Origin of the sequence: Ancylobacter mangrovi (genome assembly GCF_024752355.1) — a bacterium.
In the GTDB taxonomy this organism is placed as follows: domain Bacteria; phylum Pseudomonadota; class Alphaproteobacteria; order Rhizobiales; family Xanthobacteraceae; genus Ancylobacter; species Ancylobacter mangrovi.
In genome coordinates this window covers 1-57,342 of sequence record NZ_JANTHZ010000012.1, presented here as the reverse complement: position 1 = coordinate 57,342, position 57,342 = coordinate 1, and the positions used below count along the sequence as shown (strand labels likewise).

The window sequence follows — 57,342 nt, the reverse complement described above, 5'->3', positions numbered from 1 at the left end:
CGGCCTGCTCGGCCCGGAGCGTCTCGCCTGGTCGCTCAGCGGGCGCGACTTCGCGCGGCTGATCGCCACTGGTTCCGGCGCCAGCCGCTTCGAGGCGGCTCACGTCGCGGCGCCTGCGCATTCGCCGGGAGCGGCACGGTTCGAGACCAGCTACTGCCTCGACCTGCCGCCGGACACCGAGCTTGGCCGGTTGTGGGTGGAGGATCGCGGCATCGGCCATTTCGACGCCGAGGGCCGCCTCGTGCGGGTCGACGGCCTGCTGCGGCGGCTCTCCAGCGGACGCCCGGTGCGCGACGGTGCGGAAGGTGCGCTCGCCGTACAGCCGGACCGCCAGCGCCTCGCCACGCTGCTGGAGCAGAACCTCGTCCGCGTGCTGGGCGAAGGCGGCGAGTTCGGCTTTGCGCTGATCGGGCTCGACCATCTCGGCCAGCTCAACGATGCCTATGGCTTCCACACCGCCGACGAAGTCATCGACATCATGTTCATGCGCCTGCGCGCGCGGATCGAGCCAAGCGACGAGCTGGCGCGCTTCTCGGGCAGCAAGTTCGGGCTGATCGTCAGGGGTCGGCCGATGGACGGCTTCGTCGGCGCGCTCGAGCAGATCGTCGCCTCGGTGAACGCGACGCCGCCGCGCACCAGCGCCGGCGCGGTCGCCGCCTCTGTCACCGCGGGCGGGCTGATCGCGCCGCGCCAGGCGCGCAGCGTCGAGGAGATCTTCGCCCGCGCCCAGGATGCGCTGCACAGCGCGCGCGAGGCGGTGCGCGGCGGCGTCGAGCTCTACGCGCCGAGCTTCGACCGCGCGGCGGAGCGGCGCGCCAACCTGCATTTCGCCGACGACATCGTCTCCGCGCTGGCCGACCGGCGGGTGTCGCTGGCGTTCCAGCCGATCGCCGAGGGGAAGAGCCGGCGCATCGCCTTCCATGAATGCCTGGTGCGGATCACCGGGCGCGACGGGCAGGTGTTCGACGGCGCCGCCATCATCCCCGCCGCCGACCGGTTCGGCCTCACCCGCCTGCTCGACCGCCGCTCGCTGGAGCTGGCGCTGGCGGCGCTGACCGACGATCCCGAGCTGCGACTCTCGGTCAACGTCTCGCCGGCCACCATCCATGACGGTGTCTGGCTGGAGCTGATGGAGGAGGGCGCGCAGGCGGGGCTTGCCGAGCGCGTGATCGTCGAGCTGACCGAGAGCGCGACCATCGCCGACATCGAGGCGATGCGCCGGCGGGTGCACTGGCTGCACAGCCTCGGCGCGCAGGTGGCGATGGACGATTTCGGCGCCGGCTACACCTCGTTCCGCAACCTGCGCCGGCTCGACGTCGATTATCTGAAGATCGACGGCAGCTTCATCTGCACCATGATGCAGTCGGCGGACGACCGCCACTTCGTGCGCTCGCTGCTGGAGCTCGCCGGCAATCTCGGCATCGAGACGGTCGCCGAATGGGTGATCGACGAGGCCACAGGCCGGCAGCTCGTCGACTGGGGCTGCACCTATCTTCAGGGCGAGCTCATCGGGCTCGCCAGCGAGCGCCCGATCCCGAACCCGCCGCCCGCGAACTGAGCGGGCCGGCGCGCCGGAAGGGAAGGCGCCCGAACGCGGTCGGTCCGCCTTGCCGCGCGCCTGTCGCCATCGGCGGAACGAACCGCCGGACGCCTGCCGGCGTCCGGCCGCTTCCGCCTCTATTCCTTGGGGGTCTCGCCCAGCTTGTCGAGGCGCTTCTGCATGTCGGCGACCTGGCGCTTCAGCTCGTCGAAATCGTCCGGCTTGGCCGCCGCGGCGGCGGCCGGCGTGGCGGGCGTCGCTTCCTCGCCGCGGCCATTGGGCAGGAACATCTTGAAGGCGCGGTCGAAGATTTCCATGTTGCGCCGCACCTGATCCTCCATCACCCCGAAGCCGCCGACTCCGAAGGTCTTGGAGAATTGCTCGCGCAGGGTGGCCTGCTCCTTGGCGAAATTCTCGATCGACATGTCGAGGTACCGGGGAACCAGCATCTGCATGCTGTCACCGTAAAAACGGATGATCTGGCGCAGGAAGTTGATCGGCAGCAGATTCTGCCCCTTGCCTTCCTGCTCGAAGATGATCTGCGTCAGTACCGAATGCGTAATGTCTTCCGATGATTTGGCGTCGTAGACGACGAAGTCCTCACCGTTCTTGACCATCTGCGCCAGGTCTTCCAGCGTTACATAGGTGCTGGTGCCGGTATTGTAGAGACGGCGGTTCGCATATTTCTTGATGGTGACGGGTTCGTTGGATTTTGCCATTGTGATCCGGTCGCCTTGCTCGTTTCCCATTGAAAACTCTAGGACGTTTCAAATCCCCCGGCTACAGGATTGTGCAGGCGCTCTGACGCAGCGCACGACATCGTCGCGTCGGCCCTTCGGGCAATATTCGGCGCGGAATCTGCGGCGCCATTGACATGTGTCAGTTGCGCCAACAACGATGACGGCACATTTCAGAGGCGAACGGCGCGCCTGGCGACGATCGGCAGGCGCCGAGCCCGACCTAGCGGAGGACGTCATTCATGAAAGACGACATTGTCATCGTCGGCGCGGCGCGCACGCCGGTCGGCGCCTTCAACGGTGCGCTCTCGTCTCTGCCGGCCCACGAGCTGGGCAAGGTGGCGATCCAGGAAGCTCTGAACCGCGCCGGCGTCGCGCCCGACGAGGTGAGCGAGACGATCATGGGGCAGATCCTCACCGCGGGTGAGGGGCAGAACCCGGCGCGTCAGGCGTCGATCGCCGCCGGCATTCCGGTCGGCAGCCCGGCCTGGGGCGTGAACCAGCTCTGCGGTTCGGGCCTGCGCTCGGTCGCACTCGGCTACCAGGCGCTGATGAACGGGGATAGCGAGATCGTCGTCGCCGGCGGCCAGGAATCGATGAGCCAGGCGCCGCACTGCGCGCATCTGCGCTCCGGCACCAAGATGGGCAGCCTCGAGATGGTCGACACCATGATCAAGGACGGGCTGTGGGACGCCTTCAACGGATATCACATGGGCATGACGGCCGAGAACGTCGCGCGCCAGTGGCAGATCACCCGCGAGCAGCAGGACGAGTTCGCGGTCGGCTCGCAGAACAAGGCCGAGGCGGCGCAGAAGTCCGGGCGCTTCAAGGACGAGATCGCCCCGGTGACCATCTCCACCCGCAAGGGCGACATCGTGGTGGCCGACGACGAATATCCCCGCCACGGCGCCACGATCGACGCCATGGCCAAGCTGCGCCCGGCGTTCGCCAAGGACGGCACGGTGACCGCGGGCAACGCCTCGGGCATCAATGACGGCGCCGCCGCCATCGTGCTGATGACCGCCGCCAAGGCCGCCAGCGCCGGCAAGACGCCGCTGGCGCGCATCGTCTCCTGGGCGCAGGCGGGGGTCGATCCCTCGATCATGGGCACCGGGCCGATCCCGGCCTCGCGCCGCGCGCTGGAGAAGGCCGGCTGGAGCGCCGCCGACCTCGACCTGATCGAGGCCAACGAGGCCTTCGCCGCCCAGGCCTGCGCCGTCAACAAGGACCTCGGCTGGGACACCTCCAAGGTCAACGTCAATGGCGGGGCGATCGCGCTCGGCCATCCGATCGGCGCCTCCGGCGCGCGCGTGCTGACCACGCTGCTCTACGAGATGCAGAAGCGCGACGCCAAGAAGGCGCTCGCCACGCTGTGCATCGGCGGCGGCATGGGCATCGCCATGTGCGTAGAGCGCGACTGACGAATACCGGCCGCCCCTTATCGCCAGCGGGGCGGCCGTATCTCCCTTGGGAAAAGACGAGCGGGCTATGTACTAAACCCGTATCGTCGCTCAATAAAAACGACGTAGAAGCCGTCGTAGCTTTTGGGACGGAAACCAGAGGGGCGTGAGATGAGTCGAGTTGCGTTGGTCAGCGGCGGCACCCGTGGGATCGGGGCGGCCGTGTGCAAGGCCTTGAAGGCCGCCGGGTACAGCGTCGCCGCCAACTACGCCGGAAACGCCGAGGCGGCCGCCGCCTTCTCGGCCGAGACCGGAATCCCCACCTTCAAATGGGACGTGTCCGACTTCGAAGCCTGCAAGGCGGGCATCGCGCAGGTCACCGAACAGCTCGGCCCGGTCGAGGTGTTGGTCAACAATGCCGGCATCACCCGCGACGGCATGCTGCACAAGATGGGCCCCGAGCAGTGGCACTCGGTGATCAACACCAACCTCAATTCGGTGTTCAACATGTGCCGCAACGTGATCGAGGGCATGCGCGAGCGCGGCTTCGGCCGCATCGTGACGATCTCCTCCATCAACGGCCAGAAGGGCCAGATGGGGCAGACCAACTACTGCGCCGCCAAGGCGGGCGAGATCGGCTTCACCAAGGCGCTGGCGCAGGAGAACGCCATCAAGGGCATCACGGTGAACGCGATCTGCCCGGGCTATATCGGCACGGAGATGGTGCGCGCCATGCCGCAGGACGTGCTGGAGAAGCGGGTGCTGCCGCTGATCCCGACCGGCCGGCTCGGCGAGCCGGAAGAGGTCGCGCGCTGCGTGGTGTTCCTGGTCGCCGACGAGGCGGGCTTCATCACCGGCTCGACGCTGAGCGCCAATGGCGGCCAGTACATGAGCTGACGCCGGCGCTGACGCCGGATCGCTGAGAGGCGGCGCGCGGGCAGCGGGCCGCCGGGGAGGGCGGCGTGAGCCCGCACGCCAGCCCTTGGCGCGGGTGGGCCCCGTCTCCAGCCTGCGCGGGGCGGGGTGGACCATCTTCGCGGATGCGCGCCCCGTCGAATTGGGCTAAGCGGGGGCTCCTTTCCGCAGCCGCATCCCATGTCCCGCAACGCCGCCACCCTCACGGGCTTCACCGCCATCCTGCTCTGGTCGACGCTCGCGCTCGCCACCTCGGCGACCGGCGCCGTGCCGCCCTTCCTGCTGACCGCGCTCACCTTCGCCATCGGCGGCTCGGTCGGCCTGCTGGCGGGACTGATGCGCGGGGTCGGGCTTGGCGTGTTCCGCCAGCCCTGGCCGGTCTGGCTGCACGGGGTGGGCGGGCTGTTCGGCTACCACTTCTTCTATTTCTCGGCGCTGAAGCTCGCCCCGCCGGCCGAGGCCGGGCTGATCGCCTATCTCTGGCCGCTGCTGATCGTCCTGCTCTCGGCCTTCCTGCCGGGCGAGCGGCTGCGCGTCGCCCATGTGGCGGGCGCGCTGATGGGGCTGGCGGGCACCATCGTGCTGCTCGGCGCGCGCGCCGGCGGGCTCGGCTTCTCGCCGGACTACTTGCCCGGCTACGCGGCGGCGGGAGTGTGCGCGGTGGTGTGGTCGGTCTATTCGGTCGCCTCGCGCCGCTTCGAGAGCGTGCCGACCGAGGTCGTCGCCGGCTTCTGCCTCGCCACGGCGGTGCTCTCCGTGCCGTGCCACCTGCTGTTCGAGCCGGCGATCTGGCCGAACGGCGCGCATGAGTGGCTCGCCGTGCTGGCGCTCGGCATCGGCCCGGTCGGCATCGCCTTCTACACCTGGGACATCGGCATGAAGCGCGGCGACATCCGCCTGCTCGGCGTCGCCTCCTATGCGGCGCCGGTGCTGTCCACGCTGCTGCTGATCGCGGCCGGATTCGCCGCGGCGAGCTGGTCGCTGGCGCTCGCCTGCGCGCTCATCGTCGGCGGTGCGGCGGTGGCGACGCTGCTGGCGCGCCGCTGATCCTTAGCCCGGCGACCAGCCGGGTGCGGCGAGCTCGAAGCCGGCGAATTCGAAGCCGGGCGCGACCGTGCAGCCCACCAGCGTCCATTCGCCGAGGCTGCGCGCCGACTGCCAGGCGCCGTGCGGCACCGCGCGCTGCGGTTCCTGCCCGTTGAGGAGATCCGGCCCGAGCCGGTAGTTCACCGCCGGGTCGGCCTGGTCCTCGGCGATCAGCAGTTCCAGCGGCGCGCCGGCGTACCAGTGCCAGATCTCGACCGCGTCGACGCGGTGCCAGTGCGAGGTCTCTCCCGCCGCGAGCAGAAAATAGATCGCCGTCGACACCGCGCGCCCCTCCGCCGTCCGGTGCGCGTCGCGGAAGGTCTCGCGGAAATGCCCGCCCTCGGGGTGCGGCTGGAGGCCGAGGCGGGCCACGATCTCGCGCGCGGTGAGGCCGGACAGGTCCATCGCTCAGCCCCGGAAGCTGTTCTTCAGGTTGCGCAGCTCGGTGAAGACCGCGCCCGGGTCGGCGCCCGGCAGGCCGATGCGGGCGGCGAGCTCGGGATCGTCCGCGTTCATGAAGGGATTGGTCGCCTTCTCCGCGCCGATCGTGGTCGGCAGGGTCGGTTTGCCGGCGGCACGCAGCTCCTCCACCTCCTTCAGCCGGGCGGCGAGGGCGGCGTTGTCCGGGTCGACGCTGGCGGCGAAGCGGGCGTTGGAGAGCGTGTATTCGTGCCCGCAATAGACCTTGATGTCGTCGGGCAGGGCGCGCAGGCGCAGCAGCGATTCCCACAGCACCGGCGGATCGCACTCGAAGGGGCGCCCGCAGCCCATGACGAAGAGCGTGTCGCCCGAGAACAGCAGGCGCTCGTCCTCGAACAGGAACACGATGTGGCCCTTGGTGTGGCCCGGCGTCTCCATCGCCCGCCCGACCAGGCCGCCGACCGCCACCGGGTCGCCGTCGACCAGGGTGAAGTCGAGGCCGGGGATCGAGTCGCGCTCGGCGCCGGGGCCGATCACGGTGGCGCCAAAGCGGGCTTTGAGCGCCTCGATGCCGGCGGTGTGGTCGGTGTGGTGATGGGTGACGAGAATATGGGTGAGGTCCCAGTTCTCGCGTTCCAGCGCCGCCAGGATCGGCGCCACTTCCGGGGCGTCCACCACGGCCGTGGCTTCCGTCGCGGGGTCGCGCAGGAGCACGGCGTAGTTGTCCGCGAGGCAGGGGATCAGGCGCAGTTCGACCGGCATGTCACTCCTCGTGTCGGATGGGCGAGCAGGCCTTGGTTCTGCAGACGAGGCCACGGAAGCGCCGTGCGGCGCTCCCGTCCGTGCCCGCCATGATAATGCGAGCCGGGCCGGCCCGTCAGCGACATTCCTGCGCGGCGCGGTCGATCGCCGCGGTGACGCCGCTCAGCGAATAGCGGTCGGTGGTCACGTTGCCGCGCGACGAGGTGCTCTTGAAGGTGAGGTCGCTGCCGCGCTTCATGGCGTCCACGAGCTTGGCCTCCTCCGCGACGTTGCGCACCCAGGCGCCGGTGTCGCGGGTGTAGAGATCGAAGGAGGTGCCGCCGATGTCGATATTGGCGTCCGTGCCTTCCCTCAGCGGGAAGCCGACCACCACGCTGACCTCGTTCTTCACGTTCTCAGCGGTGCGGGTGCTGATGAAGAAGTAGGCCGGGTCGCGGTTCAGACCGGCCGGGAGCCGGGCCTTGGGCTGCGAAAGCGCATAGCAGATCTTGCCCTTGCCGCTGGTGTCCACATAGACACCCCAGTCGCCGAACTGGCCGACGAGTTTCGGCGCACCTTGAGCGCTGGCGCCGGTTGCGCCTACGAGTGCCAGAACCAAGCCGGCGAGTGCCGCGCGCACGATGCGTCGTGCCATGGTCTCTTCTCCCAAGTTGAGTTTTCGCCCCATGCGGGCGCAATCGATTCCCCAGACAAGCCGCTACAGGGATATCCGCCCGGTCGGCGGCTGTGAACCCTTCGAGCCGCAAACGAAGCGCTTTGCCGATCAAATGGCGGCGTGTTGGCGGCAAATCAACGATATGGTGAACGCCCTGTTAACGCTGGGGAATCGACGCTGAGCCCTTAGCGGGCGCGGATCCGGTCGAGCGCGGCGCGTGCCGCTTCCCGGTGGGCGGGGGTGACGTGGCCCGCCAGCATGTTCAGCGTCGCCGCGATCACGGCCGCGTCATCGGTGAATCCGAGGACGGGAAACAGGTCCGGAACGGCGTCGGTGGGCAGCAGGAAATAGGCGAGCGCGCCGAACAGAAGCACCCGCACACGGGTCGGCGTGGCGCTGTCGAGCGCGCAGTAATAGGCGGCCGTCGCCTCCTCGGCGAAGGGCAGGCGCGAGGCGCCGGAGCCGAGCTTCTTCCAGAAGCCGGCGCGTACCTTGCGCTCATTGTCCTCGGCATCGCCGGTGGCGGCGTCGAAGTCGAAGGTCTCGTCGAAAGGCGTGGCCATCATCGTCTCCTCGGGGAAGAGATGGTCACATGCGCGCGCGTGTTCAATAGCGCGTCACATCAGCGGGTAGGCGGCCTCGACCCGATAGGGGCCGCCGCCGACGGAATCGCGCGAGGAAAACAGCACGAAGCGCGAGACCGGGAAGGCGGGGCTGCGGAAATAGCCGCGCAGGGCGAGATATTCCGCCACCTGCCGGGGCGTCACGTCGCGCAGCCGCGCCAGCGTGACATGGGGGCGGAAGTTGCGCCCTTCCGGCGGCAGGCCGATGCGCTTCATCGCCCGCTCATGCTCGGCCTGCAGGTCGGTCAGCGCCTCGTTCGCCTTCACCCCGGCGAAGATGGCGCGCGGCTTGTGATTGCCAAACTGGTCGACGCCAGCCAGCGTCACCTCGAAGCTGAAATGGTCGATCTCGTCCAGCGCCGCCGCCGCGTCGCGGGCGACGGCGTGGTCGACGTCGCCGATGAAGCGCAGGGTGACGTGGTAGAATTCCGGGCTTATCCAGCGCGCGCCGGGCAGGCCGCCACGCAGCATCGACAGGCCTTCGGCGATGTCCGACGGAATTTCGAGGGCGGTGAAGAGCCGCGGCATAACCCCCTCCTTGCCATTTCCTGAGCGGAAATATGTGTGAATTGATACGGATTCGCCCGGCAAGGAAAAGGGGAAAATGCGGCGGCGCAGCAACCGGGCGCTACGCTCGCGTCTGCGCCATCCTGCGCCGCTGACGGGCGATGGCCGAATCTATATGGTGAACCCGATGAACGATTCGACCCCGGAGACCGAGAATCCCGCCCCCGCCGAGACGCCGGCGGGTCCGGTCGCGTTCGCGACCATCGCCTCGCTCTACCGCTACCCGGTGAAGGGGCTGACGCCCGAGCGGCTGGAGGTGGTGGAGCTGGAGGCGGGGCGCTACTTCCCCGGCGACCGGCTCTACGCGATCGAGAACGGGCCGTCCGGCTTCGTGCCGGAGGCGCCTGCGTTCCAGCCCAAGATCAAGTTCCTGATGCTGATGCGGAACGAGCGCCTCGCCGCGCTCGATGCGCGCTTCGAGGACGCCACGCACGAGCTCGTCATCCGCCACGAGGGCGCGGAGGTGGCGCGCGGCAAGCTCGACACCGAGGCCGGGCGCGCGGCGATCGAGGCGTTCTTCCAGCGCTATTCGCGTTACGAGCTGCGCGGCGCGCCGAAGGTGCTGCCCGCGCCCGACAATTTCCGCTTCGTCGACACGACGGAGGGCTATGTCTCGCTGATCAACCTGGCGAGCTGCCGGGCGCTGGGCGAGATCGTCGGGGCGCCGGTCGATCCGCTGCGCTTCCGCGGCAATCTCTATCTCGAGGGCCTCGAGCCGTGGGAGGAGTTCGACCTCGTCGGCCACACGATCGAGGTCGGCAACCATGTGCGGCTGAAGGTGACGCAGCGCATCTTTCGCTGCGCCGCCACCAATGTGGACCCCGCCACCGCTCGGCGCGACATGGACCTGCCGGGCACGCTGATGCGCAGCTTCGGCCACACCGATTGCGGCATCTTCGCCGAGATCGAGCAGGGCGGCCTGCTCGCCCAGGGCGACGAGGTGCGGCTGCGGCTGTAAGGCGCGGCCCGGGGAGCGGCGCGACGCTCCCGACATGAGGAAGTCCGGCCGAGCTGAACATATCTCTCCGAGAGCAAAAGAACCGGCTGGACCGGGCCTTAGCTCCCTGAAAACAGAAGGCCGGCCGAGACCGCCCAAGCCCTACTCGAATGCAAAAAGGCCCGGCTGAGCCGGGCCCATATCTCCCAAAACAAAAGGCCCGGCTGAGCCGGGCCTTTGTCGTTTCACGCGATGGAGGCGGGCAGGCGCGGGACGGCGTGCGTGCCGCGCCTGTGATCCACTCACTCGCCGGCTTCTGCCGGCTCGTTGGCGTTCGTGGCCTCGCCCGCTTCGCCATCGGCGCGGCGGTAGCGGCGGCGACGGGTGCGCGGGGCGCGGGCCGCTTCCTCGCCTTCCTCGGCCGGGGCTTCCGGCGCGGGAGCGGGAGCGGCGGCGGCCGCGGTCTTGCGGGTCCGGCGCGGCGCGGGTGCCGGGGCTGCCTCGGCGGCAGGTTCGGCGCGGGCCTCGGCCTTGGCCGGCTCGGGAGCCTCGCTGCGGGGCGCCGCCTCGGTCCGGGCGGCCGGCTGGCCGTCGTCCGACGCGTGCGGGCCGGCGCCGTTCGCGGCACCCGTGCTCTGGGTGATGAAGGCGGGAAGCCCGATCTCGGATTCGACCTCCGGGCCGAGTCGCGGCTGCGGCTGCTGGCCGGGATCGCGATAGGGCTCGCCATTGTTCTCGCGCGGCTCGCGATAGGGGCGGTTGTCGCGGTTCCAGCGGCCTCCGCGCTGCTCGCCCGCCGCGCGCTCCTCGCGGCCACCTTCGTCGCGGCCACGATCGTCACGACCGCGCTCGTCACGACCGCGATCCTCGCGCCCGTCCCGGCGGTCCTGATTGCGCTCGTGTCCGCCGCGCTCGCGATTGTCGCGCCGGTCGCGGAAGAAGTCGCGCTGGTTCTCGCGCTGATTGCCTTCGCGCTGGTGCTGCGGCTCGCGGGACTGGAAGGCGGGCTGGACGTCGCCGCCGCCGGCTTCCTCGTTCTCGTCGAACTCGTCATCCTCGTCCGAGCGCTGGAAGGACTGCGCCGTAACGCCGAACTGCGCCTGGACCGCCGCGATGATGCGATAATAGTGCTCGGCGTGCTGCAGGTAGTTCTCAGCCGCCACCGGGTCTCCGGAAGCCTGAGCGTCGCGCGCGAGCTGCTGGTACTTCTCGACGATGGTCTGGGCGGTACCGCGCACCTTCACATCGGGGCCGTTCGACTCATAGACGCGCGTAAGCGGATTCTGGCTGCGCCGGTTGTTGTTGCGGCCCCGCATACGCTTCTGCTGATTGTTATTTCGCATCGAGCTAGTCTCTGGTGCCGGTACGGCGCCTGCCGGATCATTCCGGGTCGGCGCAGGTACGGGCGTGTCAATCGCCGTAAAAGCCGTCGTCCTCGTCTCCTCCGGAAAAAGCCCGGAACGGGCTACCATCGAAGATGCCGGAACGGCGGAATCGTCGTCCATATGTCGTCGCAGACCGGGTCAGGCCGGGCCGGTGGCCGCGGCAAGTCCCGCTGGTCGCGACGACCATCGGACCTCGTGCCATGGGAACGCATCCTTGAGGATGCTCCGCCACCGCCTTGCGATGGCGTTCGATTCCGGTCGACGATCATCCGACCGAGAATTCGGCCGACGCTTCCTGCGCGCCGGGCCGACCCCATGCTTCATCGTGCAACCAAGGCCGCACCGACAAACCTGTGAAGCATTCACCCGTAAAGACACCAACCGCGCTGCCCCAGCGCTGCTGTCAGACGTGACCTGATCACTCAAGAGAGCGACCGCCGATCGAACATATCTGCCAGGTGATGTCTCGGGTCGATTCCTGTCGAGGACACTAATCGGTTCGATACGGCCTTCCAAGCCCTTTTTTGCCGCACCGCCCATAAACTCAGCGGGCCAGGGTCACGAGTGCGCGTGCGATCCCGGCGAGATCGCGCCGGGCGGGGCCGTCAGCGGGCAGACCCCGCGCAGCAAGGAGTTCGGCCACCGCCGCCTCCTGTCCAATCCCGAGTTCGAGTATCGCGCGCCCGCCGGGCACGAGCAGGCCGGGCAGGGCATCGGCGATGGCGCGGTAGGCATCTAGCCCCTCCGGTCCGCCATCGAGAGCGAGATGGGGATCGTGCGCGCGGACCGCAATATCGAGCCCGCCGATTTCCGCACCTGCGATATAGGGCGGGTTGGAGACCACGAGGTCGAACCGGGCGCCGAGCGCCCCGGCCCAGCGCCCGACCAGCACCGCCGCGCGCGGGGCGAAGCCGAGCCGGGCGAGGTTCTCCCGCGCCTGCCGCGCCGCACCCTCCGACAGGTCGACGCCGACGCCGGTCGCGTTCGGGTATTCGGCGAGCAGCGCGGCGAGAATCGCCCCCGAGCCGGTGCCGAGATCGAGCAGGCGCAGCGGCACGGCCCGGTCCGGGAAGACGTCGAGCGCGGCCTCGATGAGGGTCTCGGTCTCCGGGCGCGGCACCAGCGTTTCGGGGGAGAGGGCGAAATCGAGGCTCCAGAATTCGCGCGTGCCCGTCAGCCGCGCCAGCGGCTCGCCCGCCGCCCGGCGGTCTGTCCATGAGCGCAGCTTCTCGGCATCCGGGCCGGCGACGGGAGCGTCGGCGCGGGCGATGAGATCGAGATCGGACAGGCCGAGGGCGGCGCGCATCAGGTGGCGGGCCTCGCGCCCGGGATTTTCGATGCCCGCCGCCTCGAGACGGCGCACCGTGTCGCCGAGCAGGTCGGCGCGGGAGTTCACCGCCGCGTCCTCACCGCTCGCCCCAGCCGGCCGATTCGGCCTCCGCCAGCAGCGCGGCCTGGTATTCGGTGGTCAGCGCGTCGACCAGTTCGCCCAGCCCGTCGCCGGCGAGGATGTCCGGCAGCTTGTGCAGGGTGAGGCCGATGCGGTGATCGGTCACGCGGCCCTGCGGGAAATTGTAGGTGCGGATGCGCTCGGAGCGGTCGCCCGAGCCGACCTGCACCTTGCGCTCGCTGGCGCGGGCGCTGTCGCGCTTCTCGCGCTCGGCCTCGTAGAGCTTGGCGCGCAGCAGCGCCATGGCCCGGGCCTTGTTCTTGTGCTGGGAACGCTCGTCCTGCACCGCCACCACCACGCCGGTGGGAAGGTGGGTGATGCGCACCGCGCTCTCGGTCTTGTTCACATGCTGGCCGCCGGCGCCGGAGGCGCGGAACACGTCGATGCGCAGATCCGCCTCGTTGATGTCGACGTCGACCTCCTCCACCTCCGGCAGCACCGCCACGGTGGCAGCGGAGGTGTGGATGCGCCCGGAAGCCTCGGTCTCGGGCACGCGCTGCACGCGGTGGACGCCGGATTCGAACTTCAGCTTCGCATAGGCGCCGCGTCCATGGAGGGCGGCGACGATCTCCTTGAAGCCGCCGGCCGCGCCTTCGGTGAGCGAGAGCACCTCAACCGACCAGCCATTGAGCGCGGCGAAGCGCTCATACATGCGGAACAGGTCGCCGGCGAACAGCGCCGCCTCGTCGCCGCCGGTGCCCGCGCGCACTTCGAGGATGACGCCGCGCTCGTCCATCGCGTCCTTGGGCAGCAGGGCGAGGCGCACCTCATAGGCCAGCGCCTCGACCTTCTCATCGAGCTCGGCGGCCTCCTCCTCGGCGAGGTCGGCCATCTCGCGGTCGGTCGAGGCGTCCTCGGCGAGGGCGCGCGCGTCGCGAAGCTCGCGCTGGGCGGCGCGCAGCGCCTTCACGCTGGCGACGAGCGGGGCGAGGTCGGCGAACTCGCGCGACAGCCGCACGAAGCTGTCGGCGTCCGGCGTACCGGAGAGGGCATGCTCGATCTCGGCATGGCGCGCGAGAAGCTGGTCGAGCCGGGCGTCGGGCAGTTCAGTCACGGCAATCACCGATGGTCACAGCGGCAGGCCGTTCTTCTCGGCGAACGACTTGAGCAGGGGCCGCAGCGTGGCGGGCTCCGCCGCGCTGTCGAGCAGCGGCGCGACGAGCGCCGAGACGGCGGCCAGATCGAGCTGCAGCAGCATCGCCTTCACCGGGCCGTAGGCGGCCGGCGAGAGCGAGAGCTTGCGATAGCCGATGGCGACCAGCGCCAGCGCCTCCAGCGGGCGCGAGGCGAGCTCGCCGCACAGCGTCACCTGCTTGCCGAAGGCGTTCGCCTTGTCGGCGATCAGCTTCAGCGCGCGCATGGAGGGCGGCGCCAGCGGGTCGAAGCGGTCGGCGACGCGGGCATTGCCGCGATCGGCCGCGTAGAGGAACTGCACGAGGTCGTTGGAGCCGACCGAGGCGAAGTCCACCCGCGCGAAGAGCTGGTCGAGCTGGAACAGCAGCGCCGGCACTTCCAGCATCACGCCGATCAGCACCCGCTCGGGCAGGCCGTGGCCGTGGCGGCGCAGATGGGTGAGCTCGCGCTCGACGATGTGGCGTGCCTTGTCGAATTCCTCGACCGCCGAGACCATGGGGAAGATGAGTCGCAGCTCGCGCCCGGTGGCGGCGCGCAGCAGCGCGCGGATCTGGCTGCGCAGCAGGCCGGGCCGGTCGAGGCCGAGGCGGATGGCGCGCCAGCCGAGGGCCGGGTTCTCCTCCTCGATGGCGCGCATATAGGGCAGCACCTTGTCGCCGCCGATGTCGAGCGTGCGGAACACGACCGGCCGGTCCTCCGCCGCGTCGAGCACCGCGCGGTAGAGCTTGAGCTGCTCGTTGGTGCGCGGGAAGGCGGAGGCGATCATGAACTGGAGCTCGGTGCGGAACAGGCCGATGCCCGCCGCGCCGGTCTCCTCGATATGCGGCAGGTCGACCAGCAGGCCGGCGTTCAGGTGCAGTTCTATCGGCACGCCGTCGCGGGTGACGCAGGGCACGTCGCGCAGCGCGGCATACTGTTCCAGCCGCTTGGCGCGGAAGCGCACCTTCTCGACATAGGCTTCCTCGACGTCGGAGGGCGGGCGCACATGCGCCTCGCCGGAGACGCCGTCGACGATGATCGCGTCGCCCGCGTCGACGAGACCGACGATGTTCTCCACATGGCCGACCGCGGCGATGCCGAGCGCGCGGGCGACGATTGTGAGGTGGCTCGTCGCCGCGCCTTCCTCCAGCACCATGCCGCGGATGCGGGTGCGGTCATAGTCGAGCAGCGCCGCCGGGCTCATGTTGCGGGCGACGATAATGGCGTTCTCGGGCAGCGACATGTGCTCCGGCCCGGAACTGCGCCCGGCGAGCTGGCGCAGCAGGCGGTTCGCCAGGTCGTCGAGGTCGTGCATGCGCTCGCGCAGATACGGGTCGGTCATGCGCAGCATGCGCGCGCGGGTGTCGGACTGCACGCGCTCGACCGCGCCCTCGGCGGTGAGGCCGGTCATCACCGCCTCGCGCATGCGCGCGATCCAGCCGCGGTCATGAGCGAACATGCGGTAGGCCTCGAGGATCTCGCGATGCTCGCCCACCCGGGCGACGCCCTCGTCCTCCAGCATGTTGTCGATGGAGGAGCGCAGCGTCTCGATCGCGTCGTCGAGGCGGTTCAGTTCGCCCGGAAGGTCGTCGGCGATGACCTTGGTCACCTCGATTCGCGGCTCGTGCAGCACCACGTGGCCGAGGCCGATGCCTTCCGACAACGCGAGGCCCGACAGGTGCAGCGGGCGGCGGGCGGCCGGCTCGGCGCCCGGCGGGGCCAGCGCGGTGAGCTCGCCCGAGGCGATGATCTCGGCGAGCACCATCGCGGTGGTCTGCAGCGCCTCGATCTCCTCCTCGGTATAGGTGCGGCGGGCGCGGTTCTGCACTACCAGAACGCCGAGCGTGTTGCCCGCGCGCAGGATCGGCACGCCGAGGAAGGAGTGGTAGATCTCCTCGCCCGTTTCCGGACGGTAGGAATAGGCGGGGTGGGCCTGCGCGTTCGACAGGCTGATCGGCTCCGCCTCGCGCGCCACGGTGCCGACGAGGCCCTCGTCGATGCGCATGACGGTGAGATGGACCGCGGTGCGGTTCAGGCCTTCGGTGGCGTAGAGCTCGAGCGTGCCGTCGACGCGCAGCACGTAGACCGAGCACACCTCGGCTACCATGTTCGCCGCGATCAAAACCACGATCTTGTCGAGGCGGTCCTGCGCGCTGACCGGCTCCGCCATGACCTCGCGGAGACGCCTCAATAGCACGCGCGGGCCGCCGAGCGCGCCACGCATGGGCCGTCCTCGGTTTCCGGGAGCCGCTCCCCGGATCGGTGTCGTCAAGGCGCGGGATCGAGCAGGCTCGCTGCCGCGCCGGCTTGCCCGAGCCTCCCGCCCGGGTCTTTCGCCCGAGCCTCCTGCTCAGGCCTCGTGCCTGAAGCTCAGGCGTCGAGCCCGTATACCGAATGGAGCGTTCGAACGGCAAGCTCGGTATAGGCCGCGTCGATCAGGACCGAAATCTTGATTTCCGAGGTCGAGATGGCGCGGATGTTGATTCCGCGCTCCGACAGGGCCTTGAACGCCCGCGCCGCGACGCCCGCATGGCTGCGCATGCCGATGCCGATGATGGAGATCTTCACCACGTCGGTCGCACCCTCGACGCTGCCGTAGCCGATCTCCTCGCGCACGCCGGCCAGCGCGGCCTTGGCGCGCTCGAAATCGGTCGAGGGCACGGTGAAGGTGATGTCGGTGAAGCCCTCGGCCGAGATGTTCTGCACGATCATGTCGACGTTGATGTTGGCATCGGCGAGCGGCACGAACACGTTCGCGGCGATGCCGGGCTTGTCGGGCACGTGCCGGATGCTGACCTGTGCCTCGTCCCGCGCGAAGGCGATGCCGGTGACGACTTCACTCTCCACGATTTCCTCCTCGTCGCAGATCAGGGTGCCGGGCGGATCGCCGGCGGTCTTCAGTTCCGGCGCGTCCGGATCGGTGAAGCTGGAGCGCACGAAGGTGCGCACCTTGTGGACCATGGCCATCTCGACCGAGCGCACCTGCAGCACCTTGGCGCCGAGGGAGGCCATCTCCAGCATCTCCTCGAAGGCGATCTTGTCCAGCCGCCGGGCCTTCGGGACGATGCGCGGGTCGGTGGTGTAGACGCCGTCGACGTCGGTGTAGATGTCGCAACGGTCGGCCTTGATGCCGGCGGCGACCGCCACCGCGCTGGTGTCCGAGCCGCCGCGCCCCAGCGTGGCGATGCGCCCGGTGGCCTCGTGGATGCCCTGGAAGCCGGCGATGACGGCGACCTCGCCGCGGGCGAAGCCCTTGACGATCTCGTCGCCATTGACCGACAGGATCCGCGCCGAGCCATGGGCCTCGTCGGTGGCGATGGGAAGCTGCCAGCCCTGCCAGGAACGGGCCGGGACGCCCATCTCCTGCAGCGCGATCGCCAGCAGGCCGGACGTCACCTGCTCGCCGGAGGCGACGATGGCGTCGTATTCGCGCGAATCGTACAGGCTCGAGGTCTCGCGGCACCAGGCGACGAGCTCGTTGGTCTTGCCGGCCATGGCGGAGACGACCACCGCCACCTGGTTGCCGGCCTCGATCTCCCGTTTGACGTGCCGCGCGACGTTGCGAATGCGCTCGATGTTGGCGACCGAGGTGCCGCCGAACTTCATCACCAGACGTGCCATTGCGGGAAACCGTAACCGTATTCTATGGACGGCCGGGCAAGACAGGTGGGCTCCCGGCCAAAAAGGCGCGTATACATATCGACGTCGCGTCCGGCCCGCAACGGTGCCGCGCGCGCTTGGAACGCTTATCGAAAGAGGACCGGCGGACGGCCCGCTCGAAGGCCCGGGACCAGGAACAGGACCATGCAGAACAGCGCCGCCCACACATCGACCGTCGATCCGGCCGAGGTCGAACGCTTCGCCGCGCTGGCGGCGGAGTGGTGGAATCCGCGCGGCAAGATGCGGGTGCTGCACAAGTTCAACCCAGTGCGGCTGGCCTATCTGCGCGAGATGCTGGTGGCCCATTTCGGCCGCGACCCGAAGGCGATCCGGCCGCTGGACGGGCTGCGGCTGATCGATATCGGCTGCGGCGGCGGCCTGTTGAGCGAGCCGCTGGCCCGCATGGGGGCCGATGTGGTCGGCATCGATCCGGCCGAGCGCAACACCCGCATCGCCGCCCTGCACGCGCAGGAGAGCGGCGTGCCGGTGGACTACCGCGCCACCACCGCCGAGGAGATGGCGGAAGCGGGCGAGCGCTTCGACGTCGTGCTGTGCATGGAGGTGGTGGAGCACGTGGCCGATGTCGGCCTGTTCATCGCCAGCGCCGCCTCGATGGTGAAGCCGGGCGGGCTGATGGTGGCGGCGACGCTCAACCGGACCAAGCGCTCCTTCGCGCTGGCCATCGTCGGAGCGGAATACGTGCTCGGCTGGCTGCCGCGCGGCACGCATGACTGGAACAGGTTCGTGACCCCCGAGGAGCTCAAGGCGGCGCTGGAGGCGGGCGGGCTGAGCGTGACGGACCGCACCGGCGTCGTGTTCAACCCGCTGGCCGACACCTGGCGCCTGTCGGGCGACCTGTCGGTGAACTACATGATGGCGGGCGCGCGGGCGGCCGACTGAGGTCCCCTCCGGAGCCGGCGCGGAGGGCGGCGAAAAATCCTGCGCTTGACCTGCCTCAACGCCCCTTCCGTTGCCGATGGGCAACACTACATGAGCAGGGACGGATCGCCGCAACGGGGTCCGTTGCGGCGGCCGGGATACGGGCGCCGTCGTCCCGAATGACCGTCCGCGCCTCGCAGAGGGCGGATGTGGGGCCAGGAGGCACAGAACATGAATTTCGACACCTACACCGAGCGCTCGCGTGGATTCGTGCAGTCGGCGCAGTCGCTTGCGCTGCGTGAAGGCCACCAGCAGTTCACGCCCGAGCACCTGCTGAAGGTGCTGCTCGACGACCCGGAGGGCCTGTGCGCCGGGCTGATCAGCCGCTCGGGCGGCGATCCGCGCATGGTGCTGGCCGATACCGAGGCCGCCCTCGCCAAGCTGCCCAAGGTGGGCGGCTCGGGGGCCGGGCAGGTCTATCTCGCGCCGGCGCTGGCGCGCGTGTTCGACGCCGCCGAGCAGGCGGCCAAGAAGGCGGGCGACGGCTATGTCACCGTCGAGCGGCTGCTGCTTGCGCTGGCGCTGGAGAAGGACAGCGAGGCGGGCAAGATCCTCGCCAAGGCCGGTGCCACCCCGCAGAAGATCAACACCGCCATCGAGGCGCTGCGCAAGGGCCGCACGGCCGACAGCGCGACCGCCGAGAACGCCTATGACGCGCTGAAGAAATATGCCCGCGACCTCACCGAGGCGGCCCGCGAGGGCAAGCTCGACCCGGTGATCGGCCGCGACGAGGAGATCCGCCGCACCATCCAGGTGCTCTCGCGCCGGACCAAGAACAACCCGGTGCTGATCGGCGAGCCGGGCGTCGGCAAGACCGCGATCGTCGAGGGTCTGGCGCTGCGCATCGTCGACGGCGACGTGCCCGAGAGCCTGCGCGACAAGAGCCTGCTGGCGCTCGACATGGGCGCGCTGATCGCGGGCGCGAAGTATCGCGGCGAGTTCGAGGAGCGGCTGAAGAGCGTACTCTCCGAGGTGCAGGCGGCCGAAGGTGGCATCATCCTGTTCATCGACGAGATGCACACCCTGGTCGGCGCCGGCAAGACCGACGGCGCGATGGACGCCTCGAACCTGCTCAAGCCCGCTCTGGCGCGCGGCGAGCTGCACTGCGTCGGCGCGACCACGCTCGACGAGTACCGCAAGCATGTGGAGAAGGACGCCGCGCTGGCGCGCCGCTTCCAGCCCGTCTTCGTCAACGAGCCGTCGGTGGAGGACACCGTCTCCATCCTGCGCGGCATCAAGGAGAAGTACGAGCTGCACCACGGCGTGCGCATCACCGACTCGGCGCTGGTGGCGGCGGCGACGCTGTCCAACCGCTACATCACCGACCGCTTCCTGCCCGACAAGGCGATCGACCTCGTGGACGAGGCGGCCTCGCGCCTGCGCATGCAGGTCGATTCCAAGCCCGAGGAGCTGGATTCGATCGACCGCGAGATCGTGCGCCTGCGCATCGAGCAGGAGGCGCTGAAGAAGGAGCACGACGCGGGCTCGAAGGACCGGCTGAGGAAGCTCGAGAAGGAGCTCGCCGATCTCGAGGAGCAGTCGGCCGCGCTCACCTCGCGCTGGAAGGCGGAGAAGGAGAAGCTCGGCGACGCCCAGAAGATCAAGAGCGATCTCGAGAAGGCGCGCGCCGACCTCGCCATCGCCCAGCGCAGCGGCGAGTACCAGAAGGCGGGCGAGCTCGCCTACGGCACCATCCCCGCGCTGGAGAAGAAGCTCGCCGCGCTGGAGACGCAGGAACTCGCCGCCGAGGTGAAGGCCGGCTCGATGGTCGAGGAGGCGGTGACGCCCGATCACATCGCCGGCGTCGTCTCGCGCTGGACCGGCGTGCCGGTCGACAAGATGCTGGAAGGCGAGAAGGAGAAGCTGCTGCGCATGGAGGAGGTGCTCGCCACGCGCGTCATCGGCCAGAAGGAGGCGGTGGAGGCCGTCTCCACCGCGGTGCGCCGCGCGCGGGCGGGCCTGCAGGACCCCAACCGTCCGATCGGCTCGTTCATCTTCCTCGGCCCCACCGGCGTCGGCAAGACCGAGCTGACCAAGGCGCTCGCGGCCTTCCTGTTCGACGACGACACCGCGATGGTGCGGCTCGACATGTCGGAATACATGGAGAAGCACTCCGTGGCCCGGCTGATCGGCGCGCCTCCCGGCTATGTCGGCTATGAGGAGGGCGGCGCGCTCACCGAGGCGGTGCGGCGTAGGCCCTATCAGGTCGTGCTGTTCGACGAGATCGAGAAGGCGCATCCGGACGTGTTCAACGTCCTTCTGCAGGTGCTCGACGACGGGCGCCTGACGGACGGGCAGGGCCGCACGGTCGACTTCCGCAACACGCTGATCATCATGACCTCGAACCTCGGGGCCGAGTTCCTGGTGAACCAGCCGGAAGGCCAGGACACCGACGCGGTGCGCGAGGAGGTGATGACGGTGGTGCGCTCGCACTTCCGGCCGGAGTTCCTCAACCGCGTGGACGAGATCGTGCTGTTCCACCGCCTCCGCCGCGAGCAGATGGGCGCGATCGTCGACATCCAGGTCAAGCGGCTCGACAAGCTGCTGGAGGAGCGCAAGATCGCGCTCGACATCACCCCGGAGGCGCGGGACTTCCTGGCCGAGAAGGGCTACGACCCGGCCTATGGCGCGCGCCCGCTGAAGAGGGTGATGCAGAAGCTGCTGCAGGACCCGCTGGCCGGCCGCATCCTCGCCGGCACGGTGAAGGATGGCGACGTGGTGGTGGTCGAGCGCGGCAAGGACGAACTGCTGTTCGACACCCGGCCCGGCGTGGTCGAGGAAGCGGCCTGACCGGCTGCACGGAGACCGTGCGAGAAAATGAAAGGGCGCCTTGCGGGGCGCCCTTTTTCGTTCGGCATGACCTTCGGTATCACCGCTTGGCCCGGGCGCTCCGCGACAGGGCAGGGCCGGCGCGGCGCGTCTCAGTTCTGCGCCAGAAGCGCGTCGAGCTCGGGGCGGAAGGAGCCGGAGATTTCCGGGTTGTCCAGCGCATAGGCGACGTTGGCCATCAGGAAGCCGAGCTTCGAGCCGCAGTCATAGATCGAGCCGTCGAAGGTGACGCTGTAGAAATCCTGCTTCTGGGCCAGCTTGAGCATGGAATCGGTGAGCTGGATCTCGTTGCCGGCGCCGCGCTCCTGGCTGGCCAGCAGGTCGAAGATCTCCGGCTGCAGGATGTAGCGGCCGGAGATGGCGAGGTTGGACGGCGCGACGTCCTTCTTCGGCTTCTCGACCATGCCGGCGACCTTGTGCACGCCCTCCGCCATCTCGTTGCCGAGGGCGACGATGCCGTACTGCTCGGTCTGCTCGGGCGGGACCTCGTAGACGGCGATGTGGTTGCCGCCCCCGGTCTTGGCATAGGCATCGACCATCTGCGCGAGGCAGCCGGTGCCGTTGCGCGGCTTGTGCAGCATGTCGGGCAGCAGCAGGGCGAAGGGCTCGTTGCCGATCAGGTCGCGCGCGCACCACACGGCGTGGCCGAGGCCGAGCGGAAGCTGCTGGCGGGTGAAGCTGGTCGCTCCCGGGCCCATGGTCTCGCGCTTCAGCATGTCGAGCATCTGCGTCTTGCCGCGGTCCTTCAGCGTCTCCTCCAGCTCGTACTGGCGGTCGAAATGGTCTTCGATGACGCCCTTGTTACGGCCGGTGACGAAGACGATGTGCTCGATGCCGGCGGCGCGGGCCTCGTCGACGACATGCTGGACGACGGGGCGATCGACCACCGTCAGCATTTCTTTCGGGACCGCCTTCGTTGCGGGCAGGAACCGGGTGCCGAGGCCGGCTACCGGCAGGATCGCTTTGCGGATTTGACTGGCCATATGAACGTGTTGCCGCTTTCGATTGCACAATGGATAGGTGAGTGGCGCCGAAGGTCTAGCGCCCCAAGCTTAGCGTCTTCCTTACGGAGAGAACACAGTCACTAACGCGTTTGCGGCGATTAGGTGCCGCAGTGCGGCGTGGCCCGCCCGCGCCACGACAGGCGCGGACCGGCGCGTGCGGAACGCATATTCCCCATGGGAAATTTGATCGCGTTAAGCCGACTGAAACCATGATGCCTCCCTAATCAGACCTCGGCCTCGCGTTAGGGTATGCGTTATGAGTTTTCGCCCGCTTCACGGCCGGCGCCCGGCCGGCGGTTCTGCTGCCGGTCCGATGCTGGCCGGTTCAATGCTCCTCTGTCTGGGTCTCGCCGGCTGTGCGTCGCCCGACGACATTACCGGTTCGCTGACGGATTCCTCGCCGATGGCGGTGCGCACCGCGGCCGCCTCGCCGGCGCCGCGCCCCGTGCCGCCGCCGGCCTCGCACGCGTCGTCCTCCCAGGCTTCCGCGCCCGCCGCGACGCATCCGGCGATGACGCCGGCCGCGCTCGCGCGCGACGAGCGCAATTTCAGCGCCTGCATCGCCGCGCTGGAGCCCCGGGCGCGGGCGAAGGGCGTGTCGGCGGCGGGCTTCCGCCGCTACACGGCCGGGCTGAAGCCCGACATGGACATCATGAAGAAGCTGGAGACCCAGCCGGAATTCTCCCGCACCGCCGGCGACTATGTCGACATGCTTGTGTCCGAGACCCGCATCCGCAAGGGCCGCGAGGCGATGGCCGCGCACGCCCAGGTGTTCGACGCGGTGGGTCGCACCTATGGCGTCGACCCCTATGTGGTGGCGGCGATCTGGGGCATCGAGACCAATTACGGCGGCGCGCGCGGCTCCTATCCGGTGATCGAGGCGACGGGCACGCTCGCCTGCGTCGGCCGCCGCAAGGCCTATTTCCGCGACGAGTTCATCGCCGCGCTGCGCATCGTCGACCGAGGCGACATTCCCGAGAGCCACCTGAAGGGCTCGTGGGCCGGCGCCTTCGGCCTGACCCAGTTCATGCCGACCGCGTTCCAGCGCGACGCGGTGGATTTCGACGGCGACGGGCACCGCAACGTGGTCGATTCCGTCGCCGACGCCATGGGCTCCACCGCGCACAAGCTGAAGCGCGGCGGCTGGCGCCCGGGCATGAGCTGGGGCTACGAGGTCGTGCTGCCGCGCAGCTTCGACTACATGCTGGCCGACAAGCACCGGCGCAAGACCATGCGCGAATGGTGGGCGCTCGGCGTGCGGCGGCCGGAGGGCCGGCCGATGCCGAATGCGAGCGAGACCGCCTATCTGCTGCTGCCGGCGGGCGCCAAGGGCCCAGCCTTCCTGATGACCGACAATTTCAAGGCCATCCTCAGCTACAACCCCTCCGACTCCTACGCGCTGGCGATCGGCCATCTGGCGGACCGGATCCGCGGCGGCGACGGCTTCGTGCAGCCCTGGCCGGACGACATGCGCGCACTCTCGCGCACCGAGCGCACGGAGCTTCAGCAGCGCCTCGCCTCGCGCGGCTATGATGTCGGCCCGGCCGATGGCGTGCTCGGCTCCAGCACGCGCAGCGCGGTGCGCGAGTATCAGGTGCGGGTGGGCATGCTGCCCGACGGCATGGCCACCGGTGAGGTGCTCGACAGCCTGCGCTCGGGCGGAACCTGAGCGCGGTCCACGGCCGGCGCGCCGGCCGTGGGACTTGAAACGGCCGCGATAATGGTCCACCGCTTCAGCCCGGAACGGGCATCGGAAGGCGCACCATGGCGAGACGGCCGGACAGGCGAGGGATGAGGCTGGGCGTGTGGGCGCTGGCTCTGGCCGGTGCGCTGCTGGCCGGCCCTGCCTTCGATGGCCCGGTGCCCGCCCGTGCGCAGAGCGACTGGTTCCGCCCGCCGGGCAATGTCGGCAACCAGCCGGTGCGCCAGCAGCAGCGCCAGCCCGCGCGCCAGCGCCAGCAGCTTCCCCCGCCGCCGCGCCAGAAGAAGGTCTGGTCGCCGTTCCAGCCGCTGATCGACCTGTTCAGCCCCTCGACCCCGCGCACCGCCGCGCCGAGCCAGCCGCGCTACGTGCCCTCGGCCCCGGCGCAGCAGCGTGCCGCCCCGGCGATCGAGCAGCCTTCCGAGCCGCGCGGCCAAGTCTACGCCTCTGCCGACGAGGCGCGGAAGGATTCCGACACGTTTTCGCAGTTCGTGCTGGTCATGGGCGACGAATACGCCGACCCGCTGGCGCAGGGCCTCGCCGACGCCTTCGCCTCCGATCGCGAGACGGTGGCGGTGGTCGGCAAGACCGAGAAGGGCTCCGGCCTCGGGCCGCAGAGCGGCTTCGACTGGGCGGGCTCGGCGCGCCAGATCGCCACCGCCTCGCAGGCCAATATCGTGGTCGTGTTCGCCGGCATGAATGACCTCAAGCCGATCGACGATCCCGCCGGGCGGGCCGAGGTGCTCGACGAGCGCTGGCAGAACATCTATGGCCGCCGGCTCGACGAGTTCCTGCTCGGCCTCAAGCTCTATGGCCGGCCGGTGGTGATGGTTGGCCTGCCGCCGGTCGAGGACGGGCCGCTCAACGAGCGCGTCACCAAGCTCAACGCCCTCATCAAGGAGCATGTCGAGCGCGCCGGCCTGATCTATGCCGACGTGACGGACGGCTTCGTCGACGAGGACGGCAAGTTCATGATGTCGGGCCCCGATGTCGACGGCCAGCGCCGGCGCCTGCGCGATTCCGACGGCGTGGGCTTCACCCGCGCGGGTGGACGCAAGCTCGCCTTCTTCGTCGACAAGGAGCTCGACCATCTGCTGGTCGATCCCGCCGATCCGGCCGCCGCCGCGCTCAGCGCCGCCGCGGCGCGACCCTCCATCATCCTGCTCACCGGCGGCACCTCGGCGGGCGCGCGTGTGCTGGCCGGCGCGCCGGGTACGACGCCGGCCGCGACCCCCGCCGCGGACGAGGGCGAGCCGGAGCCGGCACGGGTGCTCGTCAGCGGTGCGGCGCTGCCTTCGGTGACCGGCCGCACCGACGATTTCCGCTGGCCGGCGGGTTCTCCGACGCAGCCGGCCGCCGCCGCGCCCTCGGCGGCCGGGACGACCACGGCGGCGCCTTCCATGGGGGCTCCCGCCAGCCCGGCTCCCGCCCCGGCGCCAGCCGCGACGCCCTGAGCGATTTTCCGCGCGCCGGAAAGCGTCAGGCGGCCAGCCAGTCGCGCTCGGTTTCGACCACGCGGGCCCAGACGGCCTCGGGCTCGGGCACCTCGATCTGGAACACCTCGCGCATCAGCCGGGCGAATTCGCGCGCATCGGCGATCGGGCGCTCCTCCACGCCGGCATCGGTCACGATGCGCCGCGTGTGGTTGAAGATGCCCTCGGTGCGGCCAGGCGCGTGGCGCTGCACCACCAGATTGCGCAGGAAGGGCGAGCCGGCGTCGCGGATCAGCATCTCATGGGCGGCGGCGAGCGCCGCCTCGTCGCAATGGCCGGGCCGGAAGTCGAAGCTCGGCGCCGCGCCGTGGCGGTGGTTGTGGAAGCGCAGCCAGCCGCCGTCGGCCTCGGCGATGGCGAAGGCGCGGCCGTATTGTTCGACGGCGCCTAGCCGCATCGGGACCGGCGCGAGGATGGCGTCGCCCAGGCCAACCTCGGCGAGCCAGGGCTGGTCGAGGTCGACGCGCAGCGTGAGGTGATTGCCGACCGCCATGTCGCCCAACTCGGCGCGGCGCACCCCCGCGCACAGGCGCGTCACCTTGTAGCCGAGCGCGGCGAGCGCGGCGCCGAACAGGCCGTTCATCTCGTAGCACCAGCCCCCACGCGGGCCGTCCACCATCTTGGCGAAGGCCGCGTGCGGGTGGGGATCGACCGGCCAGCCCATGAAGGCGTCGATCGCCTCCCAGGTGAAGCTGGTGACATGGGCGTGGTGCAGCGCGACGAGCGTGGGAAGATCGGCCGCGCGTGGCCGGCCGAGACCGATGCGGGCCAGATAGGCGTCGAGCTCGCGCGGGGTGAGACGGAACGGCTCGGCCGGGATGTCGCGCGGGGCGAGGCTGTGATCGCCGGGCGCGAGGGTCTGCACGGGGCTGAAGGTGTCCATGGTGGTTCTCGAAAAGCGCGTCGCCATCCGCCCGCCCGGGTGAGGGCGGGGAGGGCTACGTCGTGTTGCGGATGGCGCGGGGATAGGGCGGGCGCGGGGTCGGCGCTTCCTAAATTCATGCTAATGGCCCGGGCACCTTTCCTAAGAGTGTCCTAATCTGGCGCGGCCGCGCGGGGAGCGGATCGCAGGGCGGAGGCGGGGGGCATGATCGACGAGCAGATCGCCGGCTTCATCGAGGGCGCCGTGATGACGATCCTCGCCTCGCGCGATGCGCGGATGCGGGCGGCGATCGGGCGCGCGGTCGGCACCCGGCGGGCCGGGCCGGCGCTGTTCGAGACGCTGGTCTCGCGGGTGCAGTGGCCGGAGCTGACCGGCGATCTGGTGCCGGGCGCGCCGCTCGCCCTCACCTTCGCGGGGCTGGAGGACTACCGCTGCTATCAGGTCAAGTCCGTGGTGCTGGAGGTGGGGACGGCGGACGAGGACGACCGGCGCCGCGCCGCGAGCTATGTTGCGGAGATGACGCGGCGCCTCGCCGCGGTCGGCGTTGCCGCGCGCCCGGCCGGGGCGTGGCTGTGCGAGCTCGACCTCCAGCGCGTGCGCTACCGCCCGCTGGCGCTCTATGCCCAGACGCCGGGCATCGATGCCGGCCGCCGGCTCGGCGAGCCCGTGCCATGACGGTGCGCCTCGCCGATCTTCGCGCCTGCTTCGAGGGCGTCATTCCCTCCATCGTCGCCACGGTGGACGGCGAGGGGATGCCGAACGTCTCCTATCTCTCGCAGGTCCATTTCGTCGACGACGCGCATGTGGCGCTGACGAACCAGTTCTTCTCCAAGACCGCGGCCAATATCGCGCTGCGCTGCGCGGCGACGCTGATGGTGGTCGACGGGCGCAGCGGCGACCAGTTCCTCATCGACATCGCACCGGTGCGGCGGGAGAACGCCGGCCCGCTGTTCGAGCGCATGTCGATCCAGCTCGCCGCGACCAGCGGGCATGGTGGCTGGGGCGAGGTGATGAAGCTGCGCTCGGCGGACATCTACCGCGTCGAGGCGATTCGCGCCGTGCCCTCTCCGGGCGTGGCGGCGGCGCCGACCGACCCGGCCGGCCGGGTGAAGCTGGAGGCGGTCGCGCTGCTGGCCGCCGCCATCGGCGCCGAGCCCGACGCCGGGGCGATGCTGGACCGGGCGCTGGAGGGGCTCGCCACCGATCTCGGCATCCGCCATTCCATGGTGCTGGTGCCGGCCGGGGAGGGGCGCCGGCTCGTCACCCTCGCCAGCCGGGGCTATCCGGCGCGCGGGGTCGGCTCGGAGGTGGCGCTCGGCGAGGGGGTGATCGGCCTCGTCGGCGAGTGGCGGGTGCCGGTGCGCATCAGCGACATGAGCCGGGGCCGGCGCTACGCGGCCGCCGCCGGGGCGGGGCCGGCGGGCTCGGAGCGGGAGATCGCGCTGCCGGGCCTCGCGGCTCCGCAGAGCCAGATCGCGGTGCCGCTGGTGGCCCAGGGGCGGTTGACGGGGGTGCTGTTCGCCGAATCGCCGGAACGCTTCGCCTTCTGCCACGAGCACGAGGCGGCGCTGAGCCTGATTGCCCTGCCGCTGGCGGCGGGGCTGCGGATGAACGCTCTGGGCGCGGGGGAGGCCACGGGTGCCGCGACGCCCGAGGCGGCGATGGCGGAAGCGCCGCAGCCGGTAGCGGCGACGCTCACCGGGGGCGTGCCGTTCCTTGTGCGCCACCACCGCTTCGACGACGCGGTGTTCATCGGCGGCGACTATCTCATACGCGGCGTCGCTGGGCGGCTCGTCATGCTGATGCTGCGCGACTATCTCGCCACCGGCCGGACCGAGTTCGCCAACCAGCAGATCCGCCGCGCGCCCGAGCTGCGCCTGCCGGACCTCAAGGACAATCTCGAGACGCGGCTGCTGCTGCTCCGGCGCCGGCTGGAGGAGAAGGACGCGCCGCTGCGCATCCATCCCGCCGGGCGCGGGCGGGTGCGGCTGGAGCTCGGGGGCACGCCGCTGGTCGAGAGCGTGCCCTGACGGCGCCGCCCCCGGCTTTACGGACTCTTCAGCCGGGCAGGGCCCTCAGCGCGGCAGGACCGACGTGCCCATGAGGTAGGTGTCGATCGACTGCGCCGCCTGGCGCCCCTCGCGGATCGCCCACACCACCAGCGACTGGCCGCGGCGCATGTCGCCGGCGGCGAACAGCTTCGGCACGGTGGTGGCGTAGTCGCCGTCGCCCGCCTGCACATTGCCGCGCCGGTCGAGCGAGAGGCCGGCATGCGAGAGCATGCCCTCGTGCAGCGGGTGCACGAAGCCGAGCGCGATGAAGACGAGGTCGGCGCGGATGCTGAACTCGGTGCCCTCGATCGGCAGGCGCTTCAGGTCGACGCGGGCGCACTTCACGCCGGTGACGCGGCCCTTCTTGCCCTCGATGCCGAGCGTGGCGGCGGCGAACTCGCGCTCGGCGCCCTCGGCCTGGGAGGAGGAGGTGCGGAACTTGGTCGGCCAGTAGGGCCACACCGCCAGCTTGTCCTCCTTCAGCGGCGGGACCGGGCGGATGTCGAGCTGGTGCACGGAGAGCGCGCCCTGGCGGAAGGCGGTGCCGACGCAGTCCGAGGCGGTGTCGCCGCCGCCGATGACCACCACATGCTTGCCGGCGGCGAGGATCGGCTGCTCGTTGCTGACGTCCTCGCGGCCGAGGCGGCGGTTCTGCTGCACGAGATAGGGCATGGCGTAGTGCACGCCTTCCAGCTCCTGGCCGGGAAGCTCGGGATTGCGCGGGGCTTCCGAGCCGCCGCACATCAACACCGCGTCGTGGTTCTCGAGCAGCTCGTCGAGCGGCACGGTCACGCCGACATTGGCGCCGTAGTGGAAGGTCACGCCCTCCGCTTCCATCTGCGCCACGCGCCGGTCGATGTAGTGCTTCTCCATCTTGAAGTCGGGAATGCCGTAGCGCAGCAGGCCGCCGGCCTTGGGCTCGCGCTCATAGACATGCACGTCGTGCCCGACGCGGGCGAGCTGCTGGGCGGCGGCAAGGCCCGCCGGGCCGGAGCCGACCACGGCGACCTTCTTGCCCGTCCGGTGGGCGGAGACCTCGGGCTTGATCCAGCCGGCCTTCCACGCCTTGTCGGCGATGGCCTGCTCGACGGTCTTGATGGTGACCGGCACGTCCTCGAGATTCAGCGTGCACGCCTCCTCGCAGGGCGCGGGGCAGATGCGGCCGGTGAATTCGGGGAAATTGTTGGTGGAGTGGAGGTTGCGCGTCGCCTCTTCCCAGTTCCCGTTATAGACGAGGTCGTTCCAGTCCGGGATCTGGTTGTGGATCGGGCAGCCGTTCGGCCCGTGGCAGAACGGAATGCCGCAATCCATGCAGCGCGAGGCCTGGTTGGCGACCTCGGCGTCCGGCAACGGCAGGGTGAACTCACGAAAGTGGCGAATGCGGTCTGACGCCGGCTGATACTTAGCCTCGCGGCGATCGATCTCGAGGAAACCCGTAACCTTACCCATTGCGCCCTCTTTCGCGGAGCACCACCACCTTGGAGGCATTCCACCTCCGGTGCCAGATACATCAATCATGCCAGTTGGGAAATGACGGCGCGGCACACAGCCGCGCCAAAATACAGCGTTTCCGCCATCCGCGTTCCGGAGCCGGAGGCGATCCCGTCAGCGGGACGCCTCCGTGCCGTTCCCGATGCCGTCCCGAAGGCCGGCCTGCCGGTGAACCCGGCGATGCGGCGGAAACCGGGCCGCAGGACGGGCCTATTCGGCCGCCTGCAGGCCCCGCATTTTCTCCATCTCGCGCAGCGCGCGCTGATACTCGACCGGCATCACCTTCACGAACATGCCGCGATACTCGGCCCAGTTGTCGAGGATCGTCTGGGCGCGCTTCGAGCCGGTGTAGTGCAGGTGCTTGGCGATGAGCTGGTGGAGACGCTCCTCGTCGTGATGACCCATGTCGGCCATGACGTCGATGCGGCCCTTGAACTCCAGATCGCCGCCATGGTGGTGGAGGCGCTCCAGCAGGTCCTCCTCCTCCTCGACCGGCTCCAGGTCGACCATGGAGAGGTTGCAGCGGTTCTTGAAGCTGTGGTCCTCGTCCAGCACATAGGCGACGCCGCCCGACATGCCGGCCGCGAAGTTGCGCCCGGTCTGGCCGATGACGACCACCACGCCGCCGGTCATGTACTCGCAGCCATGGTCGCCCGTGCCCTCGACCACCGCGATGGCGCCCGAGTTGCGCACGGCGAAGCGCTCGCCGGCGACGCCGTGGAAGTAGCACTCGCCCGAGGTGGCGCCGTAGAGCACGGTGTTGCCGACGATGATCGAGTTCTCCGGCACGATGCCGGCATTGTCCGCCGGGCGCACCACGATGCGCCCGCCCGACAGGCCCTTGCCGACATAGTCGTTAGCCTCGCCCACCAGCGTCATGGAGACGCCCGCCGCAAGGAAGGCGCCGAAGGCCTGGCCGGCGGTGCCGGACAGGTGGATGTCGATCGTGTCGTCCGGCAGCCCGGCCTCGCCGTGGCGCTTGGCCACCTCGCCGGAGAGCATCGCGCCGACCGAGCGGTTGATGCTCTTGATGCCGGTCTCGATCTTCACCGGGTCGCCATGCTCGAGCGCGGGCATCGCCTTCTCGATCAGCGTGCGGTCGAGCACATGGTGGATCGGGTGGTTCTGCCGCTCGGTGTGGTAGATCGCGACCTCCGGCCCGACCTCGGGCTTCGCGAAGATGCGGGTGAAGTCGAGCCCCTTGGCCTTCCAGTGCTCGATCGCCTCGCGCTGGTCGAGCCATTCGGAATGGCCGATCATCTCGTTGAAGCTGCGCACTCCCAGCGCCGCCATGAACTCGCGGACTTCCTCGGCGACGAAGAAGAAGTAGTTGATGACGTGCTCGGGCGTGCCCTTGAAGCGCTTGCGCAGCACCGGGTCCTGGGTGGCGACGCCGACCGGGCAGGTGTTGAGGTGGCACTTGCGCATCATGATGCAGCCGGCCGCGATCAGCGGCGCGGTGGAGAAGGCGAAGTCGTCCGCCCCCAGCATCGCCCCGATCACCACGTCGCGCCCGGTGCGCAGGCCGCCGTCCACCTGCAAGGCGATGCGCCCGCGCAGGTTGTTCATGGTCAGCGTCTGGTGCGCTTCGGCGAGGCCGATCTCCCAGGGGGAGCCGGCATGCTTGATCGCGGTGAGCGGGGAAGCGCCGGTGCCGCCCTCGAAGCCGGAGACGGTGATGTGGTCGGCGCGCGCCTTGGCGACGCCGGCCGCGACCGTGCCCACGCCCACTTCCGACACCAGCTTCACCGAGATGTCGGCCGCGGGGTTGACGTTCTTCAGGTCGTAGATGAGCTGCGCCAGGTCCTCGATCGAGTAGATGTCGTGGTGCGGGGGCGGGGAGATGAGGCCCACGCCCGGGGTCGAATGGCGTACCTTGGCGATCACCGCGTCGACCTTGTGGCCGGGCAGCTGGCCGCCTTCGCCGGGCTTGGCACCCTGCGCCATCTTGATCTGGATCATGTCGGCGTTGACGAGGTACTCCGCCGTGACGCCGAAGCGCCCGGAGGCCACCTGCTTGATCGCCGAGCGCATGCTGTCGCCGTTGGGCAGCGGCTTGAAGCGGGTCGATTCCTCGCCGCCCTCGCCGGTGTTGGACTTGCCGCCGATGCGGTTCATCGCGATGGCGAGGGTGGTATGCGCCTCGCGCGAGATGGAGCCGAACGACATGGCGCCGGTGACGAAGCGCTTCACGATCTCCGCCGCCGGCTCGACCTCCTCCAGCGGCACCGGCGCGTGGCCGATCTCCTCCGCGTTGCGGATGCGGAACAGCGAGCGGATGTTGAGCGTCTTGGCGCCGGCCTCGTTCACCAGCTTGGCGAAGTGGCGGTACTTGTCCTGTGCGTTGCCGCGCACCGCGTGCTGGAGCACGGCGACCGTCTCCGGGTCCCAGGCGTGCTCCTCGCCGCGCAGGCGGAAGGCGTAGTCGCCGCCGACGTCGAGCGAGCTGCGGTAGATCGGCGCGTCGCCGAAGGCCACGCGGTGGCGCATCGCGGTCTCTTCCGCGATCTCGGCGAAGCCGACGCCGCCGATGGAGGACGCCGTGCCCGAGAAGTACTTCTCGACCAGCTCGTCCGACAGGCCGACCGCGTCGAAGATCTGCGCGCCGCAATAGGACTGGTAGGTCGAGATGCCCATCTTGGACATGACCTTGAGCAGGCCCTTGTCGATCGACTTGATGTAGCGCTTGACGATCTCGTACTCGTCCACCTCCTCGGGAATGTCGACGCGCATGTCGATCATGGTCTCGAAGGCGAGGTAGGGGTTGATCGCCTCGGCGCCGTAGCCGGCGAGGCACGCGAAATGGTGCACCTCGCGCGCCTCGCCCGTCTCCACGACGAGGCCGACCGAGGTGCGCAGGCCCTTGCGGATCAGGTGATGGTGCACGGCCGCCGTGGCCAGCAGCGAGGGAATCGGGATGCGGTCCGGCCCGACCAGGCGGTCGGACAGGATGATGATGTTGTAGCCGCCATGGACCGCCGCCTCGGCGCGCTCGCACAGCCGCTCGACCGCGTCCTCCATGCCCGCCGCGCCCTTGTCGACGGTGTAGGTGATGTCGAGCGTGCGGGTGTCGAACCGCTCCTCCATGAAGCCGATCGAGCGGATCTTCTCGAGGTCGGCATTGGTGAGGATCGGCTGGCGCACCTCGAGCCGCTTGCGGCGCGAATTGCCCTCGAGGTCGAAGATGTTCGGGCGCGGGCCGATGAACGAGACGAGGCTCATCACCAGCTCCTCGCGGATCGGGTCGATCGGCGGGTTGGTGACCTGCGCGAAGTTCTGCTTGAAATAGGTGAAGAGCGACTTCGACTTCTTCGACAGCGGCGAGATCGGCGTGTCGGAGCCCATGGAGCCGACCGCTTCCTGCCCGGTGGTCGCCATCGGCGCCATCAGCAGCTTGAGGTCCTCCTGGGTGTAGCCGAAGGCCTGCTGGCGATCGAGCAGGGTCACGTCGGTGCGCACCTCGCGCGCCTCGACGGTGCGCAGGTCCTCCAGCACGAGCTGGGTGCGCTTCAGCCACTCCTTGTAGGGATGCGCGCGCGCGAGGCCGGTCTTCACCTCCTCGTCCGGCACGAGGCGGCCCTCGACCATGTCGACGAGCAGCATGCGGCCGGGCTGCAGGCGCCACTTGGTGACGATCTGGTCCTCGGGGAAGGTGAGCACGCCCATTTCGGAGGCGAGCACGATCCGGTCGTCCGTGGTCACCAGGTAGCGCGCGGGACGCAGGCCGTTGCGGTCCAGCGTGGCGACGATCTGGCGCCCGTCGGTGGCGACGATCGCGGCCGGCCCGTCCCACGGCTCCATCATGGCGGCGTGGTACTCGTAGAAGGCGCGGCGCTCCTCGTCCATCAGCGGGTTGCCGGCCCACGCCTCGGGCACGAGCATCATCGCCGCATGCGGCAGCTCGTAGCCGCCCTGCATCAGGAATTCGAGCGCGTTGTCGAAGCAGGCGGTGTCGGACTGGCCCTCATAGGAGATCGGCCAGAGCTTGGAGATGTCGTTGCCGAACAGCTCGGAATCGACGGAGGCCTGGCGGGCCGCCATCCAGTTCACATTGCCCCGCAGCGTGTTGATCTCGCCGTTATGGGCGACCATCCGGTAGGGATGGGCGAGCGACCAGGCCGGGAAGGTGTTGGTCGAGAAGCGCTGGTGGACGAGCGCCACCGCGCTTTCGAAATCCGGGTCGTGCAGGTCCGAATAATAGGCGCCGAGCTGGTCGGCGTTGAACATGCCCTTGTAGACGATGGTCCGGCAGGACAGCGAGACGACGTAATAGCCGGCGGTCAGCGGGTCGTGCGCGGCGTAGATCGCGTTGGAGACCACCTTGCGCAGGATGAACAGACGGCGCTCGAAGTCGTCCTCATTGGTGGTCGCCTCACCGCGGCCGATGAAGATCTGCAGGTGCCGGGGCTCGGTCGGCAGCACGGTGTGGCCGAGCGAGGTGTTGTCGGTCGGCACGTCGCGCCAGCCGAGCAGGACCTGCCCTTCCTCGGCCACCACGCGCTCCATGGTGGAGCGGATGATCTCCTGCCCCTCGGCATCGTGCGGCACGAACAGGTGGCCGACCGCGTAATGGCCGGGCTCGGGCAGCTCGAAGCCGAGCTTGGCCGCCTCCTTGGCGAAGAAGCGGTGCGGGATCTGCACAAGCATGCCCGCGCCGTCGCCCGCGCGCGGGTCCGCGCCCACGGCGCCGCGGTGCTCGAGATTCAAGAGGATCTGCAGCCCGTCCTGCACGATCTGGTGCGACTTGCGGCCCTTGATGTCGGCGATGAAGCCGACGCCGCACGAATCCTTCTCGTTGCGCGGATCGTACAGACCGCGCGCGGCCGGCAGGCCCGGATCGATGTGCGGAATGGCTTTGGCGTCGGCGCGATCCGTCGCGGCCGGACGAACCGTGGCCTCGCCGTTCATGCGCGCGGCAGCGCCGCCCATTTCCTCACTCATCCCCGTACTCCCTTAGGGTCGCTTGCCGGCGTGCCGGACCCTCGTCCGCCTTCGCGCGGCCTTGACCCGCGAAGCATGCACGCCGTCGTCGAACTTGGCTAGCATCGACCGAGCCGTGCCTTGCACAGCGTCAGCCTATCGAAATTATAGGACAGCATGACTGCCCTATCAATCGCGAAGATGCCAGAATTGGCGCTCGCGCACAAGCGTCGCGCGCCTGTCGCCGATTGCGAATCTGCATTCTTCTTGCGGCGCCGGCGTCCGGCGCGCAACGAAAGGTAAGGCGCCTGCAACATTGGCGCAACGGAGTTGCCCGACGCTGGGGACGCATCGGGCGCGGCGGAGCGGGCGCGCGCGAGGTGACGCATGGTCGTGAGCGTGCCGCATTCGCGCGTTCCAATACGCCCGCTCTTAAGCTATTTCCGGAGGCTTCCATGGCGAAGCGGTCCGCCTCGCGATCCGTCATTCCCGTCCTCGTCGCGCCGCTTATCGCCGGCGCGGCCGTGGCCGCTGTGGCGACGCCGGCCGAGGCGCAGGTCTATTTCCGTCCCTATGCGCGCGTGTGGTCCGGGCCGATCTACGGTCCCCCGCCGGGCTATTACTATGGCCCGCCCCCGGCCTACGGTCCGCCGCCCGCCTATGACAACCCGGAGACGATGCCGCCGGCCGATGTCGAGCCGATGCTGCGCTCGATGGGCATGCGCGCCGTCGGGCGGGTTCGCGTGGACGGCAACACCTATGTGGTCGACGCCACCGATCCCGGCGGCTCGCGGGTGCGCCTGACCATCAACGCGTTCACGGCAGGCATCATCCAGGTGCGGCCCATCGGCCGGCCGGTCGGCCGGTCGAGCGGCGGTCCGGCGGTGGCGGCGACGCCCCCGGTGGGGCGCCCGGTCCTGCCGCCGGTCGGCCCCGTGCCGCCGGAGAAGCCGCCGGAATTCGCCGCGCTGACGCCGCCGGCGACGGGTCCGGCCGGCACCGCGCCCGCGGGTGCCGCGCCGGTCGAGGCGGCTCCCGTCGTGGCTGCGCCGGCGGACGCGAAGGATGAGGGCTCAGCCGCCGCCAAACCGGGGGATGCCCAGCCGGCGGAAGCCGCGCCGGCCGACGATGCCGCCAAGGCGCCCGGGAAGGCTGATTCGCCGCGTCCCGCCGATGCCAAGCCCCTGGATGCCAAGCCTGCGGCGCCGGCATCTTCTCAGACCGCGGTGCGGGTCATTCCCGGCATCGCTGTTCCGCCCGGCACCGAGCCGACACCGGTCGCCCCGGCCGCTTCGGCGACCGCGCCGAAGACCGGCAGCGGCACCGGCACCAGCGCTGCGGGCGCCAACACGGCGGCCGGCACCGCTTCGGTCATCGCCCGCGACACGGTGGAGCCGGCCCCGGCCGCCGCGCCGTAGCCGCCGGCAAGGGCCGCGCGGTCGAATGTGACCGCACCCCCGCGCCCAAACAAAAAGCGCCCCGGTTTCCCGGGGCGCCTCGTTTTCGTTCCGTACGGGTGCCGTCAGGCCGCGGCAATCGTCACGCCGCGACCTTGCCCTCGCTCGGCTTGGCCTCGAGGACGCGGGTGGCGCCGCCGCTGACCGCGATCGGAATGCTGCGGGGCTTCATCGCCTCCGGGATCTCGCGCACGAGATCGACATGCAGCAGGCCGTTCTGCAGCGTGGCCCCACGAACCTCGACATGGTCGGCGAGCTGGAAGCGGCGCTCGAAGGCACGCGCGGCGATGCCCTGATAGAGCACCTCGCCGGACTTGCCGGCGCCGTCGACCTTGCGGTCGCCGCGGATGGAGAGGGTGCTCTCCTTGACCTCGATGTCGAGGTCCTGATCGGTGAAACCCGCCACCGCTACGGTGATGCGATAGGCATTTTCACCGGTCCGCTCGATATTGTAGGGCGGATAGGTGGTGCCGCTTTCGACATTGCCGACCTGGTCGAGCATCGAAAAAAGACGGTCGAAGCCGACGGTCGAACGGTGGAGGGGGGTAAAATCAAACGTACGCATGGCATATCCTCACTTCAAGCGACATGCAGTCTGGAGGTCCTCTCAACTGAGCCGGACCCGGTTTGCGTACCGCCTTCTGGCCGGTACGAATGGGAGATAGGAAGCGCCCGGCGCCGCGCAAGAGGCGCGCATGCGGCGACGGACGGCGGAAGATGAACGGGCGATGAACGCCCGGCTCGGCGCGCGTTCAGTGCCGTGGGGCTAGGAAAAGGCTGCGGGAAAAGGCGGTAGCTGGCTCCCCCAGGCGGGGGAGGGGAGGTCGTGGAGGTGTCGACGCATCGTATTGCGTCCTTATTGGGATATTGGCGCAGGGTGTGGCTCGGTTTCGGGGCCATGGCCGGCGCCGCGCTGTGCCTCCTCGTGGTCGCCGGAAGCGGGACCGCGTTCGCCCAGCGGATGAGCCCGCCTCCCGGCCCCTTCGCGCCCTATGACGCCCCGCCCGCGCGCGGCAGCGGGCCCGGCGTCGATGGCGAGGGGGCGGCGCGCATGCTGCGGGCGCGCGGCTTCACCAATGTCTCGGTGATCCGGCGGCGCGGCCCGACCATCCTGCTCGAGGCCAACGGCCCGCGCGGCGAGCGCGTTCAGGTGGTGGTCGACAGCACCTCCGGCGCCATCAGCGGCATGAAGGTGATCGGCTACGGCGACAAGCGCTATTGAGCCGCCGGGCGGCCTGCCGGGCCGGCGGCGCCTTGTGGCGCCCGCGCACTGCGGTATAAGCCGCCTCCACCGTCTCCGCTTGTAACGAGAAGCCCGCAACCCGCCATGTTCCTCTATGCCACCATGGACAATCCCGTGCCCGAGGGTGCGGTGTGCGGCGGCGTGACAACGCAGGACGGCGTGCAGCTCCGCTTCGCGCGCTGGCGGCCGGCGAGCGTGAAGCACGGCACGGTGTGCCTGTTTCCCGGGCGCACCGAGAAGATCGAGAAGTATTTCGAGACGGTGCGCGACCTGACGCGGCGCGGCTTCGCCGTCGCGGCGATGGACTGGCGCGGGCAGGGCGGCTCGCAGCGCCTGCTGCGCAACCCGATGAAGGGCCATGTCGGCTCGTTCGACGAGTACCAGAACGATCTGCAGGCCTTCATGCGCCAGATCGTGCTGCCCGACTGCCCGCCGCCCTATTTCGCGCTCGCCCATTCCATGGGCTCGGCCATCCTGCTCGATGCGGCCCGGCACGGGCGGCGCTGGTTCGACCGGATGATGCTGGTCGCGCCGATGCTCGACCTGTCGCTGCTGAAGCACGACGTGGCGGCGCGGCGCATGGCGCGGCTCTGCGCGGGCGTGGGCATGTCGAGCTTCTACGTGCCGCGCGGGCGCAAGGTGCGGCTCGACGAGGTGCATTTCGAGGGCAACCGCCTCACCTCGGACCCGATGCGCTTCGCCCGCAACCTCACCATCACCATGGAACAGCCCGGCCTCGATGTCGGCCCGCCGACCATCGGCTGGGTGCGGGCGGCGTTCCAGCTCATGGACACGCTGACCGACCCGGCGACCGCGCGGAAGATCCGCCAGCCGCTGCTGATGGTGGCGGCGGGGGCGGACAGCATCGTCTCGACGCCGGCCATCGAGCATCTGGGCACGCGGCTGATCGCGGGCGCTCATCTGGTGATTCCCGGCGCCCGGCACGAACTGCTGCAGGAGCGCGACGTCTATCGCGAGCCGCTCTTCGCCGCCTTCGACGCCTTCATTCCCGGCAGTGGTGGCTGATCCGGGCGGCTGATCCGGGCCACCTGTTCAGGCGTCTCGTTCAGGCGTTCTGCAGCACCGCCAGCGCGGCCTCGTGCACGCGCCTGTCGCCGGCGACGACGACGCGGCCCGAGGAGAGGTCGCTCTCGCCTTCCCAGCTCGTGACGACACCGCCCGCGCCCTCGATGATCGGCACCAGCGGCAGGATGTCGTAAGGCTTGAGGTTGGTCTCGACCACGAGGTCGACATGGCCGGCGGCGACCATGCAATAAGCGTAGCAGTCGCCGCCATAGCGCGGCAGGCGCACGCGGCGCTCCACCTCGACATAGCGGGCGCGGTCGGCCTCGTTCATCAGCAGCGGGCTGGTGGTGAGCATGATCGCTTCCTCGAGCCCCGCGCAGGCACGCACGGCGAGACGCCGCTCGCCCGCCGGCCCGCGATAGCGCGCGCTCGCGCCGTCGCCGTAGAAGCGTTCGCGGATGAAGGGCTGGTGCATCATGCCGTAGCAGGGCCGGCCCTCGCGGCACAGGCCGATCAGCGTGCCCCAGGCCGGCAGGCCGGCGATAAAGGACTTGGTGCCGTCGATCGGGTCGAGGATCCAGACGAAGTCGGCGTCCGGGCTGTCGTCCGGGAATTCTTCGCCGCGCACGCCGTGCGAGGGAAAAGTGCGGCGGATCAGCGTGCGCATCGCCTGCTCGGCGGCGCGGTCGGCGGCGGTGACAGGATCGAAAGCCGTGCCACGGCTCTTGTCCTCCACCCCGAGCGCGGTGCGGAAGAACGGCAGGATGGCCTGCCCCGAGACATTGGCCAGCTCGTGCACGAAGCTCTCGAAGTCCACCGCACTCATGTCAACGCTCCGGTCGATCCCACATCGCGGCCCCGTCCCGGCAACGCCGAGCGGACCGGCCAAGCCATATCGGGCGGCGCCGGGCTCGGCAACGACGGCGTGGAGATAAGGGGAGGGGAAGGCGGCGCGGGACCTAGCGAAGGGCGCATAATGAGGGGCGCTCCTCAATTTCGCCGTATCGGCCACCCATCTCTCCTTGCGTCGCGTCCCGCGTGGCGCGCATGGCTGCTATTCCAGCAAGACCAAGGATTAGGCACTGACTCCCATTGCTATCGGGAAGTGAAGCTGCCATATTATTGCAGCGCGGCAGGGCGATTGGCGTTGCCCTCCCGCTGCCCTCCTTGGGCGTTTCCTCCCTAGACTTGGGCCGCTCCGGCAACGTGAGCGGCCCCTTTCTTTTTAGGCACCCAACTGAAAAATCAGGGTTTTTCGCTGCGCGGCCATTCGGGTCGCGAAACGGGACGGTGCGGGCATGCCGGTTAAATGCCCCAAGGTCAGGTTAAGGCCCAACCATTTCTGCCGTACTCGGGCCCGGATGCGCACACCGGGCGCGAATTGATTTATTCGCGCCTCTCGTTCCGCCGTCTGGTTTCGCTTCTTTCGTTTCTCAGCTTGCCTTTTGTGCGTTGCACAGCTATACATATCGCACTGCGGAAGCTTGATTGGCGTCTCGCTTCCGTATGCCCTCCTTGGGCGTTTCCTCCCTAGACTTGGGCCGCTCCCGCTTTGCGCGAGCGGCCTCTTTCTTTTCGGGCCATGGCGTCCGTGCGGCGGGGAGGCGTCGCCGCGGACGACGCGTCGAGCAATCTCCAGAAACGTGGCCTGATACCGTCTGTTCGCGCAGTCTCACCTGGCGCGTCCCGGCCGATCCGTGGCGAGTCGGCGCTCCCAGCTCGTTTAGGGTGGTACATTCGCTCGATGAGGCATGCGCGAGGGGAATGGGTGACCTTCGCGCGATGGGAGACGCTTCGCTCAAGGGGCGAGCGGCTCGACCACCGCCCACCATCGGCAGACGGTGGCGGCTTCGATCGCCGATCCGCCAAAGCACGCCTCATCTCAGGGCCATTGCGCTCGGCAGAACCCGGGCGCAGTGGCGTCCGCTCTCGCGAGATCCCGCGCAAACGGCTGAAAAGCAAGCGGTTCGGGCCACAAGCCGCGGCGCAGATACGAATCGATGAAGGGAAGGGGGCGGATAAGGGGAATGCACCTGGCGCCATGTCCTCGACCCCATGGCGCCCCGGTGCCTGCCATCCTCCAGGACGAGGGACGGCAGCCTTTTCGCGGTCAGAAACGCGACATTAAAGTCACACTGCGTGGCTAGGTGTATTTGGTATGCCAGAAAATGACGCGCGTGCCTTGATTATTCCGCAATGCACATACATCTTCATGTTCGTACGCAGCGATTGGCGTCGCTTCGTACAGCCCTCCTTGGGCGTTTCCTCCCTAGACTTGGGCCGCTCCCGCTTTTGCGCGAGCGGCCTCTTTCTTTTGTGCCGGACCTCAGGATCACCGCGGGCGGTTCATGTCCGCCTTTTCCCGGTTCCCGTTTCGTGGTCCCGACACCCAAGAAGGGCGACTCAGGATCAGAGGCGCTCGCCCGCTCCGCGTCTTCGCGGTTATGACCTCCAGAGAGGTGGGGAAGCGTCCGCCCGATCCGAGCGTGCAGAATTCGTATAGCCCTCATGCTCAAAATGCAAGGCTGTTATGCCTCATTTTGCATCAGGCAATAAGATTTTTGAAATGATGCCGGCAAAGCGTTGTGCAACAACGCTATTCGGCGGCATGGCGGGCCGGCGCGAGCTCGATCTGCGCGATGCGCGAAAGCGCCTGCGCCACATCCAGAAGGTCCTGGCGCAGCGCGTCGAAGCGTTCGGACGCCTGGTAAGTGGGCTCGTCCATATAGAGCGCGCGGTTGATCTCGATCTGGAGCGCGTGCATGCCCGAGGCGGGGTTGCCGTAATGCTCGGTGATGAAACCGCCGGCATAGGGCTTGTTGCGCACCACCGAATAGCCGCGCCGGCGCAGCTCGGTCTCCATGATGTCGGGCAGCACCGGCGCGCAGCTCGTGCCGTAGCGGTCGCCGATGACCATGTCGACGCGCGAGCGCTCGTCCCGATGGCAGCCGGAGGGCATGGAGTGGCAGTCGACCAGCACGGCGACGCCGAATGCGCGCTGCATCTGCACCATGCGCTGGCGCAGTGCCCGGTGATAGGGCTTGTAGAGCGTCTCGATGCGCACGATCGCGTCGTCGATCGGAATGCGCCGGGCATAGATCTCCTGCGCCTCGCCGACGATGCGCGCGATGGTGCCGAGGCCGCCGGAGACGCGCATCGAGCGCGTATTGGCGAAGGCGGGCAGGCGGCCCTCGAACATGCGCGGGTCGAGCTCATAGGGCTCGCGGTTGAGGTCGAGATAGCAGCGTGGGAAATGTGCGCGCATGAACGCCATGCCGGACTGGGTGACATCGCGGAACAGTGCGTCGACCAGCGTGTCCTCCGAGCGCCGCAGCGTCTGCAGCGGCAGGCGCGACTGCTCGACGAAGGCGCGGGGGTAGATCACGCCGCTATGGGGCGAATTGAACAGAAACGGGGCAGTGAGCCTTGCCGGCTCCACGATCTCGAAGGTCGGATCGACCATATCTGCGATGACGGCCATCATTCTGTCAGACCAGCACGAACCCACTCTTGATCCGGCACGTGGGCACGCGCCACGCTCATCCCGCCGTCGATCCCGCCTGTCTAGCATGGCCGCTCCGGTCACGGAACGCCTCAATGCACGGCCGGGCAGGCGAGGTGAACACGTCGCCGAGAGGCGGGCGAGTTGAAGCGGCGCGGTTAAGAATGCCATGATCCCGCCCCGATTCACGATGTGCTAAGAGCACCGGGAGTACCGAAGGGGGAAAGGCGGTGGCCCAGCCCCGCGGATAGCCGAATCAGACCAAGGTGCAAGGGATGCTGAAGATCCTGCTCGCCGAAGACGACAACGACATGCGGCGTTTCCTCGTGAGCGCGCTGCAGAAGGCGGGCTATGAAGTCGTCTCGTTCGACAATGGCCGCTCGGCCTATGACCGGCTCCGCGAGGAGCCGTTCGAGCTGCTGCTTACCGACATCGTCATGCCGGAGATGGATGGCATCGAGCTGGCGCGCCGCGCCACCGAGCTCGACCCGGACATCAAGGTGATGTTCATCACCGGCTTCGCCGCCGTGGCGCTGAACGCCGACAGCCAGGCCCCGAAGGACGCCAAGGTGCTTTCCAAGCCCTTCCACCTGCGCGATCTCGTCAACGAGGTCGGCAAGATGCTGGCGGCCTGAGGCCCGAGGCGGGGACAAAGGCTGGGGGCAGCCGCACGCGACCTTCCGGGGTCACTTGCGCGGCATCGGGCTTCTCGATATAGGGGAGCCCCGCCCGACGAGGCCGGCGCCGAAAGGACGGCACTCGCGGGAAACGGAATGGGCGCGTAGCTCAGCGGGAGAGCACTACGTTGACATCGTAGGGGTCACAGGTTCAATCCCTGTCGCGCCCACCATTCCAATCCCAACACTATCAACGCCTTACGGCATCGGAAGCATTCTTCCCGCGGTTCGCGTGAACCGGTCGATGCCGCATTCGAGTGACGTCGCCGCCTTGTGCAGGTAGCCGGCGAGAATCGCGCATACGCCTTTCGGGTGATCGCGACGTTCGAATGTCCGAGGATTTGCGCGATCCATCGGAGCGCCATCCTCGGCCATGTGCACCGCGGCGTCATGGCGCAACATAAGCGGCGACAACACTTTCCCGACGCCTGCCTTCGGCTGATTTCGCCAGAGATCGCTTTACAGATCCGCCGGAAGGCGAGGGCCGAGCGCCCCTACGAGCGGCGGTCTTTTTCGTGATAGCGTGCCCACATGACAGATCACGCACTCGCCTACCGGATCATGACCGTGCGCCATAGGGGCGCACCGGGAATGACCGGAGGCAAACATGAACTTCAAGCGCAAGCGTCCCAAGTCGGGCCGCGCCGGGTGTCTGCTGTGTAAACCCTGGAAGCGTCAGGGCACCTGTCTGCACCAGCGCGACAAGTTCTCGGATTGGAAGCGCAAGCAGGCAGCGGATCGCCAGATCAGCGAGTTCCGCTGCGAATGAGATGACGCCAAGACGCTGGAGATGGCCGTGGAAATCGCCGTCTTGGCCATGGCGGGCACGGCGGCGGTTTCCATCCACATCCCCTGGCCGATCATGACGGGGCGGGCGCACGCTTGCGATGCGCCCTCAGGGCTTCGCGACCTCGAAGATCAGGGCCCAGTTGTCGAGGCGGCGCGTCGTTCCAGACACGTCCGTATAGCTGTCGCCATCGCCCTCGCTGTCGCGCAGATTGCCCCGCGGGCCATATTCGCGGCCGCCCCGCGCGGGGTCGCCCGGGCGGCCGAACGCATAGGTCAGCCGGCTGCCGCTCGGCACGGGCCGCGCAAAGGATATGAGCACCTCGTCGGGCGCCACGATGGTCACGCCGGTAATGGCGTCGGGAATGAGCTGCTCGTCCGGCGTCCACAGGTCGAAACCCATATTCGGGACGGCGGCGACCCATTGCGTGTCGAACGCCAGCGGGCCATGCGGCACCGCGAAACGCAGGCGAACGCCGTCGGCGCTCCAGCTTGCATTCGCGAGGTCCAGCGCAAGAGGCGGCACGGGCGCGTGCCCCATCCGGGCATGAACCAGCTTCGCCAGGGCGCGACCGTAATATTTGCCGATCTCCTGATAGGTGAGGTTCGTCGCGTGAATGTCGTCGCGAAAATCGCCGATGTAGAGCGGAAGAACGCAGAAGATGTCGGGATTTGAATGCGCGGCGCTCCTGATCGCCAGCGCGATTTCCGGGCGGAACGGCGTTTCCGGCTTTCCCCGCGCGAGATAGGCCAGCTGGCTGGCGGGCTGGTAGGCGAGCAAGGGCGGCGACCATTCCTGCCCGGAGATGCGGCGGGCGTCCGCTGAAATCGCTTCGGTGAGCAAGGCCAGCTTGGAGGCGTAGGCGGCGCCCGAGGTGCCGCGCAGCTGGTCGGTCTCTCCATGCGACCAGAGGGTGGCGAGGTAGAGATAGGCGCGCCCCTGCGCGGCAGACAGCGTCTTTCCCGCGCGGATCATCTGCAGCAGCCGGCGGTAGTTGCCCGTGTCGGGCAGCAGGCCGACGAGGCGGGCGCCGGCGCGCCCCGCGCTCGAGCCGAGCAGGGTGACGTCCAGCTGGTCCGGCTCCACCCCCTTCAACCGCGAAAAGGTCCGCACGAACATATCGGCGGCGGCGGCAATGCCGGTCTCCCCGCGGCTGTGGTCGTCCGCCTCGGCCAGCGGCACCAGCGCATCGAGCTCGACGTGGCCGTCGACCGGCGGCCGGATGCCCTGCGCGAACATGAGGCTGCCGAAGCTCGGCCGGGTCGTCACCGCCGGGGTGCCCAGCACGCCGATCGACAGGCTCTGGCCATAGCCGGATATCTGCCAGATCGGCCGGGAGTCGGCCGCGGCCACGCCGATCTGGCAGATCATCACCGCCCAATAAAAGGAGAGCCCCCTCCCGATCAGGGAGAGGGCCCGACGATGGAAGGCCACGCTAGATGCCTCGGATCATTCGGCCGCGACGGCGGTCGCCTTTTCAGCACGCGCCGCCGCCCTGCGGGCGGAGACGGCGGCGATTCTCTGGGCCACCCGCTCCTGGATGCGCGCCTGCTTGCGCTGAAGGCGGCGCTCCTCACGCTTGGCTTCGGGGCTGGCCTCCACCTCGACCTCGGTCTTCTCCTTCATGGCGACGGCGGCGTGGCCGAGCGTGCCGATCAGGTTGTCGAGCCGTTGCGCCTTGTCCAGCGCGGCCTGCAGATCGGCCTTGGGCAAGGCCGGATCGCAATAATAATGCTCGAATATCTTCATGTTGAAGTTGAGGATGTGCCGATAGACGTGCCGCCTGTCCTCGGTCCACTGATTGTTGAAGGCGTACATGACGATATCGTAGCTCGGGAAATAGAACAGCCGATCGTCCGCCGGGGCGGTCTCGAGCATGAATTCGTCGACGGCCGAGCGGATCGTCGCCTTGGACACGGCGTTGGCGGACAGACACGCGACCGGGCGGAACGTCGCCGTGAGGGGGATCGGCGACACCGTGAAGATGATCGTCGCTTCGGGCCGGAAGTAACGGATAAGCTCGTGGATGGCCTTGATGTTGGCCAGCGTCTCGGCGTGCGTCGCCACGCGAAACTTGTGGCGCTCGGGATCGTAGCGGTCCTTGGGAATGGCGCGCCAGAACACTTCGCCCGTCGGCTCGTCGTACCAGATCTCGCTCAGGCCGAGCGTGATGACGAAGACCTCGGCTGTATCGAACAGCTCCTTCGTATCGGCGCGAGCCGCTTCGCTGTAGCCGAATTCCTCAGCGCTGTAGCCGTGCCAGAGATCGAGCGACGGCGTCTTGTTCAGCCAGGCCCATTCGAACTGCTGGCGAATGGCGTAGGTGTGCACCATGCCATCGCCCATCTGGGTCACATAGGCCTTGCTGGCCTTCTTCGTAAGAATATTGAAGCCGCGATCGTGAAGATAATTGCTGATGTTGGCTGCGAAGCATGAGCCGAAAGCAACGATGGGCGTGCTCTTGGTGACAAATCCGCTTTTCGGCATAAAGCCGTGAGTCATATATTGATCGATGGCATAATTCTTCTTCAACGACTGATCGTTCGGGTAGAAATTCGTTGTGGAGCCTCTGAAAAACGAGCCGCTTGTCCTACGCTTTACGCCATCCTGCTCGACGACAATTCTGCTCATAATATTTTCCTCCGGAAGGAAGGTGGAAAGGCTCATCAGTCGTTGGGACGAAGTTAACTGTCAGAAAACTGGGCAGTCAAGCGACCGTAATATGACACGGCATTATGATGCCATCTCACCCCGCGTAATCTCAATGCAAAGAAAATCGGTCCATTATACGATGGAAATCAGTCCATTCTCATGTAACGAACGCTCAATCGATGCTGCGGAGCCGGTTATATGGTGAGGTTTTGCCTTGGATATGAGCGCATGCCGGATTCGTGGGCAATCAGAGACGCAACAGCCGAGGCCCGAGATCGGCGGACGTGGTCTTGTCATGGATGGGCGGTGGAGCGGGTCAAGCTGCTCTTCGCGAGCGCGCCGAGGCTCTACGACGTCGTTGCAGCGCGGGGCGTCGGCGAGCGGCGGACCGGCCGCACGAAGATCCTGCGGATGGAAGGTTCTCTTTCGCGAAGCCGGGCACTCAGATCCCACACGGCCGCCTCTATGTCGTCGCTGGTCATATCGTCCCGGAAATCGATCGAGATGCCGAGCAGTATGTCCGATGGGCCGAGATGCATGCTCAGTATCTCCTCGACCTTCAGGATCCGGGGATCGCGATCGAGCACGGAACTGACCTCCTCGAGGACCTCGGAGGAGGCGCTTTCGCCCGTCATCAGGCTCAGCGTTTCGCGGGCGAGGAAAACGGCCGTAAGCACGAGAACCAGCCCGATGGCTATCGAGGCGGCCGCGTCGAAACGCGGCTCGTCGAGAGCGTAGTCCAGGGCGAGCCCGACGGCGGCGAGGCCGAGGCCGAGCAGTGCGGCGGCATCCTCGCAGAAGATCGAGAAAATGCTCGGGTCCTTGCTGCCTCGCAAGGCATCCATGATGGGCTTTGCCGGCTGGCTCTGCCGCAACTCGCGCCAGGCGACGCGAAGGGTGGCCGCTTCTATGGCAAAGCTGATGCCGAGCACGGCGAAGTTTATCCACGGATCGCGGATCGGCTCGGGCGCGGTCAGGCGAATGACGCCCTCATAGATCGACACGGCGCCGCCCAGGGCGAAGATCATGAGCGCGACCACGAACGCCCAGAAGTAGATCTCCATGCCGTGTCCGAACGGATGCTTGCGCGTCGCGGGGCGGGCGGAACGGTGGAGACCGAACAGCAGGAGGCCTTGGTTGCTCGTATCGACGAGCGAGTGAAGCGCCTCGCTGAACATCGCGCTCGACCCCGTCCACCACGAGGCGACGAACTTGGTGGCGGCGATGGCGAGATTGCCTGCCAGGGCGGCGTAGATCACCACTGTCGAGCTGCCGGACTTCACGGGTGGTTCCTTCCTGAACTTCCACGCAGGTAACGTTTCCCGACGCTAGAATATCTCTGCCGGGTATACGCCCCAGAGGCGAATTTCGGGGACGAAGCCCTCCAGCCCATGCCCTACGACCTGGACATGGCACCAGCCCTGGCGGCAACTGGTCGGACGCACAAGGACATTTGCTTCCAACCGGGCAAGCAGTTGCGCCTTTGAGCTGGCAGCTTCTCGCAGATCGACCAGCCTTCCGCCCCGCACCCGAATGGCGGCAAAGCGGCGATCCGAAAGCATCACCGCATGGATCCAGCCCACGGCGCCCGTATTATCGCGAATGCGCCGCCAGTTCCCATAGCGATAGACCACCTCGACCGGCCATCGGGCGCGCTTGAACACCCATTTGACCGGGTAGGAGAAGCCGGGTCCGACACGGACATTGGTGATGCTGCTCTTGAGGGACACGAAATACGGCAGTTCGGCCGGCGCCCCGAAAGCCGGCGCAGGCACGGCGCTCATGACCGCCATCAGGGCGGTGGCAACCACGATCAGCCATGCGCGATATGGGGCTGCGAACAACCCGCCCGCCCTCGAACTCGCCAGGCTTCCAACCGCACCACGGGGCCGAGACCGGGGGCGACCCGGGCGCAGACGGTCCATTGCGGTGAGGAGCAGATCGCGATCCATATAGCGTCTTCGATCCGAAGGGGATCATCGAGCGTCGGCAGGCGGCGGTTAAGGGACCATTAAACCATGGGACCGGTGACGCTAACCCCCGATGCACGCGCGTGGCGGTTCGTGGCGGCAGCCGGCGAGGTCCGCGGGCCGGCGAACGGAACATCCCACGGCTCCGCCCGGATCGCCGGCCGATGGCGGAACCTGCCGCTTGTGCTGCAGCGCACCATGAGCTAGCAAGCCCGTCCCCTTCCAAGCCCGCACCCTGCAAGGAGGTCCCATGACCGCCTGTGGCCTCGATTTCGGCACTTCCAACACGACGCTCGGCGCCATGGGAAGGGGCGGACCGCGACTGGTGGCGCTGGAGGACGGAGCGGATACGCTGCCGAGCGCCATCTTCTTTCCGCGGACGGGCACGCCGATGGTTGGGCGGGCCGCAATGGCGGCCTATGTCGCCGGCGAGCACGGGCGCCTGATGCGGGCCCTCAAATCGGTGCTCGGCACCTCGCTGGTGGACGAGACGACCGCCGTCGGCCGTGTCCGGCTCAGCTTCCGCGGCGTGATCGCCGCCTATCTCGCCGAGGTGAAGGCGCGGGGCGAACGCTCCGTGGGAGAGGAGCTGACACGCGTCGTGCTCGGTCGGCCGGTGCATTTCGTCGACGATGACGCGGCAGGCGACGCGCGCGCGCAGGACGTGCTCGGTGCCATTGCCCGCGACATCGGCTTCCGGGACATCTCGTTTCAGTTCGAGCCCATTGCCGCCAGTCTCGACTATGAGCGGCAGGTCGAGGGCGAGGAACTGGCGCTGATTGCCGATATCGGCGGCGGCACGTCCGACTTTTCCATTGTCCGCATTTGCCGGGCACGGTCGGGCGAGGCGGATCGCGCGTCCGACATCCTGGCGAATGAGGGCGTGCGCATCGGCGGGACGGATTTCGATCGCCGCCTTTCCCTCTCGATGGTCATGCCCCTGCTCGGCCATGGCAGCCCCCTGAAGCGCGAGGGCCTTTCGATGCCGGCCGGCATCTATCAGGACCTCGCCACCTGGTCCGCGATCAACCGGCTCTATGATGGGCGGACGGCCCGCACCATCCGTGAGCTCGAACGCGATGCCGCCCGCCCGGAAATGGTCCGCCGCCTGGCAAGGGCGATCGAGGACGAGCGCGGGCACGGCCTGGCGCTCGATGTCGAAGCCGCGAAGATCCGCGTGGCGGAGGCGGGCCGGACCAGCCTCGATCTCGCCATGCTGGAGGCGGGGCTGTCGGTCGGCATCGCCCATGAGGATCTCGTGGAGCACACCGGGGCGCTTGCCGAGCGCATCGCGCGGCAGATTTCCACGTGCCTGGCCGCGGCGGGCCTCGCACCCGACGACATAGACGCCTTGTTCCTCACCGGAGGATCGACCCACCTGTCGCATGTGCGGGAGGCGATCTGCGCGTGCGTGCCGCAAGCGCGCGTGGTCAAGGGCGACACGTTCGGCTCCGTCGGTACCGGGCTCGCGATCGAGGCCGGCCGGCGCTACGGCGAGACAGAGGCCGCGCGGCCTCTTTCCTGCGGTTCGACGAACTGAAGAACCTCTCCGCCCGCCGGAAGGGCGAGGCGCGTGGTGTAGTCCGCGCGCCGATGCCTCAATTCGCCAGCGAGACGTTCTCGGAATTGCGCTGGCTGTCGATGAGATAGGCGGGGACCGCCTCCGCCGGCATGGGGCGCCCGAACAGGTAGCCCTGCCCGAGATAGCAGCCCATCGCGCGCAGCATCTGGTACTGCTCGTCGGTCTCCACGCCTTCGGCCAGCATCGAGATCTCCAGCACGCGGCCGAGCTCGAGCACGGAACGGACGATCTTGGACTGCTTGTCGTTCTCCATGAAATTGGCGGTGAACTGACGGTCGATCTTGATCTTGTCCAAGGGAAGCTGGGCGAGCTGGGCGAGGCTCGAATAGCCGGTGCCGAAATCGTCGAGCGCGATGCGCACGCCGACGGCGCGCAGCTGGTCGAGAATGCGGACGGTCTCGCCGATGTCGCGGATGATCGCCGACTCGGTGATCTCGATCGAAAGCCGCTGCGGCGGGAAGTCGACCTCCTTCAGGATCCGCAGCAGCCGGTTGCCGAGGAACTGGTCGCTGAGCTGGCGCGGCGAGATGTTGAAGGCGAGGATCAGGTTGGCGGGCCAGTTGCGCGCCGCCAGGCAGGCCTTGCGCAGCAGCTTGTCCGACAGGTCGGTGATGAGGCCGGCATTCTCGGCGGTGCGGATGAAAACGTCCGGCGGCACGAAGCTGCCATCCTGCCGCTGCCAGCGCGCCAGCGTCTCGAAGCCGTAGACCGTGCGGTTGTTGAGCCGGACCAGCGGCTGGAAATAGGGCATCAGCGTATCGTTCGCGATGGCGTCGCGCAGCTCGGTCTCGATGCGCAGCCGCTCGGCCAGCGTCTCGGCCATCTGCGGGTCATAAGCGCAGGGCACGGACGATTTCCTGCGCTTGGCCTCCTGCATCGCCATTTCCGCCTGGAGCATCGCGGTGGCGAAATCCCCTGCGGCGGATAAGGACGCGAAACCGATGGCGGCCGACGTCTCGAGGCAGATGCCGTCGATGTTCTGCGGCTTGTGGGTGACGGTGGCGATGCGGCCTCCGAGATCGCCCACGTTCTCCCACGCTACGTCGGAGACGACGACGAACTCGTCGCCACCCTGCCGCGCGATCAGGGCGCCGGGCGCCGTCTCGCGCAGGCGCTGCGCGAAACCGGCGAGGAACTGGTCCCCACCATGATGGCCGACAAGGTCGTTGACCTGCTTGAAATCGTTGATGTCGAGCAGGAAGACGGTGGTGAAACGGCCTTTGCGGGCGACGACATCCGCCAGTTTCATCTCCACGAAGCGGCGATTGGGCAGGTCCGTGACGAGGTCGTGGAACGCCGCGTATTCGGCTCGCTCCTCGGCTTCGCGGCGGCGGTGGATCTCCTCGTTGAGGTCGACCAGCCGCAGCACCGCATAGCCCATCGCCGCCAGGCCGACGACGATCAGCGCCATGAAGATCTCGTCGGCCTGCCAGTTCTCGTTCGTGACGAGAAAGTCATGCACCCAGTCGTAAAAATTGGTCGCCAGCGCCAGCAGATAGGCGCAGATGGCGACAACGGCGACGATCAGGGCGTCACGAATAGCCTTCGACATGGCGCACTCAACTTCCAGTCCTGCCGGCGCGTCAAACCTTTCCGTACGTCACAGATCAGCGACGGTGTTTGATCGACATCAATATCCCGGGCAAGACGGCACGAGCGTGGCACGTCCACGAGCCCATTCTGAAGATGCCGGACCCCTTTCGTCCGCTGAGACCATGACAGTATCGCAAATAGGTCGACGGTACGAGAAGGGAAGATAATCCGCCCTTCGTCGTGGTGGAGGTGCCTGCGTGTTCATCGCCGACCAAGTTTCCGGCCGCTCCCGCAGGAGACCTGTCCACGGGGAACCGTATTCCCCATGACGCGCAGCCGGCACGAAACAAATTCGAGATCTATTCGTTGTCAGGGCAACGTGACTTCTACGGGAGGCAGACATGATCTCGAAGACGATTTCCATCGCAGTTCTTGCCGCGACCTTCGCGCTGCCGGTCACCGTTTCCGTGCCGGCCTACGCGACGTCCACTTCGACCAAGCCGCTGCCGAAGATCGGCAGCTATGAGCAGCGCGACGTGCTGGAGCGCGAGCGCGTGCGTCGCAAGCAGGTCCAAGACAACCGTCACAACGGCCTGTTCGAGCCGCTCACGGCCCCGCTCTATCAGGGGCGCAACTCGCCGGTGCAGCGGGTGGAGCGGGCGTTCGACTGACGCAGGTTCGACCGACGCAGGTTCGCCTGCCGGTTCGATTAGCCAACAAGAATGACGGGCTGCGCGTGGCTGTGAAGGCCGGGCGCGGCCCGTTTTCCGTGCGGCTTCAGCGGTTGCGATTGCAGGGGAAGCGGCGCCGGTTGGCCGCGTGAGGGCGCGGGCTGGCGCCGGAAACGGGAGCCGTGGGGGGAACACGGATGCGTATGGCGGATTGATAGGGCGCCCGCCCGCACGATATCAGTGACTTCAAGCCGCCTTTTCCCGCCGGAGTGACCATGCCCTTCCGCTTTGCCGTCCCCGCCCTCCATTCGCCCGACGCCGCTGCCATGAGCCTCGGCAACCTGCCGCAATGGGATCTGACCGATCTCTATCCGGGCATGGAATCCCCGGAGCTGAAGGCCGACCTCGACATCTGTGGCGCCGAATGCACCGAATTCGAGGAGGCCTATAAGGGCAAGCTCGCGGGCGTGCTCGACGGCGCCGATGCCGGCGAGCAGATGGCGCTGATCGTCGAGCGCTACGAGAAGATCGAGGACCGGCTCGGGCGCCTCTATTCCTATGCCGGGCTCGTCTATTCCGGCGACACCACCGACCCGGTGCGCACCAAGTTCTACGGCGACGTGCAGGAGAAGCTGACCGACGCCTCGACGCATCTGCTGTTCTTCACGCTGGAGCTGAACCGGCTCGACGACGCGAAGATGGAGGCGGCGCTCTCGAGCCCGGCCTTCGCCCGCTACCGGCCGTGGATCGAGGACGTGCGGGCCGAGAAGCCCTACCAGCTCGAGGACCGCATCGAGCAGCTCTTCCATGAGAAGGGCGTCACCAGCCGCGGCTCGTGGAACCGTCTGTTCGACGAGACCATCGCCGGCCTGCGCTTCGAGGTGGACGGCCAGAGCCTGCCGCTCGAGCAGACGCTGAACTATCTCGCCGAGCCGGACGAGGAGAAGCGGCGCCTTGCCGCCGAGGCGCTGGCGAAGGTGTTCAACCAGAATTTGCGCCTGTTCACCCTCATCACCAACACGCTGGCCAAGGACAAAGAAATCTCCGACCGCTGGCGCGGCTTCGAGGACATCGCCGATTCCCGCCATCTGGCGAACAGGGTCGAGCGCGAGGTGGTGGACGCGCTGGTGTCCTCCGTCCACGACGCCTATCCGCGCCTCGCGCACCGCTACTACAAGCTGAAGGCCAAGTGGTTCGGCAAGGACCGGCTCGACTTCTGGGACCGCAACGCCCCGCTGCCCAAGGTCGAGACCCGGCCGATCGGCTGGGAAGAGGCGCGCGACACGGTGCTGGGCGCCTATTCCAGCTTCTCCCCGCGCATGGCGGACATCGCCCGCACCTTCTTCGACAGCAGCTGGATCGACGCCGGCGTGCGCCCTGGCAAGGCGACCGGCGCCTTCGCCCACCCCACCGTGCCCTCCGCCCACCCCTATGTGCTGCTCAACTACATGGGCAAGCCGCGCGACGTGATGACGCTCGCCCACGAGCTCGGGCACGGCGTGCACCAGGTGCTGGCGGCGCCGAACGGGGCGCTGATGGCGCCGACCCCGCTGACGCTGGCCGAGACCGCCTCGGTGTTCGGCGAGATGCTGACCTTCCAGCGCCTGCTGGCCGCCGCGCCGGACCCGAAGGCGCGCAAGGCGATGCTGGCCTCGAAGGTCGAGGACATGATCAACACGGTGGTGCGCCAGATCGCCTTCTACACTTTCGAGCGTCGCATCCACACCGAGCGCAAGTCCGGCGAGCTGACCGCCGAGCATATCTGCCGGATCTGGATGGAAGTGCAGGGCGAGAGCCTGGGCGACGGCATCCTGCTGGGGCCGGGCTATGAGAGCTACTGGGTCTATATCGGCCACTTCATCCATTCGCCCTTCTACGTCTATGCCTATGCCTTCGGCGACTGCCTGGTGAACTCGCTCTACGCGGTCTACGAGAACGCGGCGGAAGGCTTTGCCGAGCGTTATCTCGCCATGCTGGCGGCGGGCGGCACCAAGCATCATTCCGAGCTGCTGAAGCCGTTCGGGCTCGACGCCCGCGACCCGGCGTTCTGGCAGACCGGGCTGAACCTCATCGAGCGCATGATCGCCGAGCTCGAGGCGCTGGAGGAGTGACCCGCGCCGAGGCGGGCGACGCCGTTCCCGACGCGCCCGCCCCGAAACAGGGCGACCCTGAGCAGGCCGGCCCGGAACCGGCTGCGCCGGAGGCTCCTGCCTTCGTCCACACGCCCTATGACGGCTCCCGCCAGGCATTCGCCATCGCCCTCGCGCCGCTTGATCTCGACGAATGGATCGAGCCGGACCCGCATCTCGCCCGGCATCTCGCCGAGCGCGAGGCGTTGCTGGACCAGCGGTGTGCCGTGGTGTTCCGCGAGGAGGCGTCGAGCCGGGACGCGCAGCGTGAGGCGCTCTTGCTCATCATCGACCATGTGGCGGCGCGCTGGCCGGCGATCTACCGGCTCGAGGACCGGCGCCTCACCGTCGTGCCGACGGGCCGCAGCTTCGATCTGGACGATGAGGGCGAGGCGCCGCTGGCGATCGCCGGCCGGATCGTGCCCGACGACCTGCTGATCCTGACGCGCGGCGAGGCCGGCTACAGGCTCACCGCCGCCGTGCTGTGCTTTCCCTCCGCCTGGTCGCTCGCCGAGCGCTTCGGCCAGACGCTGGACGGCCTGCACGAGGCGGTGCCGGGTTATCAGGCGAAGCTGTCGCGGGTGATGAACCGCATCTTCGAGAATCTGAAGGTCGACCAGCCGGTGTGGCGGGTGAACTGGTCGATCTATCCCGACGACGCGCTTCACCACCCCGAATCCAAGGAACGCCCGCGCGACTGGTTCGCCGACCCGGACGATCCGGCGCCCGAGGCCTTCGTGCGGGTCGAGCGGCAGACCCTGCGCCGCATGCCGGCGAGCGGTGACATGCTGTTCACCGTGCGCATCCATGTCGACCCGTTCAGCGCCTTCCGGCGCCACCCGCAGGGCAGGGAACTCGCGGCCTCCCTGCGCGAGCAGATCCTCGCGCTCGACCCGGACCAGCTCGCCTACAAGGCGCTGACCGAGCACCGCGACGCGGTCGCGGACGCGCTGGAGCGCATCGCCCGCGGCGGGTAGCTCGTCGGCATCGGACCGGCACGCGCGGCAGTCCCTTTCGGCGCGAAAACGCACTACATTGGCGGCAGCGAAGGGGAGGTGGGGATGGTCTTCTGGGTTCCGCTGCTGGCGTGGGGCGCCGCGCTCTTCGTCGCCATCTACATGGTGCTGAAAGGCCCGCGCCCGATCACGATCGGGCGGGTGATCGACCAGCTGCTGCGCTATATCCTCGTGTTCCCGGTCGGGCTGATGGGGCTGTGGGCGTTCATGGGCCACGTCTTCTTCGCCGAGCAGGCGGCGGCCGCGATCGGCTGGGCGACCAGCCCGTTCCAGTTCGAGGTCGGCATGGCCAATCTCGGCATCGGCCTCGCCGGCATCATCGGCGCCTTCGTGCGCTCGGCCGGGTTCCGCGCCGCGGTGGGGGTGGTGATGGTCGGCTTCCTGGGCGGCGCCGGCGTCGGCCACATCGTGCAGATCGCGCAGACCGGGAACATGGCCGCCGGCAATGCCGGGCCGATCCTCTACACCGACTTCCTCACCCCCATCGCCGTGCTCGGCCTCCTGCTGCTGCAGAAGCTGTTCTTCCGGGCCCCCGCGGCGTGAGGCCCGTTCCGCTTGCGCGGCGCCGCGCCCGGCCTATCTAGAGCGCGTAGCTGCGAGATCATCGTGACCGACGGACCCGACCGCGAAGCCAATCGCCTTTCCGCCCGCGCGGCCCGCTATGCCCGGGTGGGCACCCAGGTGGGCGGGGTGGCCGCCCGCATCGCCGGCACGCGCTTCCTCGGCCTCGAAGGGCGGCGCGGGGGCAATGCGGCGGCGCTGGCGAGCGCGCTCGGCGGGCTGAAGGGGCCGATCATGAAGGTCGCCCAACTCATGGCGACCATCCCCGACGCGCTCCCGCCCGAATATGCCGCCGAGCTCGCCACGCTGCAGAGCCAGGCTCCGCCCATGGGCTGGGCCTTCGTCAAGCGGCGCATGATGGCCGAGCTCGGCCCCGACTGGATGGCGCGCTTCGCCTCCTTCGACAAGGAGCCGGCGGCCGCCGCCTCGCTCGGCCAGGTGCACCGCGCCCGCGCCCTCGACGGCACCGAGCTCGCCTGCAAGCTGCAATATCCCGACATGCAGTCCGCCGTGGAGGCGGATCTGCGCCAGCTCGAATTCGTCTTCGCCATCCACCGGCGCATGGACCCGGCGATCGACACCAGCGAGATCGCGCAGGAGATCGGCGAGCGGGTGCGCGAGGAGCTGGACTATCGCCGCGAGGCGGCCCATGCAGCGCTCTACGCCCACATGCTCGCGGACGAGCCCGCGGTGCGCGTACCCCGCACCCATCCGGACCTTTCCACCGGGCGCCTGCTCACCCTCGACTGGCTCGAGGGGCGGCGCATGCTCGACTTCACCGAGGCGCCGCTGGAGAGCCGCAACCGGCTGGCGCGCGCCATGTTCGCCGCCTGGTGGGTGCCGTTCAGCCGCTTCGGCGTGATCCATGGCGACCCGCATCTGGGCAACTACACCGTGTTTGAGGAGGCGGGGGAGCCGTCGGGCATCAACCTGCTGGACTATGGCTGCATCCGCATCTTCCCGCCCCGCTTCGTCGGCGGCGTGGTCGACCTCTATCGCGGCCTGCAGGCGGGCGACGAGGCGCGGGTGGTGCACGCCTACGAGACCTGGGGTTTCCGCGGCCTCAAGCGCGAGCTGATCGACGTGCTCAACATCTGGGCGCGCTTCATCTACGGCCCGCTGCTCGACGACCGCGTGCGCACCATCGCCGACGGCGTGGCGCCGGGCGAGTACGGCCGGCGCGAGGCCTTCACCGTGCACCGCGCGCTGAAGGAGAAGGGGCCGGTGCGGGTGCCGCGCGAGTTCGTCTTCATGGACCGCGCCGCCATCGGGCTCGGCGGGGTGTTCCTGCATCTGAAGGCCGAGCTCAACTTCCACGCGCTGTTCGAGCAGGCGATCGCCGACTTCTCGATCGAGGAGGTGACGGCGCGTCAAGGCGCCGCGCTCGCGGGCGCGGGTCTGGCCTGAGCCGAGGCCGAGGTGACGTTGCCGGAAGGGGCGTCTTCCGTTAAAGCGGATGCTCGCGTTGGTTATTCCTTTGGAGGGGGTCGAGATGGCCGATCACGGAGCGCCTGAATACGCCACGGCTGACGGCAACGACTACGCCGAGCACACCGGTACCTATCACCTCTTCACCAAGATGACGCTCGTCGGCACGCTGGGCGTGGCCTGCTTCATGCTCTCGCTGGCCCTCGGCGGGGCGAACGGCCACTGGGGCCTGTTCACCATCGGCACCCTGGCCTCCGTCGCCGTGACCGCCATCGGGCTCGCCTCCGAGGACGGCAAACCGAAATTCCTGTTCGGCCTGCTCGCCATCCTCGCCTTCCTCCTCATCCTTACTTCCTGAGTTCGATCATGCGTATAGCTGTTGTCAAAGAGAGCTCTGGTTCGGAGCCACGGGTTGCCGCGTCCCCGGACACGGTTAAGCGTTATGTGGGCCTTGGGGCTGACGTTGTGGTTTCGTCGGGTGCGGGTTCGGCGTCGGGCGTGGGCGACGGGGAGTATGAGGGCGCGGGGGCGTCGGTGGTGGCGGAC

At 68.5% G+C, this 57,342-nt stretch carries 46 protein-coding genes, 1 tRNA gene and 1 pseudogene (1 of these 48 only partly in view); 25 read left to right on the top strand and 23 right to left on the bottom strand.

The window, feature by feature from the left end:
* A protein-coding gene (locus NVS89_RS19895; protein WP_258734511.1) for a GGDEF and EAL domain-containing protein crosses the window boundary here: on the top strand, positions 1-1,558 show its 3' portion. Its footprint begins 176 nt before the window's first position; the window shows 1,558 of its 1,734 coding nt (coding positions 177-1,734); its start codon lies beyond the left edge, outside the window; it ends in the stop codon at positions 1,556-1,558.
* Positions 1,559-1,677: 119 nt separating this feature from the next.
* Here the strand turns inward: NVS89_RS19895 and phaR are convergent, their stop codons facing one another.
* The gene (gene phaR / locus NVS89_RS19890) at positions 1,678-2,259 is read right to left on the bottom strand and encodes a polyhydroxyalkanoate synthesis repressor PhaR (RefSeq protein WP_258734510.1); all 582 of its coding nucleotides are present in this window, start codon (positions 2,257-2,259) and stop codon (positions 1,678-1,680) included.
* A 260-nt stretch (positions 2,260-2,519) separates the two neighbouring features.
* Between phaR and NVS89_RS19885 the strand changes: the two genes are divergently transcribed.
* The 3 genes from NVS89_RS19885 (at position 2,520) to yddG (ending at position 5,639) form a co-directional block, all read left to right on the top strand.
* A complete protein-coding gene (locus NVS89_RS19885; protein WP_258734509.1) occupies positions 2,520-3,698 on the top strand; it encodes an acetyl-CoA C-acetyltransferase in 1,179 nt (392 codons plus the stop codon).
* 150 nt (positions 3,699-3,848) lie between these two features.
* Positions 3,849-4,574 carry an acetoacetyl-CoA reductase gene (gene phbB / locus NVS89_RS19880; RefSeq protein ID WP_258734508.1) on the top strand — a complete coding sequence of 242 codons (726 nt, stop codon included), beginning with the start codon at positions 3,849-3,851 and terminating at the stop codon, positions 4,572-4,574.
* 198 nt (positions 4,575-4,772) lie between these two features.
* Positions 4,773-5,639 (top strand): aromatic amino acid exporter YddG, encoded by an 867-nt coding sequence (gene yddG, locus NVS89_RS19875; RefSeq protein ID WP_258734507.1) that lies wholly within the window; start codon positions 4,773-4,775, stop codon positions 5,637-5,639.
* A 3-nt stretch (positions 5,640-5,642) separates the two neighbouring features.
* Here yddG and NVS89_RS19870 read toward each other — a convergent pair whose 3' ends face one another.
* The 5 genes from NVS89_RS19870 to thpR all read right to left on the bottom strand — a co-directional run bounded on the left by NVS89_RS19870 (position 5,643) and on the right by thpR (position 8,666).
* Positions 5,643-6,083: a cupin domain-containing protein gene (locus tag NVS89_RS19870; protein WP_258734506.1), complete on the bottom strand. Its 441-nt coding sequence runs from the start codon at positions 6,081-6,083 to the stop codon at positions 5,643-5,645.
* Between the two features lie 3 nt (positions 6,084-6,086).
* A complete protein-coding gene (gloB, locus tag NVS89_RS19865) occupies positions 6,087-6,860 on the bottom strand; it encodes a hydroxyacylglutathione hydrolase (protein WP_258734505.1) in 774 nt (257 codons plus the stop codon).
* Between the two features lie 115 nt (positions 6,861-6,975).
* Complete coding sequence (locus NVS89_RS19860) at positions 6,976-7,494, bottom strand: invasion associated locus B family protein (RefSeq protein WP_258734504.1); 519 nt, start codon at positions 7,492-7,494, stop codon at positions 6,976-6,978.
* Positions 7,495-7,700: 206 nt separating this feature from the next.
* On the bottom strand, positions 7,701-8,078 hold the full coding sequence (locus NVS89_RS19855; RefSeq protein ID WP_258734503.1) for a YkvA family protein: 378 nt from the start codon (positions 8,076-8,078) through the stop codon (positions 7,701-7,703).
* A gap of 54 nt (positions 8,079-8,132) precedes the next feature.
* Complete coding sequence (gene thpR, locus NVS89_RS19850; protein ID WP_258734502.1) at positions 8,133-8,666, bottom strand: RNA 2',3'-cyclic phosphodiesterase; 534 nt, start codon at positions 8,664-8,666, stop codon at positions 8,133-8,135.
* Between the two features lie 166 nt (positions 8,667-8,832).
* Between thpR and NVS89_RS19845 the strand changes: the two genes are divergently transcribed.
* The gene (locus NVS89_RS19845) at positions 8,833-9,663 is read left to right on the top strand and encodes an MOSC domain-containing protein (protein ID WP_258734501.1); all 831 of its coding nucleotides are present in this window, start codon (positions 8,833-8,835) and stop codon (positions 9,661-9,663) included.
* Between the two features lie 281 nt (positions 9,664-9,944).
* Here NVS89_RS19845 and NVS89_RS19840 read toward each other — a convergent pair whose 3' ends face one another.
* The 5 genes from NVS89_RS19840 to NVS89_RS19820 all read right to left on the bottom strand — a co-directional run bounded on the left by NVS89_RS19840 (position 9,945) and on the right by NVS89_RS19820 (position 17,211).
* On the bottom strand, positions 9,945-11,147 hold the full coding sequence (locus NVS89_RS19840; RefSeq protein WP_258734500.1) for a DUF4167 domain-containing protein: 1,203 nt from the start codon (positions 11,145-11,147) through the stop codon (positions 9,945-9,947).
* 424 nt (positions 11,148-11,571) lie between these two features.
* Entirely contained in the window at positions 11,572-12,423 is an 852-nt protein-coding gene (gene prmC / locus NVS89_RS19835; protein ID WP_258734499.1) for a peptide chain release factor N(5)-glutamine methyltransferase, read from the bottom strand.
* A gap of 10 nt (positions 12,424-12,433) precedes the next feature.
* Positions 12,434-13,531, bottom strand: coding sequence for a peptide chain release factor 1 (prfA, locus tag NVS89_RS19830; protein WP_258734498.1), 1,098 nt, complete (start codon positions 13,529-13,531; stop codon positions 12,434-12,436).
* Positions 13,532-13,546: 15 nt separating this feature from the next.
* Positions 13,547-15,814: a phosphoenolpyruvate--protein phosphotransferase gene (gene ptsP / locus NVS89_RS19825; protein ID WP_258734497.1), complete on the bottom strand. Its 2,268-nt coding sequence runs from the start codon at positions 15,812-15,814 to the stop codon at positions 13,547-13,549.
* A 146-nt stretch (positions 15,815-15,960) separates the two neighbouring features.
* Positions 15,961-17,211: an aspartate kinase gene (locus NVS89_RS19820; RefSeq protein WP_258734496.1), complete on the bottom strand. Its 1,251-nt coding sequence runs from the start codon at positions 17,209-17,211 to the stop codon at positions 15,961-15,963.
* Between the two features lie 183 nt (positions 17,212-17,394).
* Here NVS89_RS19820 and ubiG point away from each other — a divergent pair, with 183 nt between their 5' ends.
* Positions 17,395-18,150 (top strand): bifunctional 2-polyprenyl-6-hydroxyphenol methylase/3-demethylubiquinol 3-O-methyltransferase UbiG, encoded by a 756-nt coding sequence (gene ubiG / locus NVS89_RS19815; RefSeq protein ID WP_258734495.1) that lies wholly within the window; start codon positions 17,395-17,397, stop codon positions 18,148-18,150.
* 210 nt (positions 18,151-18,360) lie between these two features.
* Positions 18,361-20,979 carry an ATP-dependent chaperone ClpB gene (gene clpB / locus NVS89_RS19810; RefSeq protein WP_258734494.1) on the top strand — a complete coding sequence of 873 codons (2,619 nt, stop codon included), beginning with the start codon at positions 18,361-18,363 and terminating at the stop codon, positions 20,977-20,979.
* 131 nt (positions 20,980-21,110) lie between these two features.
* Here the strand turns inward: clpB and galU are convergent, their stop codons facing one another.
* On the bottom strand, positions 21,111-22,001 hold the full coding sequence (gene galU / locus NVS89_RS19805) for a UTP--glucose-1-phosphate uridylyltransferase GalU (RefSeq protein ID WP_258734493.1): 891 nt from the start codon (positions 21,999-22,001) through the stop codon (positions 21,111-21,113).
* Positions 22,002-22,350: 349 nt separating this feature from the next.
* Here galU and NVS89_RS19800 point away from each other — a divergent pair, with 349 nt between their 5' ends.
* On the top strand, positions 22,351-23,691 hold the full coding sequence (locus NVS89_RS19800; RefSeq protein WP_258734492.1) for a lytic murein transglycosylase: 1,341 nt from the start codon (positions 22,351-22,353) through the stop codon (positions 23,689-23,691).
* Between the two features lie 122 nt (positions 23,692-23,813).
* On the top strand, positions 23,814-25,178 hold the full coding sequence (locus NVS89_RS19795) for an SGNH/GDSL hydrolase family protein (RefSeq protein WP_258734491.1): 1,365 nt from the start codon (positions 23,814-23,816) through the stop codon (positions 25,176-25,178).
* Between the two features lie 25 nt (positions 25,179-25,203).
* Here the strand turns inward: NVS89_RS19795 and NVS89_RS19790 are convergent, their stop codons facing one another.
* Entirely contained in the window at positions 25,204-26,100 is an 897-nt protein-coding gene (locus tag NVS89_RS19790) for an arylamine N-acetyltransferase family protein (RefSeq protein WP_258734490.1), read from the bottom strand.
* A 204-nt stretch (positions 26,101-26,304) separates the two neighbouring features.
* On the opposite strand from NVS89_RS19790, the gene NVS89_RS19785 reads away from it, so the two are divergent.
* Positions 26,305-26,775, top strand: coding sequence for a hypothetical protein (locus NVS89_RS19785; RefSeq protein WP_258734489.1), 471 nt, complete (start codon positions 26,305-26,307; stop codon positions 26,773-26,775).
* Positions 26,772-28,130 (top strand): GAF domain-containing protein, encoded by a 1,359-nt coding sequence (locus NVS89_RS19780; protein WP_258734488.1) that lies wholly within the window; start codon positions 26,772-26,774, stop codon positions 28,128-28,130. The genes NVS89_RS19785 and NVS89_RS19780 overlap by 4 nt, the downstream gene beginning before the upstream one ends.
* A 45-nt stretch (positions 28,131-28,175) precedes the next feature.
* On the opposite strand, the gene NVS89_RS19775 is transcribed toward NVS89_RS19780, so the two are convergent.
* Both NVS89_RS19775 and gltB read right to left on the bottom strand, forming a co-directional pair.
* A complete protein-coding gene (locus NVS89_RS19775) occupies positions 28,176-29,600 on the bottom strand; it encodes a glutamate synthase subunit beta (RefSeq protein WP_258734487.1) in 1,425 nt (474 codons plus the stop codon).
* A gap of 252 nt (positions 29,601-29,852) precedes the next feature.
* Positions 29,853-34,583, bottom strand: a complete 4,731-nt coding sequence (gltB, locus tag NVS89_RS19770; RefSeq protein WP_258734486.1) for a glutamate synthase large subunit — start codon at positions 34,581-34,583, stop codon at positions 29,853-29,855.
* Between the two features lie 434 nt (positions 34,584-35,017).
* Here gltB and NVS89_RS19765 point away from each other — a divergent pair, with 434 nt between their 5' ends.
* On the top strand, positions 35,018-35,980 hold the full coding sequence (locus NVS89_RS19765) for a hypothetical protein (protein WP_258734485.1): 963 nt from the start codon (positions 35,018-35,020) through the stop codon (positions 35,978-35,980).
* A gap of 121 nt (positions 35,981-36,101) precedes the next feature.
* Here NVS89_RS19765 and NVS89_RS19760 read toward each other — a convergent pair whose 3' ends face one another.
* The gene (locus tag NVS89_RS19760) at positions 36,102-36,584 is read right to left on the bottom strand and encodes an Hsp20 family protein (protein WP_258734484.1); all 483 of its coding nucleotides are present in this window, start codon (positions 36,582-36,584) and stop codon (positions 36,102-36,104) included.
* A 312-nt stretch (positions 36,585-36,896) separates the two neighbouring features.
* Between NVS89_RS19760 and NVS89_RS19755 the strand changes: the two genes are divergently transcribed.
* Both NVS89_RS19755 and NVS89_RS19750 read left to right on the top strand, forming a co-directional pair.
* A complete protein-coding gene (locus tag NVS89_RS19755; RefSeq protein ID WP_258734483.1) occupies positions 36,897-37,241 on the top strand; it encodes a hypothetical protein in 345 nt (114 codons plus the stop codon).
* A gap of 105 nt (positions 37,242-37,346) precedes the next feature.
* Positions 37,347-38,288 (top strand): alpha/beta fold hydrolase, encoded by a 942-nt coding sequence (locus tag NVS89_RS19750; protein WP_258734482.1) that lies wholly within the window; start codon positions 37,347-37,349, stop codon positions 38,286-38,288.
* Between the two features lie 40 nt (positions 38,289-38,328).
* Here the strand turns inward: NVS89_RS19750 and hisN are convergent, their stop codons facing one another.
* Positions 38,329-39,114: a histidinol-phosphatase gene (gene hisN, locus NVS89_RS19745; protein ID WP_258734481.1), complete on the bottom strand. Its 786-nt coding sequence runs from the start codon at positions 39,112-39,114 to the stop codon at positions 38,329-38,331.
* Positions 39,115-40,884: 1,770 nt separating this feature from the next.
* Positions 40,885-41,772, bottom strand: coding sequence for an N-formylglutamate amidohydrolase (locus tag NVS89_RS19740; RefSeq protein WP_258734480.1), 888 nt, complete (start codon positions 41,770-41,772; stop codon positions 40,885-40,887).
* Between the two features lie 293 nt (positions 41,773-42,065).
* Between NVS89_RS19740 and cpdR the strand changes: the two genes are divergently transcribed.
* From cpdR to NVS89_RS19725, 3 genes are all read left to right on the top strand, one after another.
* Positions 42,066-42,425 (top strand): cell cycle two-component system response regulator CpdR, encoded by a 360-nt coding sequence (cpdR, locus tag NVS89_RS19735; RefSeq protein ID WP_258734479.1) that lies wholly within the window; start codon positions 42,066-42,068, stop codon positions 42,423-42,425.
* A gap of 140 nt (positions 42,426-42,565) precedes the next feature.
* Positions 42,566-42,640 (top strand) — tRNA-Val (locus tag NVS89_RS19730).
* A gap of 434 nt (positions 42,641-43,074) precedes the next feature.
* Positions 43,075-43,236, top strand: a complete 162-nt coding sequence (locus tag NVS89_RS19725) for a hypothetical protein (RefSeq protein ID WP_258734478.1) — start codon at positions 43,075-43,077, stop codon at positions 43,234-43,236.
* 126 nt (positions 43,237-43,362) lie between these two features.
* On the opposite strand, the gene NVS89_RS19720 is transcribed toward NVS89_RS19725, so the two are convergent.
* The 4 genes from NVS89_RS19720 to NVS89_RS19705 all read right to left on the bottom strand — a co-directional run bounded on the left by NVS89_RS19720 (position 43,363) and on the right by NVS89_RS19705 (position 47,750).
* Positions 43,363-44,493: a hypothetical protein gene (locus NVS89_RS19720; RefSeq protein ID WP_258734477.1), complete on the bottom strand. Its 1,131-nt coding sequence runs from the start codon at positions 44,491-44,493 to the stop codon at positions 43,363-43,365.
* A gap of 210 nt (positions 44,494-44,703) precedes the next feature.
* Positions 44,704-45,885, bottom strand: coding sequence for a GSCFA domain-containing protein (locus tag NVS89_RS19715; protein ID WP_258734476.1), 1,182 nt, complete (start codon positions 45,883-45,885; stop codon positions 44,704-44,706).
* 368 nt (positions 45,886-46,253) lie between these two features.
* The gene (locus NVS89_RS19710) at positions 46,254-47,189 is read right to left on the bottom strand and encodes a cation diffusion facilitator family transporter (protein WP_258734475.1); all 936 of its coding nucleotides are present in this window, start codon (positions 47,187-47,189) and stop codon (positions 46,254-46,256) included.
* A 45-nt stretch (positions 47,190-47,234) separates the two neighbouring features.
* A complete protein-coding gene (locus tag NVS89_RS19705) occupies positions 47,235-47,750 on the bottom strand; it encodes an SH3 domain-containing protein (protein WP_258734474.1) in 516 nt (171 codons plus the stop codon).
* A 376-nt stretch (positions 47,751-48,126) separates the two neighbouring features.
* Here NVS89_RS19705 and NVS89_RS19700 point away from each other — a divergent pair, with 376 nt between their 5' ends.
* Positions 48,127-49,416 (top strand): Hsp70 family protein, encoded by a 1,290-nt coding sequence (locus NVS89_RS19700; RefSeq protein ID WP_258734473.1) that lies wholly within the window; start codon positions 48,127-48,129, stop codon positions 49,414-49,416.
* 58 nt (positions 49,417-49,474) lie between these two features.
* Here the strand turns inward: NVS89_RS19700 and NVS89_RS19695 are convergent, their stop codons facing one another.
* Entirely contained in the window at positions 49,475-51,010 is a 1,536-nt protein-coding gene (locus NVS89_RS19695) for a putative bifunctional diguanylate cyclase/phosphodiesterase (protein WP_258734472.1), read from the bottom strand.
* Between the two features lie 382 nt (positions 51,011-51,392).
* On the opposite strand from NVS89_RS19695, the gene NVS89_RS19690 reads away from it, so the two are divergent.
* The 7 genes and pseudogenes from NVS89_RS19690 to NVS89_RS19660 form a co-directional block, all read left to right on the top strand.
* Positions 51,393-51,662: a hypothetical protein gene (locus tag NVS89_RS19690; protein ID WP_258734471.1), complete on the top strand. Its 270-nt coding sequence runs from the start codon at positions 51,393-51,395 to the stop codon at positions 51,660-51,662.
* Between the two features lie 275 nt (positions 51,663-51,937).
* A complete protein-coding gene (locus tag NVS89_RS19685) occupies positions 51,938-53,773 on the top strand; it encodes a M3 family oligoendopeptidase (protein WP_258734470.1) in 1,836 nt (611 codons plus the stop codon).
* On the top strand, positions 53,770-54,768 hold the full coding sequence (locus tag NVS89_RS19680) for a heme-dependent oxidative N-demethylase family protein (protein ID WP_258734469.1): 999 nt from the start codon (positions 53,770-53,772) through the stop codon (positions 54,766-54,768). The genes NVS89_RS19685 and NVS89_RS19680 overlap by 4 nt, the downstream gene beginning before the upstream one ends.
* Before the next feature lie 84 nt (positions 54,769-54,852).
* Entirely contained in the window at positions 54,853-55,350 is a 498-nt protein-coding gene (locus NVS89_RS19675) for a DUF6790 family protein (protein ID WP_258734468.1), read from the top strand.
* A gap of 63 nt (positions 55,351-55,413) precedes the next feature.
* Entirely contained in the window at positions 55,414-56,775 is a 1,362-nt protein-coding gene (locus NVS89_RS19670) for an ABC1 kinase family protein (protein ID WP_374114605.1), read from the top strand.
* Positions 56,776-56,860: 85 nt separating this feature from the next.
* Positions 56,861-57,154: an aa3-type cytochrome c oxidase subunit IV gene (locus NVS89_RS19665; RefSeq protein ID WP_258734467.1), complete on the top strand. Its 294-nt coding sequence runs from the start codon at positions 56,861-56,863 to the stop codon at positions 57,152-57,154.
* 8 nt (positions 57,155-57,162) lie between these two features.
* A pseudogene (locus NVS89_RS19660) lies at positions 57,163-57,342 on the top strand (NAD(P)(+) transhydrogenase (Re/Si-specific) subunit alpha); the annotation flags it as partial.

Bases quoted from the DNA above. Each gene is read 5' to 3' on its own strand.
- NVS89_RS19715 (WP_258734476.1), bottom strand. From the start codon at position 45,885: ATGAGCAGAATTGTCGTCGAGCAGGATGGCGTAAAGCGTAGGACAAGC.
- NVS89_RS19725 (WP_258734478.1), top strand. From the start codon at position 43,075: ATGAACTTCAAGCGCAAGCGTCCCAAGTCGGGCCGCGCCGGGTGTCTG.
- NVS89_RS19740 (WP_258734480.1), bottom strand. From the start codon at position 41,772: ATGATGGCCGTCATCGCAGATATGGTCGATCCGACCTTCGAGATCGTG.
- NVS89_RS19795 (WP_258734491.1), top strand. From the start codon at position 23,814: ATGAGGCTGGGCGTGTGGGCGCTGGCTCTGGCCGGTGCGCTGCTGGCC.
- NVS89_RS19720 (WP_258734477.1), bottom strand. From the start codon at position 44,493: ATGTTCGCGCAGGGCATCCGGCCGCCGGTCGACGGCCACGTCGAGCTC.
- galU (WP_258734493.1), bottom strand. From the start codon at position 22,001: ATGGCCAGTCAAATCCGCAAAGCGATCCTGCCGGTAGCCGGCCTCGGC.
- NVS89_RS19665 (WP_258734467.1), top strand. From the start codon at position 56,861: ATGGCCGATCACGGAGCGCCTGAATACGCCACGGCTGACGGCAACGAC.
- gltB (WP_258734486.1), bottom strand. From the start codon at position 34,583: ATGAGTGAGGAAATGGGCGGCGCTGCCGCGCGCATGAACGGCGAGGCC.
- NVS89_RS19800 (WP_258734492.1), top strand. From the start codon at position 22,351: ATGCTCCTCTGTCTGGGTCTCGCCGGCTGTGCGTCGCCCGACGACATT.
- NVS89_RS19675 (WP_258734468.1), top strand. From the start codon at position 54,853: ATGGTCTTCTGGGTTCCGCTGCTGGCGTGGGGCGCCGCGCTCTTCGTC.
- NVS89_RS19765 (WP_258734485.1), top strand. From the start codon at position 35,018: ATGGCGAAGCGGTCCGCCTCGCGATCCGTCATTCCCGTCCTCGTCGCG.
- NVS89_RS19685 (WP_258734470.1), top strand. From the start codon at position 51,938: ATGCCCTTCCGCTTTGCCGTCCCCGCCCTCCATTCGCCCGACGCCGCT.
- NVS89_RS19870 (WP_258734506.1), bottom strand. From the start codon at position 6,083: ATGGACCTGTCCGGCCTCACCGCGCGCGAGATCGTGGCCCGCCTCGGC.
- NVS89_RS19780 (WP_258734488.1), top strand. From the start codon at position 26,772: ATGACGGTGCGCCTCGCCGATCTTCGCGCCTGCTTCGAGGGCGTCATT.
- NVS89_RS19760 (WP_258734484.1), bottom strand. From the start codon at position 36,584: ATGCGTACGTTTGATTTTACCCCCCTCCACCGTTCGACCGTCGGCTTC.
- ubiG (WP_258734495.1), top strand. From the start codon at position 17,395: ATGCAGAACAGCGCCGCCCACACATCGACCGTCGATCCGGCCGAGGTC.
- NVS89_RS19860 (WP_258734504.1), bottom strand. From the start codon at position 7,494: ATGGCACGACGCATCGTGCGCGCGGCACTCGCCGGCTTGGTTCTGGCA.
- gloB (WP_258734505.1), bottom strand. From the start codon at position 6,860: ATGCCGGTCGAACTGCGCCTGATCCCCTGCCTCGCGGACAACTACGCC.
- NVS89_RS19700 (WP_258734473.1), top strand. From the start codon at position 48,127: ATGACCGCCTGTGGCCTCGATTTCGGCACTTCCAACACGACGCTCGGC.
- thpR (WP_258734502.1), bottom strand. From the start codon at position 8,666: ATGCCGCGGCTCTTCACCGCCCTCGAAATTCCGTCGGACATCGCCGAA.
- NVS89_RS19840 (WP_258734500.1), bottom strand. From the start codon at position 11,147: ATGGACGACGATTCCGCCGTTCCGGCATCTTCGATGGTAGCCCGTTCC.
- phbB (WP_258734508.1), top strand. From the start codon at position 3,849: ATGAGTCGAGTTGCGTTGGTCAGCGGCGGCACCCGTGGGATCGGGGCG.
- NVS89_RS19855 (WP_258734503.1), bottom strand. From the start codon at position 8,078: ATGGCCACGCCTTTCGACGAGACCTTCGACTTCGACGCCGCCACCGGC.
- ptsP (WP_258734497.1), bottom strand. From the start codon at position 15,814: ATGCGTGGCGCGCTCGGCGGCCCGCGCGTGCTATTGAGGCGTCTCCGC.
- NVS89_RS19845 (WP_258734501.1), top strand. From the start codon at position 8,833: ATGAACGATTCGACCCCGGAGACCGAGAATCCCGCCCCCGCCGAGACG.
- cpdR (WP_258734479.1), top strand. From the start codon at position 42,066: ATGCTGAAGATCCTGCTCGCCGAAGACGACAACGACATGCGGCGTTTC.
- NVS89_RS19790 (WP_258734490.1), bottom strand. From the start codon at position 26,100: ATGGACACCTTCAGCCCCGTGCAGACCCTCGCGCCCGGCGATCACAGC.
- NVS89_RS19820 (WP_258734496.1), bottom strand. From the start codon at position 17,211: ATGGCACGTCTGGTGATGAAGTTCGGCGGCACCTCGGTCGCCAACATC.
- NVS89_RS19695 (WP_258734472.1), bottom strand. From the start codon at position 51,010: ATGTCGAAGGCTATTCGTGACGCCCTGATCGTCGCCGTTGTCGCCATC.
- clpB (WP_258734494.1), top strand. From the start codon at position 18,361: ATGAATTTCGACACCTACACCGAGCGCTCGCGTGGATTCGTGCAGTCG.
- NVS89_RS19885 (WP_258734509.1), top strand. From the start codon at position 2,520: ATGAAAGACGACATTGTCATCGTCGGCGCGGCGCGCACGCCGGTCGGC.
- NVS89_RS19775 (WP_258734487.1), bottom strand. From the start codon at position 29,600: ATGGGTAAGGTTACGGGTTTCCTCGAGATCGATCGCCGCGAGGCTAAG.
- hisN (WP_258734481.1), bottom strand. From the start codon at position 39,114: ATGAGTGCGGTGGACTTCGAGAGCTTCGTGCACGAGCTGGCCAATGTC.
- NVS89_RS19785 (WP_258734489.1), top strand. From the start codon at position 26,305: ATGATCGACGAGCAGATCGCCGGCTTCATCGAGGGCGCCGTGATGACG.
- phaR (WP_258734510.1), bottom strand. From the start codon at position 2,259: ATGGCAAAATCCAACGAACCCGTCACCATCAAGAAATATGCGAACCGC.
- yddG (WP_258734507.1), top strand. From the start codon at position 4,773: ATGTCCCGCAACGCCGCCACCCTCACGGGCTTCACCGCCATCCTGCTC.
- NVS89_RS19690 (WP_258734471.1), top strand. From the start codon at position 51,393: ATGATCTCGAAGACGATTTCCATCGCAGTTCTTGCCGCGACCTTCGCG.
- NVS89_RS19750 (WP_258734482.1), top strand. From the start codon at position 37,347: ATGTTCCTCTATGCCACCATGGACAATCCCGTGCCCGAGGGTGCGGTG.